Annotated in this window: 54 protein-coding genes, 2 tRNA genes and 1 riboswitch (2 of these 57 running past the window's edge); of the genes, 23 read left to right on the top strand and 33 right to left on the bottom strand. The window is 70.7% G+C overall.

Going from position 1 to position 56,368, the window contains the following annotated elements:
* A protein-coding gene (locus ACQEVU_RS51275; protein ID WP_350554385.1) for a hypothetical protein crosses the window boundary here: on the top strand, positions 1–139 show its 3' portion. 119 nt of this gene lie to the left of the window's left edge; the window shows 139 of its 258 coding nt (coding positions 120–258); its start codon lies beyond the left edge, outside the window; the stop codon is at positions 137–139.
* Between the two features lie 6 nt (positions 140–145).
* Here the strand turns inward: ACQEVU_RS51275 and ACQEVU_RS51270 are convergent, their stop codons facing one another.
* Positions 146–850, bottom strand: coding sequence for a hypothetical protein (locus ACQEVU_RS51270; RefSeq protein WP_433337852.1), 705 nt, complete (start codon positions 848–850; stop codon positions 146–148).
* Between the two features lie 339 nt (positions 851–1,189).
* On the opposite strand from ACQEVU_RS51270, the gene pdhA reads away from it, so the two are divergent.
* The 6 genes from pdhA (at position 1,190) to ACQEVU_RS51240 (ending at position 9,237) form a co-directional block, all read left to right on the top strand.
* Positions 1,190–2,323: a pyruvate dehydrogenase (acetyl-transferring) E1 component subunit alpha gene (gene pdhA / locus ACQEVU_RS51265; protein WP_433337850.1), complete on the top strand. Its 1,134-nt coding sequence runs from the start codon at positions 1,190–1,192 to the stop codon at positions 2,321–2,323.
* Positions 2,323–3,303 carry an alpha-ketoacid dehydrogenase subunit beta gene (locus tag ACQEVU_RS51260; protein WP_433337848.1) on the top strand — a complete coding sequence of 327 codons (981 nt, stop codon included), beginning with the start codon at positions 2,323–2,325 and terminating at the stop codon, positions 3,301–3,303. Before pdhA ends, ACQEVU_RS51260 begins: the two co-directional genes overlap by 1 nt.
* A 12-nt stretch (positions 3,304–3,315) precedes the next feature.
* Complete coding sequence (locus tag ACQEVU_RS51255) at positions 3,316–4,716, top strand: dihydrolipoamide acetyltransferase family protein (RefSeq protein ID WP_433337846.1); 1,401 nt, start codon at positions 3,316–3,318, stop codon at positions 4,714–4,716.
* Positions 4,717–4,931: 215 nt separating this feature from the next.
* The gene (locus ACQEVU_RS51250; protein ID WP_433337844.1) at positions 4,932–5,066 is read left to right on the top strand and encodes a hypothetical protein; all 135 of its coding nucleotides are present in this window, start codon (positions 4,932–4,934) and stop codon (positions 5,064–5,066) included.
* A 311-nt stretch (positions 5,067–5,377) separates the two neighbouring features.
* Positions 5,378–7,387, top strand: coding sequence for an LppU/SCO3897 family protein (locus tag ACQEVU_RS51245; protein ID WP_433337842.1), 2,010 nt, complete (start codon positions 5,378–5,380; stop codon positions 7,385–7,387).
* A 17-nt stretch (positions 7,388–7,404) separates the two neighbouring features.
* Positions 7,405–9,237: an NHL domain-containing thioredoxin family protein gene (locus tag ACQEVU_RS51240; RefSeq protein WP_433339733.1), complete on the top strand. Its 1,833-nt coding sequence runs from the start codon at positions 7,405–7,407 to the stop codon at positions 9,235–9,237.
* Between the two features lie 107 nt (positions 9,238–9,344).
* Here ACQEVU_RS51240 and ACQEVU_RS51235 read toward each other — a convergent pair whose 3' ends face one another.
* The 3 genes from ACQEVU_RS51235 to ACQEVU_RS51225 all read right to left on the bottom strand — a co-directional run bounded on the left by ACQEVU_RS51235 (position 9,345) and on the right by ACQEVU_RS51225 (position 11,852).
* A complete protein-coding gene (locus ACQEVU_RS51235; protein ID WP_433337840.1) occupies positions 9,345–10,325 on the bottom strand; it encodes a LamB/YcsF family protein in 981 nt (326 codons plus the stop codon).
* Between the two features lie 85 nt (positions 10,326–10,410).
* A complete protein-coding gene (locus ACQEVU_RS51230; RefSeq protein WP_433337838.1) occupies positions 10,411–11,262 on the bottom strand; it encodes a biotin-dependent carboxyltransferase family protein in 852 nt (283 codons plus the stop codon).
* Positions 11,259–11,852, bottom strand: a complete 594-nt coding sequence (locus tag ACQEVU_RS51225) for a 5-oxoprolinase subunit B family protein (RefSeq protein WP_433337836.1) — start codon at positions 11,850–11,852, stop codon at positions 11,259–11,261. Before ACQEVU_RS51225 ends, ACQEVU_RS51230 begins: the two co-directional genes overlap by 4 nt.
* 118 nt (positions 11,853–11,970) lie before the next feature.
* Between ACQEVU_RS51225 and trhA the strand changes: the two genes are divergently transcribed.
* Positions 11,971–12,600 carry a PAQR family membrane homeostasis protein TrhA gene (gene trhA / locus ACQEVU_RS51220; RefSeq protein WP_433339732.1) on the top strand — a complete coding sequence of 210 codons (630 nt, stop codon included), beginning with the start codon at positions 11,971–11,973 and terminating at the stop codon, positions 12,598–12,600.
* 5 nt (positions 12,601–12,605) lie between these two features.
* On the opposite strand, the gene ACQEVU_RS51215 is transcribed toward trhA, so the two are convergent.
* Positions 12,606–12,872, bottom strand: coding sequence for a DUF6458 family protein (locus tag ACQEVU_RS51215; RefSeq protein ID WP_433337834.1), 267 nt, complete (start codon positions 12,870–12,872; stop codon positions 12,606–12,608).
* Between the two features lie 88 nt (positions 12,873–12,960).
* On the opposite strand from ACQEVU_RS51215, the gene ACQEVU_RS51210 reads away from it, so the two are divergent.
* Positions 12,961–13,443, top strand: coding sequence for a SixA phosphatase family protein (locus ACQEVU_RS51210; RefSeq protein ID WP_433337832.1), 483 nt, complete (start codon positions 12,961–12,963; stop codon positions 13,441–13,443).
* 84 nt (positions 13,444–13,527) lie between these two features.
* Here the strand turns inward: ACQEVU_RS51210 and ACQEVU_RS51205 are convergent, their stop codons facing one another.
* The 4 genes from ACQEVU_RS51205 to ACQEVU_RS51190 all read right to left on the bottom strand — a co-directional run bounded on the left by ACQEVU_RS51205 (position 13,528) and on the right by ACQEVU_RS51190 (position 19,541).
* Complete coding sequence (locus tag ACQEVU_RS51205; RefSeq protein WP_433337830.1) at positions 13,528–15,381, bottom strand: acyl-CoA dehydrogenase; 1,854 nt, start codon at positions 15,379–15,381, stop codon at positions 13,528–13,530.
* Positions 15,382–15,837: 456 nt separating this feature from the next.
* Positions 15,838–16,944, bottom strand: a complete 1,107-nt coding sequence (locus ACQEVU_RS51200; RefSeq protein WP_433337828.1) for a PP2C family protein-serine/threonine phosphatase — start codon at positions 16,942–16,944, stop codon at positions 15,838–15,840.
* 65 nt (positions 16,945–17,009) lie between these two features.
* Positions 17,010–17,603 carry a septal ring lytic transglycosylase RlpA family protein gene (locus tag ACQEVU_RS51195; protein WP_433337826.1) on the bottom strand — a complete coding sequence of 198 codons (594 nt, stop codon included), beginning with the start codon at positions 17,601–17,603 and terminating at the stop codon, positions 17,010–17,012.
* Positions 17,604–17,771: 168 nt separating this feature from the next.
* On the bottom strand, positions 17,772–19,541 hold the full coding sequence (locus ACQEVU_RS51190) for a proline--tRNA ligase (protein WP_433337824.1): 1,770 nt from the start codon (positions 19,539–19,541) through the stop codon (positions 17,772–17,774).
* Between the two features lie 50 nt (positions 19,542–19,591).
* Here ACQEVU_RS51190 and ACQEVU_RS51185 point away from each other — a divergent pair, with 50 nt between their 5' ends.
* Genes ACQEVU_RS51185 through ACQEVU_RS51175 form a run of 3 tightly spaced genes read left to right on the top strand, consistent with a single transcriptional unit; the run spans position 19,592 to position 22,936 of the window.
* The gene (locus ACQEVU_RS51185; RefSeq protein ID WP_433337822.1) at positions 19,592–20,131 is read left to right on the top strand and encodes a YbhB/YbcL family Raf kinase inhibitor-like protein; all 540 of its coding nucleotides are present in this window, start codon (positions 19,592–19,594) and stop codon (positions 20,129–20,131) included.
* A 31-nt stretch (positions 20,132–20,162) separates the two neighbouring features.
* Positions 20,163–20,924, top strand: coding sequence for an endo alpha-1,4 polygalactosaminidase (locus tag ACQEVU_RS51180; protein ID WP_433337820.1), 762 nt, complete (start codon positions 20,163–20,165; stop codon positions 20,922–20,924).
* Between the two features lie 38 nt (positions 20,925–20,962).
* Positions 20,963–22,936, top strand: a complete 1,974-nt coding sequence (locus tag ACQEVU_RS51175; protein ID WP_433337818.1) for a hypothetical protein — start codon at positions 20,963–20,965, stop codon at positions 22,934–22,936.
* Here the strand turns inward: ACQEVU_RS51175 and ACQEVU_RS51170 are convergent.
* Genes ACQEVU_RS51170 through ACQEVU_RS51160 form a run of 3 tightly spaced genes read right to left on the bottom strand, consistent with a single transcriptional unit; the run spans position 22,923 to position 25,529 of the window.
* Positions 22,923–23,726 carry an alpha/beta fold hydrolase gene (locus tag ACQEVU_RS51170; RefSeq protein ID WP_433337816.1) on the bottom strand — a complete coding sequence of 268 codons (804 nt, stop codon included), beginning with the start codon at positions 23,724–23,726 and terminating at the stop codon, positions 22,923–22,925. The two genes, ACQEVU_RS51175 and ACQEVU_RS51170, sit on opposite strands and share 14 nt — an antisense overlap.
* Entirely contained in the window at positions 23,723–24,931 is a 1,209-nt protein-coding gene (locus ACQEVU_RS51165; protein WP_433337814.1) for an MFS transporter, read from the bottom strand. Before ACQEVU_RS51165 ends, ACQEVU_RS51170 begins: the two co-directional genes overlap by 4 nt.
* 4 nt (positions 24,932–24,935) lie before the next feature.
* Positions 24,936–25,529, bottom strand: coding sequence for an ArsR/SmtB family transcription factor (locus ACQEVU_RS51160; RefSeq protein WP_433337812.1), 594 nt, complete (start codon positions 25,527–25,529; stop codon positions 24,936–24,938).
* Between the two features lie 227 nt (positions 25,530–25,756).
* Here ACQEVU_RS51160 and ACQEVU_RS51155 point away from each other — a divergent pair, with 227 nt between their 5' ends.
* Positions 25,757–27,319, top strand: coding sequence for a hypothetical protein (locus tag ACQEVU_RS51155; RefSeq protein WP_433337810.1), 1,563 nt, complete (start codon positions 25,757–25,759; stop codon positions 27,317–27,319).
* On the opposite strand, the gene ACQEVU_RS51150 is transcribed toward ACQEVU_RS51155, so the two are convergent.
* The 3 genes from ACQEVU_RS51150 to ACQEVU_RS51140 all read right to left on the bottom strand — a co-directional run bounded on the left by ACQEVU_RS51150 (position 27,312) and on the right by ACQEVU_RS51140 (position 28,459).
* Entirely contained in the window at positions 27,312–27,611 is a 300-nt protein-coding gene (locus ACQEVU_RS51150) for a hypothetical protein (RefSeq protein WP_433337808.1), read from the bottom strand. The two genes, ACQEVU_RS51155 and ACQEVU_RS51150, sit on opposite strands and share 8 nt — an antisense overlap.
* A 276-nt stretch (positions 27,612–27,887) precedes the next feature.
* Positions 27,888–27,958: transfer RNA gene (locus ACQEVU_RS51145), tRNA-Gly, on the bottom strand.
* A gap of 9 nt (positions 27,959–27,967) precedes the next feature.
* Positions 27,968–28,459 carry a pyridoxamine 5'-phosphate oxidase family protein gene (locus tag ACQEVU_RS51140; protein ID WP_433337806.1) on the bottom strand — a complete coding sequence of 164 codons (492 nt, stop codon included), beginning with the start codon at positions 28,457–28,459 and terminating at the stop codon, positions 27,968–27,970.
* 100 nt (positions 28,460–28,559) lie between these two features.
* Here ACQEVU_RS51140 and dcd point away from each other — a divergent pair, with 100 nt between their 5' ends.
* Positions 28,560–29,138 (top strand): dCTP deaminase, encoded by a 579-nt coding sequence (dcd, locus tag ACQEVU_RS51135; RefSeq protein ID WP_433337804.1) that lies wholly within the window; start codon positions 28,560–28,562, stop codon positions 29,136–29,138.
* A 60-nt stretch (positions 29,139–29,198) separates the two neighbouring features.
* Here the strand turns inward: dcd and ACQEVU_RS51130 are convergent, their stop codons facing one another.
* From ACQEVU_RS51130 to ACQEVU_RS51115, 4 genes are all read right to left on the bottom strand, one after another.
* Positions 29,199–30,194: an NlpC/P60 family protein gene (locus tag ACQEVU_RS51130; protein ID WP_433337802.1), complete on the bottom strand. Its 996-nt coding sequence runs from the start codon at positions 30,192–30,194 to the stop codon at positions 29,199–29,201.
* Between the two features lie 11 nt (positions 30,195–30,205).
* A riboswitch (cyclic di-AMP (ydaO/yuaA leader) is annotated at positions 30,206–30,346 on the bottom strand.
* Between the two features lie 108 nt (positions 30,347–30,454).
* Positions 30,455–31,258: a LamG-like jellyroll fold domain-containing protein gene (locus ACQEVU_RS51125; protein WP_433337800.1), complete on the bottom strand. Its 804-nt coding sequence runs from the start codon at positions 31,256–31,258 to the stop codon at positions 30,455–30,457.
* Between the two features lie 99 nt (positions 31,259–31,357).
* A complete protein-coding gene (locus tag ACQEVU_RS51120; protein WP_433337798.1) occupies positions 31,358–32,383 on the bottom strand; it encodes a hemolysin family protein in 1,026 nt (341 codons plus the stop codon).
* The gene (locus ACQEVU_RS51115) at positions 32,380–33,705 is read right to left on the bottom strand and encodes a hemolysin family protein (RefSeq protein WP_433339731.1); all 1,326 of its coding nucleotides are present in this window, start codon (positions 33,703–33,705) and stop codon (positions 32,380–32,382) included. Before ACQEVU_RS51115 ends, ACQEVU_RS51120 begins: the two co-directional genes overlap by 4 nt.
* A 220-nt stretch (positions 33,706–33,925) precedes the next feature.
* Between ACQEVU_RS51115 and ACQEVU_RS51110 the strand changes: the two genes are divergently transcribed.
* The gene (locus ACQEVU_RS51110; RefSeq protein WP_433337796.1) at positions 33,926–34,159 is read left to right on the top strand and encodes a hypothetical protein; all 234 of its coding nucleotides are present in this window, start codon (positions 33,926–33,928) and stop codon (positions 34,157–34,159) included.
* A gap of 91 nt (positions 34,160–34,250) precedes the next feature.
* Here ACQEVU_RS51110 and ACQEVU_RS51105 read toward each other — a convergent pair whose 3' ends face one another.
* Positions 34,251–36,404 (bottom strand): (Fe-S)-binding protein, encoded by a 2,154-nt coding sequence (locus tag ACQEVU_RS51105; RefSeq protein ID WP_433337794.1) that lies wholly within the window; start codon positions 36,402–36,404, stop codon positions 34,251–34,253.
* Positions 36,405–37,026: 622 nt separating this feature from the next.
* Positions 37,027–37,311: a cell division protein CrgA gene (locus ACQEVU_RS51100; protein ID WP_433337792.1), complete on the bottom strand. Its 285-nt coding sequence runs from the start codon at positions 37,309–37,311 to the stop codon at positions 37,027–37,029.
* A 130-nt stretch (positions 37,312–37,441) separates the two neighbouring features.
* Here ACQEVU_RS51100 and ACQEVU_RS51095 point away from each other — a divergent pair, with 130 nt between their 5' ends.
* The 4 genes from ACQEVU_RS51095 (at position 37,442) to ACQEVU_RS51080 (ending at position 40,324) form a co-directional block, all read left to right on the top strand.
* The gene (locus tag ACQEVU_RS51095) at positions 37,442–38,251 is read left to right on the top strand and encodes a DUF881 domain-containing protein (RefSeq protein ID WP_433339730.1); all 810 of its coding nucleotides are present in this window, start codon (positions 37,442–37,444) and stop codon (positions 38,249–38,251) included.
* Between the two features lie 350 nt (positions 38,252–38,601).
* A complete protein-coding gene (locus ACQEVU_RS51090; RefSeq protein WP_433337790.1) occupies positions 38,602–39,393 on the top strand; it encodes a class E sortase in 792 nt (263 codons plus the stop codon).
* Between the two features lie 4 nt (positions 39,394–39,397).
* Positions 39,398–39,670 (top strand): hypothetical protein, encoded by a 273-nt coding sequence (locus ACQEVU_RS51085; RefSeq protein WP_433337788.1) that lies wholly within the window; start codon positions 39,398–39,400, stop codon positions 39,668–39,670.
* Positions 39,671–39,679: 9 nt separating this feature from the next.
* Positions 39,680–40,324 (top strand): aminodeoxychorismate/anthranilate synthase component II, encoded by a 645-nt coding sequence (locus ACQEVU_RS51080; RefSeq protein WP_433337786.1) that lies wholly within the window; start codon positions 39,680–39,682, stop codon positions 40,322–40,324.
* A gap of 257 nt (positions 40,325–40,581) precedes the next feature.
* Here ACQEVU_RS51080 and pknB read toward each other — a convergent pair whose 3' ends face one another.
* From pknB to ACQEVU_RS51045, 7 genes are all read right to left on the bottom strand, one after another.
* Positions 40,582–42,306: a Stk1 family PASTA domain-containing Ser/Thr kinase gene (pknB, locus tag ACQEVU_RS51075; RefSeq protein ID WP_433339729.1), complete on the bottom strand. Its 1,725-nt coding sequence runs from the start codon at positions 42,304–42,306 to the stop codon at positions 40,582–40,584.
* A 73-nt stretch (positions 42,307–42,379) separates the two neighbouring features.
* Positions 42,380–44,095 carry a protein kinase domain-containing protein gene (locus tag ACQEVU_RS51070; protein ID WP_433339728.1) on the bottom strand — a complete coding sequence of 572 codons (1,716 nt, stop codon included), beginning with the start codon at positions 44,093–44,095 and terminating at the stop codon, positions 42,380–42,382.
* 13 nt (positions 44,096–44,108) lie between these two features.
* Positions 44,109–45,629 (bottom strand): peptidoglycan D,D-transpeptidase FtsI family protein, encoded by a 1,521-nt coding sequence (locus tag ACQEVU_RS51065; RefSeq protein ID WP_433337784.1) that lies wholly within the window; start codon positions 45,627–45,629, stop codon positions 44,109–44,111.
* Positions 45,626–47,131, bottom strand: a complete 1,506-nt coding sequence (locus ACQEVU_RS51060) for an FtsW/RodA/SpoVE family cell cycle protein (RefSeq protein WP_433337782.1) — start codon at positions 47,129–47,131, stop codon at positions 45,626–45,628. The genes ACQEVU_RS51065 and ACQEVU_RS51060 overlap by 4 nt, the downstream gene beginning before the upstream one ends.
* Positions 47,132–47,162: 31 nt before the next feature.
* Positions 47,163–48,572: a PP2C family protein-serine/threonine phosphatase gene (locus ACQEVU_RS51055; protein WP_433337780.1), complete on the bottom strand. Its 1,410-nt coding sequence runs from the start codon at positions 48,570–48,572 to the stop codon at positions 47,163–47,165.
* Complete coding sequence (locus ACQEVU_RS51050; RefSeq protein WP_433337778.1) at positions 48,569–49,048, bottom strand: FHA domain-containing protein FhaB/FipA; 480 nt, start codon at positions 49,046–49,048, stop codon at positions 48,569–48,571. The genes ACQEVU_RS51055 and ACQEVU_RS51050 overlap by 4 nt, the downstream gene beginning before the upstream one ends.
* Positions 49,049–49,088: 40 nt before the next feature.
* Positions 49,089–49,868, bottom strand: a complete 780-nt coding sequence (locus ACQEVU_RS51045; RefSeq protein ID WP_433339727.1) for an FhaA domain-containing protein — start codon at positions 49,866–49,868, stop codon at positions 49,089–49,091.
* 165 nt (positions 49,869–50,033) lie between these two features.
* Here ACQEVU_RS51045 and ACQEVU_RS51040 point away from each other — a divergent pair.
* The 3 genes from ACQEVU_RS51040 (at position 50,034) to ACQEVU_RS51030 (ending at position 52,384) form a co-directional block, all read left to right on the top strand.
* Positions 50,034–50,116: transfer RNA gene (locus tag ACQEVU_RS51040), tRNA-Leu, on the top strand.
* 380 nt (positions 50,117–50,496) lie between these two features.
* Positions 50,497–51,570, top strand: a complete 1,074-nt coding sequence (locus tag ACQEVU_RS51035) for an NAD-dependent epimerase/dehydratase family protein (protein ID WP_433337776.1) — start codon at positions 50,497–50,499, stop codon at positions 51,568–51,570.
* A gap of 7 nt (positions 51,571–51,577) precedes the next feature.
* On the top strand, positions 51,578–52,384 hold the full coding sequence (locus ACQEVU_RS51030; protein ID WP_433337774.1) for a WecB/TagA/CpsF family glycosyltransferase: 807 nt from the start codon (positions 51,578–51,580) through the stop codon (positions 52,382–52,384).
* A gap of 640 nt (positions 52,385–53,024) precedes the next feature.
* Here ACQEVU_RS51030 and ACQEVU_RS51025 read toward each other — a convergent pair.
* From ACQEVU_RS51025 to ACQEVU_RS51010, 4 genes are all read right to left on the bottom strand, one after another.
* On the bottom strand, positions 53,025–53,321 hold the full coding sequence (locus ACQEVU_RS51025; RefSeq protein ID WP_433337772.1) for a hypothetical protein: 297 nt from the start codon (positions 53,319–53,321) through the stop codon (positions 53,025–53,027).
* Between the two features lie 395 nt (positions 53,322–53,716).
* A complete protein-coding gene (locus ACQEVU_RS51020) occupies positions 53,717–54,238 on the bottom strand; it encodes a hypothetical protein (protein ID WP_433337770.1) in 522 nt (173 codons plus the stop codon).
* Positions 54,239–54,413: 175 nt separating this feature from the next.
* Positions 54,414–54,641 (bottom strand): DUF397 domain-containing protein, encoded by a 228-nt coding sequence (locus tag ACQEVU_RS51015; protein ID WP_433337768.1) that lies wholly within the window; start codon positions 54,639–54,641, stop codon positions 54,414–54,416.
* Positions 54,641–55,441 carry a helix-turn-helix domain-containing protein gene (locus ACQEVU_RS51010; protein WP_433337766.1) on the bottom strand — a complete coding sequence of 267 codons (801 nt, stop codon included), beginning with the start codon at positions 55,439–55,441 and terminating at the stop codon, positions 54,641–54,643. The genes ACQEVU_RS51015 and ACQEVU_RS51010 overlap by 1 nt, the downstream gene beginning before the upstream one ends.
* Positions 55,442–55,804: 363 nt before the next feature.
* Between ACQEVU_RS51010 and ACQEVU_RS51005 the strand changes: the two genes are divergently transcribed.
* Positions 55,805–56,089 carry a hypothetical protein gene (locus tag ACQEVU_RS51005; RefSeq protein WP_433337764.1) on the top strand — a complete coding sequence of 95 codons (285 nt, stop codon included), beginning with the start codon at positions 55,805–55,807 and terminating at the stop codon, positions 56,087–56,089.
* Between the two features lie 60 nt (positions 56,090–56,149).
* On the opposite strand, the gene ACQEVU_RS51000 is transcribed toward ACQEVU_RS51005, so the two are convergent.
* Positions 56,150–56,368, bottom strand: partial view of a PASTA domain-containing protein gene (locus tag ACQEVU_RS51000; RefSeq protein ID WP_433337762.1) — the end only. It continues 684 nt past the right edge of the window; 219 of the gene's 903 nt are visible here — the last part of the coding sequence; its start codon lies beyond the right edge, outside the window; its stop codon occupies positions 56,150–56,152.

Below are 56,368 nucleotides of genomic sequence, written 5' to 3'. Positions count from 1 at the left end.
GGCCGTCCTCACCTGGCGCCTCGGCAACGGCAAGACCGAGGTCGCCGTGTTCCGGTCGGCCGAGGCCGCGCTGGCCACGGCGCAGCAGCTGTACAACGCGCGCCTGCTGTGGACGGCGCCGGCGGCCCAGGGGGTCTGAGGAGCATCAATGGCGGTGATCTACGACCACGCCGTGACGGACGCGCGCCGGCGCGTCGAACGACACCAGCCCGCGCCGGGCCGGCCCGGAAAGGGCTGCACGGCCGGATGCGCCCAGTGGCCCTGCAAGCCGTTCTCGACGGCATGGGCGGTCGTCACTCGAAACTCCAACACGCGGGCCGGACGGTAACCCCGAAAAGCCGAATCGGCCGACCGGATTTGACCGATCGACCGACCCCGATGGATTTCGCGACGATTCCTTGCGTCTCTGCAGCCTGTCGTCCCAGCCGGGCCATGCCCGATCCTGAATGGGCGGCGTGCCCGCCTCCGAGGGCAGCGACGTACCCGGGGGCCGCTTCGGCGGCGGAAGGACGTTCCCGCCGCCCGCACCGTGCCCGCCGCCACGCTCCGTCGCCGTCGCCGGGGGCCGCAAGGGCGGCCGGGGCGCCGTCGGCACGGCGCCGGCCGACTGCCCCGCGCCCGGGCCGGACGAGTGCCGCCCCGGGGCGGAGCCGGAGCCGACCACCACCGGGCCCGCCTGCGGGTCGGCGACGACCGGCGAGCGGGCGGGCGGCGCGGTCTCCAGCGTGGCGCTGCCGGCGGCGACGACGATCATCGTCGGCACCGAGGTGAGCAGCACCAGCAGCGCGGAGATGAGCAGCGGCCGCCGGTTCGGGGAGAAGGGCCGGTGGTGGCGCACGTCGGAGGACAACGGGACTCCAAATTCGTCTGGGACATCCGGACTAACGCCGCGTTACCGGGAGAAGACCCGCCCGAGCTGGGGGGATTTTTCGGGATTAGCCCGCCCGTGCGCTCCGACTCCATGGTGTCGATCGACACGGCTTCTGCGATGCTGGACACACACCGGCAACGGGGCCGTAGCCTCCGCATACCCTGCGAGGCAGAGCCCGGGGCCGGCTCCCGGGCATGATCACCGGTCATGCCCAAACCGCGACGCGCCGACCCCACCCGGGTCGCCGCGTGGCAGCCACCCCCGCTGCGCGGCAGGGTCACCCCCGCTGCCGACGCGAAAGACGACAGGGAGAAACGGATGGCGAAGGGCGAAGTCAAGGCCCGGACGCACACGACACGGGCCGTGCCTGAACCCGCGTTCGTGCAGCTGCTCACCCCCGAGGGCGACCGGGTCGAACACCCCGACTACACGGTCGACTTCACCGACGAGGAGTACCGCTCGCTGTACCACGACCTCGTCGTGGTCCGGAAGCTCGACGCTGAGGCGACCGCCTTGCAGCGCCAGGGCGAGCTGGGCATCTGGGCGAGTCTGCTCGGCCAGGAGGCGGCCCAGGTGGGCTCCGGCCGGGCGCTGCGGGCGCAGGACATGGCCTTCCCGACGTACCGCGAACACGGCGTTCTGTATTGCCGCGGCATCGACCCGATCATGCCGCTCAGCCTGTTCCGCGGGGTCGACCAGGGCGCCTGGGACCCGAACGAGTTCAAGTTCAACATGTACACGATCGTCATCGGCGCGCAGACGCTGCACGCGACCGGCTACGCGATGGGCGTCGTCAAGGACGGCAAGGTCGGCGCCGACGACGGCGAGGCCGTCATCGCCTACTTCGGCGACGGAGCCACCAGCCAGGGCGACGTCAACGAGGCGTTCATCTGGGCGTCGGTGTTCAACGCCCCGCTCGTGTTCTTCTGCCAGAACAACCAGTACGCGATCTCGGAACCGCTGGAGCGGCAGACGCGCGTCCCGCTGTACCACCGGGCCAGCGGTTTTGGTTTTCCGGGCCTGCGCGTCGACGGCAACGACGTGCTCGCCTGCTACGCGGTGACCCGCAAGGCCCTCGACGACGCGCGGCACGGCCAGGGCCCGTCGCTCATCGAGGCCTACACCTACCGCATGGGCGCGCACACCACCTCCGACGACCCGAGCCGTTACCGGATCGCCAGCGAGGTCGAGGCCTGGCAGGCCAAGGACCCGATCAAGCGGCTGCGCAGCTTCCTGAGCAAGCAGGGCATGGCCAAGGACGACTACTTCGACGCCATCGACGAGGAGGCCCGCGTGGCCGCCGTCGACCTGCGCGAGCGCGTCCTCAACATGCCCAATCCCGATCCCCTGACGCTGTTCGACCACGTGTACCCGCACGGCTCCCCCGAGCTCGCGGAGCAGAAGGAACAGTTCGCCAAGTACCTTGCGTCCTTCGAGGGGAGTGGGCACTGATGACCGCGGAGAACCTCACCCTCGGCAAGGCGCTCAACACCGGCCTGCGCCGGGCCATGGAGCGCGACCCCAAGGTCCTGATCATGGGCGAGGACGTCGGCAAGCTCGGCGGCGTCTTCCGCATCACCGACGGGCTGCAGAAGGACTTCGGCGACGAGCGGGTCATCGACACCCCGCTGGCCGAGTCCGGCATCGTCGGCACCGCGGTCGGCCTCGCCATCCGCGGCTACCGCCCGGTCTGCGAGATCCAGTTCGACGGCTTCGTGTACCCCGCCTACGACCAGATCGTGTCGCAGGTCGCGAAGCTGCACTACCGCTCGCAGGGCAAGGTCAGCCTGCCGATCGTCATCCGGATCCCGTTCGGCGGCGGCATCGGCGCGGTCGAGCACCACTCGGAGTCGCCCGAGGCGTACTTCGCGCACACCGCCGGCCTCAAGGTCGTTTCGTGCAGCACCCCCGACGACGCGTACTGGATGATCCAGCAGTCGATCGAGTCCGACGACCCGATCATCTTCCTGGAGCCCAAGCGCCGCTACTGGGAGAAGGGCCAGGTCAACGCCGACAGCGCGAGCCTGCCGCTGCACGCCTCGCGGGTCGCCCGCCCCGGCACCGACGTCACCGTGCTCGCCTACGGCCCCATGGTGCGCACCGCCCTCGACGCCGCCACCGCGGCGGAGGAGGACGGCCGCTCGCTGGAGGTCATCGACCTGCGCACGCTGTCGCCGCTGGACATGCGCCCGGTGTACGAATCCGTGCGCCGCACCGGCCGCGCGGTCGTCGTCCACGAGGCCCCTGGCAACCTGGGCCTCGGCGCCGAGGTCGCCGCCCGGATCACAGAGGAGTGCTTCTACTCCCTCGAGGCGCCGGTCCTGCGCGTCACCGGGTTCGACACGCCGTACCCGGCCGCTCGCCTGGAGGAGGAGTACCTGCCGGACCTGGACCGGGTGCTCGACGCCGTCGACCGCTCGTTCGGGTTCTAGGGAGAGGCACGGATGACCAGGGTCAAGGAGTTCAACCTGCCCGACCTGGGCGAGGGCCTCACCGAGGGCGAGATCCTCAAGTGGCTGGTCCAGGAGGGTGACACGATCGCCCTCAACCAGCCGATCGTCGAGGTCGAGACCGCCAAGGCCGCGGTCGAGATCCCGGCGAAGTGGGCCGGCAAGGTCAACAAGATCTTCCACCCCGAGGGCGCCACCGTGGAGGTCGGCCAGCCGATCATCGCGATCGACACCGACCCGGGCGCCGGCGACCTGCCCGCGCCGTCGGCCGCGTCGCTCGCCGCCGTCGAGGTGGCCGGGGACGCGCCGGTGGAGCCCGGCCTGATCGGTGGTCCCGCCCCGGGCGGCCGCACCGCCGTCCTGGTGGGTTACGGCCCCAAGACCGCCGTGGCCAAGCGCCGCCCGCGAGCCTCCGCGTCCGCGCCGGTTCAAGAGCCCGCAGCGGTACTCCCACCAGAACCCGTCCACACCGCTCCGGCGCCGGCCGCCCCCCGTACAGAAGCGGCACCGGCACCGGCTCGCAACGGGTCCGTCCTCGCCAAGCCGCCGGTCCGCAAGCTCGCCCGCGACCTCGGCATCGACCTGGCCGCCCTGACGGGCACGGGCCCGAGCGGCTCCATCACGCGCGACGACGTGCTCGGCGCGCAGGCGGCCCCGGCCACGGCGCCGGCGGCCAGGGCGGCCCGCCCGGCCGGCGAGCGCGAGGAGCGCATCCCGGTCAAGGGCGTGCGCAAGCTGACCGCCGAAAACATGGTGGCCAGCGCGTTCACCGCCCCGCACGTGACCGAGTTCCTCACGGTCGACGTGACCCGGGCGATGAAGGCCCTCGAGCGGCTCAAGACCCACCGCGACTGGCGGGACGTGCGCGTCTCCCCGCTGCTCATGGTGGCCAAGGCCGCGCTGCTCGCGCTGCGCCGCCACCCGATGGTCAACTCGACGTGGGCGGGCGACGAGATCGTCATCAAGCACTACGTCAACCTGGGCATCGCGGCCGCCACCCAGCGCGGCCTGATCGTGCCGAACATCAAGGACGCCCAGGACCTGACCACGCGCGAGCTCGCCGACGCCCTGACCGCGCTCGTCGGCACGGCCCGCGACGGCAAGACGTCCCCGGCGGACATGTCGGGCGGCACGTTCACGATCACCAGCGTCGGCGTCTTCGGCGTCGACTCGGGCACCCCGATCCTGCCGCCCGGCGAGTCGGCCATCCTGGTCTTCGGCGCCGTACGCGAGCAGCCCTGGGTCCACAAGGGCAAGATCAAGATTCGCCAGGTCACGACCTTGGGCCTGTCCTTCGACCACCGCATCATCGACGGCGAGCTGGGCTCCAAGTTCCTGCGCGACGTCGGCGCCTACCTCGAGGATCCCGAGGGCGCGACGCTCGCCTGGAGCTGACGACCAGGCCAATTCACCGACAGTGGCCCCGTGCGCAAGCACGGGGCCACTGTCATGTGGCCGACGAACAGGGCGTTTGCCCTGGTTCACCGCCTACGAATCATCGGCCGGTGGGCCGCGTCACTTCATATTCGCTGGATTTCGATCTTTCCGCGGGCGTGTAATGGATGTGAACCAAGGACCTCCTTACACCACCCACTCCCAGGGAGCCCGCCATGAGCACGTTCATCGAGCGCTACAAGGCCCGCCGCAACGCCGCCCGCCGCCTCGAGGCGATCGAGCGCGCGATCGCGAAGAACCCGTCGTCGGCCCTCCGCGACGAACTCCACGCCATGATCAACCGCAGTTAGGCTGTTTTCCGACGGGCCGGGGGATCTCCGCTCCACCGAACCCCCTCAAGACCTGCAGCGGCGCGCTTCGAGCGGCGAGGTCCGCTGCCCCGTTCCCCCCGGTCAGGGGCGTCGAGCCCTCCTAGAACCGCCCCGGTCCGCCGAGCTCCCTCGCGGACCGGGGCGGTTTCTATCTTTTGACACCCGCCAGCACTTCGTGCCCGATCGTCCGTTTTCGCCCTATCTCCAACCGATGAACTCGGCGACCGGCACTGCCATGGCCGGACCCGTTCGACTACGGTCGCAGGGGTCTGACCAACCAGGAGGCACGCATGACGTCCGACCAGCAGCACCCGTCCGACCACCCGGACGAGGGCGCGGCGAGCACGCCGCCGGTCGGCAGGGCCCCAGCCGTCCGCGCCACGGCCTCGGTACCCGCTCCGTCCTCACCCCCGCCCCAGCCACAGTCCCCGCCGCCGCCCTCCCAACCCGATCCCGGCTCCCCCTGGCCCCCGCCGGCCTCGGGCTGGCCCCCCGCCGGCGACCCCCAGCCCGGCCCCGGCCGGCAGCAGGCCGGCGACCCGGGTTGGCAGTCGGCCGGCGGCGAACCGCAGGCCGCGCCCGGCTGGCAGCAGGGCAACGACTCCCAGCCCGGGCCCGGTTGGCAGCCGGCCGGCGGCGAACCGCAGGCCGCGCCCGGCTGGCAGCAGGGCAACGACTCCCAGCCCGGGCCCGGTTGGCAGCCCGGCGGCGACCCGCACGCCGGCGCCGGTTGGCAGCCTTCATCGGCGGCTCAGTCCGGATCGCCGTACGCGCCCGCGCCCCCGCCGTCGCTGCCCGATCCGGACGCCCGGGCACACGACTCCGGCGACGCCGAGGATGCCGGACGCCCGGGCCCGTTCCCGCCGGCCGGTCCGCTGCCGCCCCGCGTGCCCCAGGTCCCACCGGGCGTGGCTCCCGCGTCGGGCAAGGCCTCGGTACCGACCCAGTTCGGAAGCGCCCCGCCCGGCCCCGCCGGAAGCTTCCCCGGCTTCACGCCGGCCACCCCGGCACAGCCGGCGCCCGAGCAGAACCCATGGGCCCCTTCGACCGGCCCGTCGTCCGGCTCCGCCCGGGTCCCGACCGGCTCGGCCCAGGTCCCCAGCGGCAGCGCCCAGGTACCAAGCGGCAGCGCCCAGGTACCAAGTGGCACCGCCCAGGTTCCCACCGGCACCGCCCAGGTTCCTACCGGCAGCGCCCGCGTCCCGACCGGCAGCGCCCAGGTACCCACCGGCATGGCCCAGGTGACCCCTCCCTCCGGCACCGCGCAGGTAACACCGCCTACCGGCTCGGCCCAGGTCCCAACCGGTTCGGCCCGCGTCCCAACCGGCTCGGCCCAGGTACCGACCGGATCCGCGCAGGTTCCGACCGGCTCGGCCCAGGTGTTCGGCAGCGCGCAGATCCCGCCCGGCACCGCCCAGGTGTCCGGCGCCGGTGCCCCCGGCGTGCCCGCGCCGCCGGTCCTCGGCCAGATTCCGGGGGACGGCGGTCAGCCGCCCCGGACGTACCAGGCCCGCGCCCAGGTCTCCGTCCCACCGGCCACCTCGGTCCCGCCGGTCTCCTCGGCCCCGCCCGTTTCTTCGGCGCCACCGGTTTCATCCGCCCCGCCGGCCTCGGGGGAACCGCCCTACGGCTCGCCCGGCTTCGCGTCCGCGGCCTACCAGGGCACGGCCGTGCCGCCCACGAGCGCCCCGCCCGGGGCCTACCAGGGCAGCGCCTTTCCGACGAGTGCGCCGCCCTCGAGCGGCGGGCCGTTCGGCGGGGGGAACGCCCCGGTCTCCGGCGGCGGGACAGGGATGTACCAGGCCTCGCCGCCCCCGGCCGGCGGGACGTATCAGACCTCCGCTCCCCCGGCCACCGGCGCGTTCCCCGCAGCCGGCGGCTACCAGGGGGGCCCGCCGCGCTACAGCGACCTCGTCACCATGCCCGGCCAGAACCCGCCCGACGCGCCGGCCGTCGAAGGCGACGAGCCGGCGACGCCCGAGCCGCCGGTCAAGAGCCGGCGGGGGCTGCTGGTCGGGCTCGCGATCGTGGTCGCGATCTTCCTGCTCGCCGTGGCCGGCACGGCAATCGTTGTCAAGATCAGCAACCTTGGTACCGCCAGCTACGCCGTCAACTCCTGCGTCAAGCAGGACGGCGAGGGGGCCAAGGGGGTGAGCTGCTCGGACAAGGACGCGTTCCGGATCGTGTCGAAGGTGGACTCGGCGACGAGCTGCTCCGACGCCGCCGAGCCGTACATCACGCTGCAGCGCAAAGGCCAGAAGGACCAGGTCCTGTGTCTCCGTCCGGCGAACCAGAAGTGACCGCCGACTCGCCGCTGCTGAAGGCCCGCGTCCGCGCCCCCGAGCTGCGGGGGCGCGGCTGGCTCAACACCGACGGCCGGGACCTGCGCCTGGCCGACCTGCGCGGCAAGATCGTCCTGCTCGACTTCTGGACCTTCTGCTGCATCAACTGCCTGCACGTGCTGGACGAGCTGCGGCCGCTCGAGCAGCAGTACGCCGACGTGCTCGTGACCATCGGCGTCCACAGCCCGAAGTTCGAGCACGAGAAGGACGCCGCGGCGCTCGCGGCGGCCGTCGAGCGGTACGGGGTGGACCATCCCGTGCTCGACGATCCCGAGATGCTCATGTGGCAGCAGTACGCCGCCAAGGCCTGGCCCACCCTCACGGTCATCGACCCCGAGGGGTACGTCGTGGCGAACATGGCCGGCGAGGGCCACGCCGAAGGGCTCGCCCGGCTCGTCGAGGAGCTGGTCCGCCTCCACGAGGACCGCGGGACGCTGCGGCGGGGCGAGGGAGCTCATGCCGTACAGAACCCGGATCTGACGCTTTTGCGCTTTCCCAGCAAGGCGCTGGCGCTGCCGGACGGGCATTTCCTCGTCTCCGACGCCACGCACCAGTCGCTCGTCGAGCTCGCCGCCGACAACGAGACCCTCGTGCGCCGCATCGGCACCGGCCGCCGCGGCCGCCAAGACGGCACCGAGCCGGAGTTCTCCGAGCCCGGCGGCCTGTGCCTGCTGCCGCCGCACGAGGCGGAGATCGCCGGCTACGACGTCGTGATCGCCGACACCGTGAACCACCTGCTACGCGGCCTCAAGCTCTCGACGGGCGAGGTCACGACGGTCGCCGGCAGCGGCCGCCAGTGGCGCGGCACGGTCGACTTCGACGCGCATGACTCGCTGGCGGTGGACCTGTCGTCGCCCTGGGACGTGGCGTGGTACGACGGCCGGGTCGTGGTGGCCATGGCCGGCATCCACCAGCTGTGGTGGTTCGACCCGGTGAAGCGCACGGCCGGCGCGTACGCCGGGACGACCGTCGAGGCGCTCAAGGACGGCCCCCTGCAGGAGGTCTGGATGGCCCAGCCGTCCGGCCTGTCGGCCTCCCCCGACGGCCGCCGCCTGTGGATCGCCGACAGCGAGTCGTCGGCGGTGCGCTGGATCGAGGACGGCGAGATGTACACCGCCGCCGGCCAGGGCCTGTTCGACTTCGGCCACGTCGACGGCCCCGCCGCCGAGGCCCTGCTCCAGCACCCGCTCGGCGTCCTGGCCCTGCCCGACGGCAGCGTCCTGGTCGCCGACACCTACAACGGCGCGGTCCGCCGCATCCACGACGACCAGGTCACGACGGTCGTCGACGCCCTGCAGGAGCCGAGCGACCTGGTACTCAGCCCGGACGGCGACGTGATCGTCGTCGAGTCCGGCGCCCACCGCCTGGTCCGCCTGGCGGCGGGCACGCTGGCCGCGTCGGGCATCGACGCGTCGGGCGTACGCCACCGCACGGAGCGCCCCCCGACGCTCCTGGCCCCGGGCGAGATCGAGCTGGACCTGATCTTCGAGCCGGCCCCCGGCCAGAAGCTCGACGAGTCGTTCGGCCCGTCGACCCGCCTGGAGGTGTCCGCCTCCCCACCGGAGCTGCTCCTCGCGGGCGCCGGCGTGACCACGGACCTCCGCCGCACCTTGGTCATCTCCCCCGATGTCCCGTCCGGCGTACTGCAGGTGGTCGCCCAGGCCGCAACCTGCGACATCGACGCGGAGTTCCCCGCCTGCCACCTGACCAGGCAGGACTGGGGCGTCCCGGTACGCATCACGCCCGACGGCACCACCCGCCTCCCGTTGATCCTGCGGGGCATGGACACGGCGGGTGACGGTTCCTGACGGTGGGTGAGCGATTTCGAGGGCGGTTTGGTGGGTCGTGTTACGGTGGGTGAGCGGAATGGCCCGCCGCCGAGGTACGTCCGGCCGGGATCGCCCGCACCTCGCAACTAGGCAAACGGCCTGACGGCAACGCCGGCCGCCAGCAGCCCTTCCCGCACCGCACGCGCCATACCAACGGCACCCGGCGTGTCCCCATGGACGCACAGTGACTCGACCGGCATCGAGATCACGGTCCCGTCGATCGCCTCGACGACGCCTTCCACGGCCATGCGGATGGCTCGCTCGGTGACCTGCCCGACGTCCGTGACGAGCGCGCCGGGCCGGCTTCGGGGGACGAGGCGGCCGTCGGGGAGGTACCCGCGGTCGACGAACCCCTCGGCCACGACTCGCAGGCCACGCTCGACCGCGAGCCGGGCGAGCACCGAGCCCGGCTGGCACAACACCGGCAGCCCGACCCCGGACTCGACGCCGCGCCCGTGCTCGGCGGCCGCGAAACCGCTCGCCGTCGCGGCGGTCGAAGGCGTTGCGGCGATCCCGGGCGTTGCGGCGGTCGCGGGCGTTGCGGCGGCACCGGGCGCTGCGGTGGTTGCGGGTGTTGCGGGTGGCGGCAGGCCGGCGCTCGCGACGGGCGTGCGCGAGGTTCCGAAGGGCGTGGCCGTGCCGGGCGTCAAGGCGCCCCCGAGTGGGCCGGCGGTGGGCGTGAACGACGCCGCCGCCTCGACCACCGCCGACGCGTGGGCCTCGTCGACCGCGGCGGTGTTATAGAGGGCGCCGTGGGGCTTCACGTAGGCGACGGGGCCGAACGCGGCCAGGGCGCCGATCTGGTACCGCAGCTCGTCCGCCAGCTCGTCCGGCGGCACGTCGATGCGGCGGCGGCCGAAGCCGGCCAGGTCGCGGTAGCTCACCTGGGCGCCGACGCGCACCCCCAGGGCGGCGGCCTGTGCGCTCACGCGGCGCATCGTCGACGGGTCGCCGGCGTGGAAGCCGCAGGCCACGTTGGCGCTGGTCACGATGGCAAGCAGGGCTTCGTCGTCGCCCAGGCACCAGACGCCGAAGCCTTCGCCCAGGTCGCTGTTGAGATCCACCACGGATTCGAACGGTATCGGGATCGTCGCCCCCGAAGCCACAGGCGAGCAGTTGACCGATTTGTCCGAATCTGGAGGCGGTCCGGCCCTAACGAGCGCGGAAACGCAGCGTGTCGCCGGGGCGGGCCTGGGCCAGCAGCGCGAGATCATCGGCGTGGACCACCGCGATCACCGGATACCCGCCCGTCGTCGGATGATCCGCCAAGAACACCAACGGCTGACCGTCCGCCGGAACCTGCACGCTGCCCAGCACAATCCCCTCGCTCGGCAGCTCCCCGCCATCCGCCCGAGTCAACCCGCGACCCGACAACCGAGCGCCCACCCGGTTGCTCTCGCCCCTGACCCGGTACTCCCCCAGCCCCAGCACCTCAGGATCCGCAAACCGATCAGCCCTCGGCCCCCAGGTCACCCGCAGCTCAAGCGGACCACCCGGCGCGCGCCGCGGCGCCACGTCCACGGCGGCCGGCGCCGAAAGGGCCGGGCCCAGCGGCAGGCAGACCCCGGCCCGCACCACCGGCGGCCCGAGCAGCGAGAGCGTGTCCGTCGACCGGCTCCCCAGCACTGGATCGACGCACACCCCGCCGGCCACGCAAAGATAGGCCCGCAGGCCCAGAACCGCCGGGCCGACCTCGATCCGGTCGCCGGCCCGCACCGGCACCGGGGCGTTGAGCGGCGCCGGCCGCCCGCCGACCCGCAGCGGGGCAACGGCGCCGGTGAGGGCGATCGTCGAGGCGGCCGAAAAGACCGCGGCGAACGGGCCGAGCGTGATCTCCAGGGCCGCCGCATCGGCGGCGTTCCCGACCAGCCGGTTGCCGAGCAGCAGGGCCGGGCGGTCCAGGGCGCCCGACCGCGGCACGCCGAGGTGCGCGTACCCGGGCCGGCCCAGGTCCTGCACCGTGGTCAGGGGGCCGGCGACCGAGACCGCCAGCGAGGCGCTCATGCGGCGCGGAACCGCACCGTACGGCCCGGCGTCAACAGCGCCGGCGGCGTGCGGTCGACCGAGAAGAGCTCGGCATCGCTGTGGCCGACGATGTGCCACCCGCCCGGCGACGGCGTGGGGTAGATGCCGGCGAACTCCGCGGCCAACGCGACCGAGCCGGCCGGGACGCGCGTGCGCGGGGTGGGGCGCCGCGGCACGCTCCAGGGCAGGCCGCGCAGGTAGGCGAAGCCGGGCGCGAAGCCGCAGAACGCGACCGTCAGCTCCGTGCCGGTCAGCGCCGCGACCACCTCGGCGACCGAAGATCCGGCGTGGTCGGCGACGAACGGCAGGTCGACGCCGTCGAAGACGACGTCGAGGACCAGGGGCGGCGAGTGCGGTACCGCTGCCGGATCAATGGCGAGGTCCCGCAGACGCGCGGCCAGGGCGGCCGGGTCGGGGACGCCGTCCAGCAGGACCGTGCGGGCGCCGGGGACGATGTCGACCACCGCCAGGCGGCCGGCCGATCGCTCGGCGTCCAGCGCGGCGAACCAGTCGAGTGGGGAGTCGACCTCCAGGAGGAGGGCGTCGGCGCCGACCGGGCGAAGGTGCACGCCCGTCACGATAGACGTCCGTACGATACTCGGGAGTAACCTACGGTGCCGTAACCTATAGGGCGTGACCGTGAAGTCCGAAACCCGCCTGCGCCCGGTCGATCTCGGCAAGCCGCGGATGCGCGGGTGGCTGCATGCGTATGCGGCCGGCGTCGCCGTGGTGTGCGGGATCGTCCTGTGCTCGCTCGCGGCCGCCCGGCCCGGATGGGGGCCGTTCGTCAGCTGCGCGATCTACAGCCTCACGGTCGTGGCGCTGTTCGGCACGAGCGCGCTGTATCACCGGCGGGTGTGGTCCGAGCGCGGGTACAAAATCATGCGCCGGCTCGACCACTCGATGATCTTCGTATTCATCGCCGGCACGTACACCCCGTTCAGCGTCCTGCTGCTGTCCGGCAACACGCGCGTGGCGATCCTGGCCACGGTCTGGGGCGGCGCCGTCCTCGGCGTGGCGATGAAGTTCGCGACGGGGATGAGCAAGCGCCGCTGGCTCTCCGCGCCGCTGTACGTCGCGCTGGGGTGGGTGGCGGTCGCCGTGCTGCCGGACATCCTGCACTCCGGCGGCGTGACCGCGCTGGTGCTGACGCTGGCCGGCGGAGCGTTCTACACGGTCGGTGCCGTGTTCTACGCGCTCCGCCGGCCCAACCCGTGGCCGACCGTCTTTGGCCACCACGAGTTCTTCCACGCCTGCACGCTGGTCGCGGCGATCTGCCACCACATCGCCATCTACTTCGCGCTGTACGCGAAATAGAACCGTCAGTACCGCCGCATCCGGCGCTCTTCGATGACCTCGTCCGTGGTCGGCGGGATCGCGGTGCCGGCCGCCGGCGGCGGGGCGGCGGTGACGACCGTGCGCCGGCGCGAGTTCCAGAAGTACAGGGTCAGGACCAGGCCGACGAGCCCGGCGATCTGGAGAATCCAGCCGATCGTGCTGAGGTCGAACGGACCGACACTGCTGTTGTGGATCCCGAACGTCATGATCGCCCCAACGACGATCAGGAGGATGCTTCCGCCGATACCCATCGAAGGCCTCCCGGCAGCTTGTAGGTAACTGTTTCTGTCCCTCGGGTTACCCAAGCGCCTCGTTGTTCAATCGGGCAGGCTGTCTCACATGACCGTGCGCACGCTCATCCTGCTCCGGCACGCCAAGGCGGCGAACCCGGACGACTACGAGACAGACATCGAGCGTCCGCTGGCCCCGCGCGGGCACCGCGACGCCGCCGCGGCCGGCGAATGGCTGCGCGCGAGCGCCCTCGAGCCCGACGCGGTGCTCTGCTCGACCGCGGTACGCACCCGGGAGACCCTCGCCGGCCTGGGCCTCGGCAACGAGGTCCCGGTGGTGTACGAGCACCGCATCTACGTCGGCCCGGCCGCCGACACCCTCGACCTGCTCCGCCAGACGGACGCGACCGTCGAGACCCTGCTGCTCATCGGCCACAATCCCACTATTTCCGATTTGTCCGACGAGCTGGCCCCGCGAGCCCTGCAGCACGGCGGCCTGGCCACGTCGGGCATCGCCGTGCACCGCTTCGAGGGCCCCTGGCGCGATCTCAACCAGGCCGCGCTCGTCGACCAGCAGAAGCCCCGCGGATAGCAAAAGGCGGATAAGCAAAGGCGGATAAGCAAAAGGGGGAGGGCGCCGTTGCCCTCCCCCTCGGCCAGACCGAAGACGCGACCCTTAGAAGGCGTCCTCGGAAAGCTGCATCGCGTCCAGCGTGGTCGACTCGATGACCCGGCGGTCGGCGCCGATGCGCGGCAGGATCTCGTGCGCGAAGAACTTCGCCGCGGCGACCTTGCCCTCGTAGAACGCCTTGTCGGCCGGGGACACGTCGCCGGCGAGGGCCTTGAGGGCCACCTCGGCCTGCCGCTGCAGCAGCCAGCCGACCACGACGTCGCCGAGGTCGAGCAGGAACCGCCGCGAGTTGAGGCCGACCTTGTACAGCGCCTGCGCGTCGCCGCCCTGGGCCTCGCCGAGCCAGCCGGTGAAGATGCCGAGGATCTGCTGCACCTCGGCCAGCGCCTTGCCCAGCGCCGCCCGCTCGACCTTGAGCTGCCCGTTGCCGCCCTCGGCCTCGAGGAACTGCTGGATCTCGCCGGCCACGGTGAGCAGCGCCTTGCCCTGGTCCTTCACGATCTTGCGGAAGACGAGGTCGAGGCTCTGGATCGCGGTCGTGCCCTCGTACAGGGTGTCGATCTTCGAGTCGCGCACGTACTGCTCGAGCGGGTAGTCCTGCAGGAAGCCGGAGCCGCCGAACGTCTGCAGCGCCTCGTGGCCGAGCAGCTCGTAGGCCCGCTCGGAGCCGACGCCCTTGACCAGCGGCAGCAGCAGGTCGTTGACCCGCTTGGCGATCTTCGCCGCCTTCTCGTCACCCGAAGCCTCGGCGAGCGCGACGCGGTCCTGCCACGACGCCGTGTAGCAGACGAGGGCGCGCAGGCCCTCGGCGTACGACTTCTGGGTCAGCAGCGACCGGCGCACGTCGGGGTGGTTGATGATCGTGACCCGCGGCGCGGCCTTGTCGTTACTGGTCAGGTCGGCGCCCTGCACGCGGCTCTTGGCGTAGTCGAGCGCGTTGAGGTAACCCGTGGACAGGGTCGCGATGGCCTTCGTCCCGACCATCATCCGGGCGTACTCGATGATGAGGAACATCTGCCGGATGCCCTCGTGCACGTCGCCGAGCAGCCAGCCCTTCGCCGGCACGCCGTGCCCGCCGAAGGTCACCTCGCACGTCGTCGAGACCTTGAGGCCCATCTTGTGCTCGACGTTGGTCACGAAGACGCCGTTGCGGTCCTTGAGCTCGCCGGTCTCGGCGTCGAAGTGGAACTTCGGCACGACGAACAGCGAGAGGCCCTTGGTGCCCGGGCCGCCGGCGCCGGGCGTGTCGACCGGGCGGGCCAGCACGTAGTGGACGATGTTGTCGGTGAGGTCGTGCTCACCGCTGGTGATGAAGCGCTTGACGCCCTCGATGTGCCAGGAGCCGTCGGCCTGCGGAACCGCCTTGGTGCGGCCGGCGCCGACGTCCGAGCCGGCGTCCGGCTCGGTCAGCACCATTGTGGAGCCCCACTGCTTCTCGACGAACAGCTTGGCCCACTTCTTCTGCTCCTCGGTGCCCTCGATGCGCAGGGTGTTGGCGAAGGAGGGGCCGGAGGCGTACATCCACACGGGCGCGTTCGACCCGAGCACCAGCTCGGCCAGCGACCACCACAGCGCGCGCGGCGCCGCGGTCCCGTCGAGCTCGGCCGGCAGGTCCAGGCGCCAGAACTCGGCCGCCATGAACGCGCGGTAGGACTTGCGGAACGCCTCGGGCATGCGCACCGAGTGCGTCGCCGGGTCGAAGACCGGCGGGTTGCGGTCGCCGTCGGTGTAGCTGGCCGCGAGGTCCTCGCGGGCCAGGCGGTCGACCTCGCCGAGGATGCTGCGGGCCGTGTCCACGTCGATGTCGCCGTACGGTCCCTGACCCAGGACCTTGTCCACGCCGAACACCTCGAAGAGGTTGAACTCGAGGTCCCGCAGATTGCTCTTGTAATGGGTCATCGCGGAGGGGTCCCCCGTCTCTGGGTCGCAGCTGAGGTGTCGAGCATGACCGACATGGGTTACCAGTCGGTAACAGCCATCTTATTACTGGCAAGTAACCTCAGACAACCCGCTCTGGAGAGTGAACCGGACCACAGGTGCGACGTCTGAGTACGTCCCGGGTGCAGTTGAGTAGCGGACACGCCGTCACCGCCGGGTGATGCGTTCGTTGAGCGGTTACTCGCAGTCAAGAGGAGGGCCGCGCGATGATCGTCCGTCTCATGGGCTCGCTCTTCGCCCCCAAGTACCCGCGCTTCTACACCGGCCGACACCGCGCCCCGATGCGCCGCATCATTCCGCGCCCGCACCCCGTCCAGACCGCCTAAGGCCTTTCAAACCAGGATCCGAGCTACCGCGACGTCCGCCGTGGGCGCGGTCCGTGACTCCCGGGCCTGCGGCGTCCGCGCGTAGTCACGCTCAGGACGAAGCGACGCCCGCGCCGCCGATCTCCCAGCTCGGGACCGACGCCGGCGGCTTCACGCCCTGGTACTCCACCAGCACCAGCGCGATGTCGTCGTCGAGCCGCCCGCGCACCCACTCCAGCAGCGCGCTTTCCAGCGACCGCAGCCCGTCGGCGACCGTGCCGTGGCCGAGCAGGCGCTGCGCCCGCTCCGCGGTCGGGAAGAACTCCCCGTCGCGGCGCGCCTCGGCCAGCCCGTCGGTGAAGAACAGCAGCCGGTCGCCCGGCTCCAGGCGCTCGACCCGCGGCTTGACCACCGGCATGAACCCCAGCGGCGGTGCGTTGGACGGCGGGTCGAGCGGAATCACCCGGCCCCGGCGCAGCAGCAGCGGCGCGGGGTGCCCGCAGTTGACGATCGTCAGCGTCCCGCCGCGCTCCTCGATCAGGGCCGCGGTCACGAAGTCCTCGTCGCCGAGCGATCGGGCCACGGCCCGGTCCAGGTCGGCCACGATGGCGCGCAGGTCGGCGCGCTCGAAGGCGACGTGACGGTAGGAGCCCAGCACGATGCTCGCCAGGCGGACCGCGTCGAGGCCCTTGCCGCGCACGTCGCCGATGATCATGCGCACGCCGTACGGGGTGTCCAGCGCCTCGTAGAGGTCCCCGCCGATGTCCGCGGCGGCGCTGGCCGAGATGTAGCGGGCCGCGACCGTGAGCGGGCCGACCTGGGGTCCCAGCGGGCGCAGCACGGCGCCCTGGGCCACGGAGGCGAGGCGGGACAGCTCGGCGTACCGCGCGATCTGCCGCTGCCGGATGGCGCCCACGGCGGAGGCGATCCCGCTGGCCACGATCACGCCGCCCAGGTTGAGCATGAGGACCAGCGCGCGCTCGCGGTTGTGCATCAGCTCGATCGAGCAGAACAGGAACGCCAGCAGCGTCGAGGCGCTGCCGACGGCGAGCACCTCCGGCCACGACGCGAACGCGGCGGCCAGGAAGGGCGCCGCGGCGAGCAGGCCGACGTAGTTGGCCCGCGTCCCGTCGGCCACCTCGGCGGTGAGGACGAGCGCGAGCAGCACGAAGGCCGCGCCGACTCCGGCGCGGGCCTCGGGAAGCAACTGACGTTTCATAGGTCCGGCAACCAGCATGCCACCAACCAGGCCCCGGACCGCTCCATCAAACGGCCGGGTCTGCCTTACTTGAGTACCTCGTACCTCGCAGTGATGACACCGGCGTTCAGCGACGCGATCTTTTGGAACGCGCCGCGGGAGAGGTCGATGCAGCGGCCGGACACGTACGGCCCACGGTCGTTGATGGTGACGACCACCGACTTGCCGTTGGCCTGGTTCGTGACCCGAACCTGGGTGCCGAACTTCCACTCCTTGTTCGCGGCGGTCATCGCGTCCGGGTTGAACGGCTCGCCGCTGGCCGTGTTCTGGCCGTCGGAGTAGTAGGAGACCTTGCAGCTGCCGGTGCTCGCCACCCCGGTCGCGGTGGTCGTGGTGGCCGACGGCTTGGGCTTCTTCGACGCCGAGGGGCTGGCCGCGGCCGTGCTCGGCGCGGATCCGATGCCGGCGGCGTCGGGGGTGGCGGCCGCCTCGGTGGAGGCGGACGGGGAGGACTCGGGCCGGTTGCCGCGGTCGGCCCGCTCCTGCGGGCTGCGGTTCGCGTCGACGGCCGCCTCGGGCTTGGCGTCGGAGCGGAGGTTGACCGTGGCCACCGCCCCGCCCACGAGGGCGACGACGGCCGCGATACCGGCGATCAACGGGATGAGCTGGCGGCGACTCACGACGGAATGTCGGCCGGACAACGTCTGCACCCTTCGTCGACAGCAAGGCCGTGCCCGAACGTAACGTCCGGACACGGCCGCCCGTCAAACCGAAGCGCGGCTCATATCCCGATTTGCCCGCATACTTCCGGCCGAACGGTTGAGCGGGTGAGGAGCCGTTCGGAGGAGTTACGCGCGGACCGCCGCCAGCACCGCGGTCGCGGCGCCGGAGGCCGGCACCTCCTCCTTGTCCCCCGACTTGCGGTCGCGGATCTCGACGAAGCCGTCGGCCAGCCGCTTGCCCACGACCACGATGGTCGGCACGCCCAGCAGCTCGGAGTCGTTGAACTTCACGCCCGGCGACACGTCCTTGCGGTCGTCGAGCAGCACGGTCAGCCCGGCCGCCTCGAGCTCGCCGGCGAGCCGCTCGGCGCCGTCGCGGATCTCCTCGGTCTTGCCGGCCGCGACCACGTGCACGTCGGCCGGCGCGAGCTCGCGGGGCCAGCACAGCCCGCGCTCGTCGGCGGTCTGCTCGGCGATGACCGCGATCGCGCGGGACACGCCGACGCCGTAGGAGCCCATCGTGACGACCTGCGCCTTGCCGTTCTGGTCGAGGACCGTGAGCCCGAGCGCGTTGGCGTACTTGCGGCCGAGCTGGAAGATGTGCCCGATCTCGATGCCGCGGGCCTGCTCGAGCGCGCCGCCGTCGATCGGGCAGATGTCGCCGTCGACGATGCGGACCGCCTCGATCGTGCCGTCGGGCGTGAAGTCCCGGCCGGCGACGAGGTTCATCACGTGCTTGCCCGGCTCGTCGGCCCCGGTGATCCACGCGGTGCCCACGACGACGCGCGGGTCGACGAGGTACCGGATCTCGCTCGTGCTCTTCTCGCCCAGGACGCCCGGCCCGATGTAGCCCTTGACCAGCGCGGGGTACTGCGCGAACTCGGCCTCGGTCATCGGCGCGACCTCGGCCGGCGCCACCGCGGCCTCCACGCGGCGCAGGTCGACCTCGCGGTCGCCGGGCACGCCCACGGCGAGCGGCTCACGCTTGCCGTCGGGCAGGGTCAGCATGAGCATGACGTTCTTGAGCGTGTCGGCGGCCGACCAGGAGCCCTCGGCCCGGCGCAGGTCCTCGCGGGTGTTGAACAGGGCGACGAGCGTCTCGATCGTCGGGGTGGCGGGCGTGTCGACGACCTTCGCCGCGGGCAGCCCCTCGAGGGGCCGGGCCGCGGGCGCCAGCGTCACGACCGCCTCGACGTTGGCCGCGTAGTCGCCGTTGGTGCAGCGCACGAACGTGTCCTCGCCGATCTCGCAGGTCGCGAGGAACTCCTCGGACGCGCTGCCGCCCATCGCGCCGCTCATCGCGGAGCAGATGACGTAGTCGAGGCCGAGCCGGTCGAAGATCTTGATGTAGGCCTCGCGGTGGCGGGCGTAGGCGCTGCGCAGGCCGTCGTCGTCGACGTCGAAGGAGTACGAGTCCTTCATGATGAACTCGCGGCCGCGCAGGATGCCGGCCCGGGGGCGCGCCTCGTCGCGGTACTTCGTCTGGATCTGGTACAGCGTCAGCGGCAGGTCCTTGTAGGACGAGCACATGTCCTTGACCGCGAGGGTGAACATCTCCTCGTGCGTCGGCCCGAGCAGGTAGTCGGCCTGGCGGCGGTCCTTGAGGCGGAAGAGGTTGGCGCCGTACTCGGTCCAGCGCCCGGTCGCCTCATAGGGCTCGCGCGGCAGCAGCGCCGGGAACGTGAGCTCCTGGCCGCCGATCGCGTCCATCTCCTCGCGGATGACCTGCTCGATGTGGCGCAGCACCCGCAGGCCCATCGGCAGCATGGTGAAGATGCCCGGCGCGACGCGGCGCACGTATCCGGCGCGGACCAGCAGCCGGTGGCTGGTCACCTCGGCGTCGGCGGGATCCTCGCGCAGCGTCCGGAGGAACAGCGAGGACATCTTCAGGACCATCTGTGTCCACCTTCTTGTGGCCGTTTCCGTCACGTTGGACGATACCGAACGTGCGGTTTTGCAGTCCTGCGGGTTTCTCCGTCGTCGTCCTGGCAGCGCTGGGCGCGCTGACCGCCTGCTCGGACACCAAAACGCCCGAGGGCCCGCCGACGACACTCACGGTGACCAGTAGCGACTTCACCGAGGGCGCCACCATCCCGGCCGACTTCACCTGCAAGGGGGCCGGCCGCGTGCCGAGCCTGTCGTGGTCGGGCGACACGAAGGGCGCGAAGGCCCTCGCGGTGGTCGTCGACGACCCCGACGCCCCGAGCGGCACCTACGTGCACTGGATCGTGCTCGACCTGCCGGCCTCCGCGACGGCGCTGTCGAGCAACGGGGTGCGCGGGCTCAAGGAGGCGAAGAACTCGGCGAGCGAGAAGGGGTGGACGCCGCCCTGCCCGCCGTCGGGGACCCACCACTACCGGTTCACGGTGTACGCGCTGAAGCAGCCCACCGGGCTCGGTGACGGCGCCGAGCGCTCCGACGCCCTCGACGCGATCGGCAAGAACTCGGTCGCGAGCGGCCGCCTCACCGGAGTCGTCGAGCACTAAGGAATCGGCCGGGCCGACCGATCTCGCGGCCATGCTTCGCGTGCTCGCCATGGTCCTGGCGCTCATCTCCGCACCGACCCCCGCCGCCGCCTCCACCACGGGATGGTGGCACCCGGCTACCGGGCTGACCTGGCAGATCCAGTTCAGCGGGCGCCTGGACACCGGCGTGGCCGCCCAGGTGTACGACATCGACGGCGCCGACTCCACGAAGGCGCAGGTCACGGCCCTGCACGCGGCCGGGCGCAAGGTCGTGTGCTACGTCGACGCCGGCTCGTACGAGAACTGGCGGCCCGACGCCGCGAAGTTCCCGGCCGCCGTCCTGGGCCGGGCGATGGACGGCTGGGCCGGGGAGCGCTGGCTCGACGTGCGCCGGTGGGACGCGCTGCGCCCGATCCTCGCCGCCCGCTTCGCCGACTGCCGGGCGAAGGGCTTCGACGCGGTCGACCCGGACAACATGGACGGCTACGCCAACGCCACCGGCTTCCCGCTGACCGCCGCCGACCAGCTGCGCTTCAACCGGCAGGTCGCCGACCTCGCGCACGCCGCGGGCCTGGCCGTCGGGCTCAAGAACGATCTCGAGCAGGTCGCCGCCCTGCAGCCGTCGTTCGACTTCGCCGTCAACGAGCAGTGCGTCCGCTACAAGGAGTGCGGGCGACTGGCGCCGTTCACCGTCAACGCGAAGCCGGTATTTCATATCGAGTACGCCGCCGCGCAGTGCCCGACGGCGGCAACGTTGCAGTTCAGCAGCATCCGGAAGCGACTTGCGCTGGATGCCTACCTGTCGCCCTGCTGATTCCCACCGACGGGCGCCTCTGACCTACACTCCACCGGGTGACGATCAGGGGACGGGTCCCGGCCTGGGCAATGGACACGCTGGCGATCCTGAGCTTCCTCCTCGGGACCGTTTACGTGCTCCACGACCTGTGGGCGGACCCCAACGGGCGGTATCTGACGCTCAACTACCAGGACAGCTTCACGTTCGAGTGGTTCCTCACGCACGCGACCGAGCTGTTCACCAAGGGTGAGTCGCCGTTCTTCTCGAACGACATCAACTACCCCAGCGGCGTCAACCTGATGGCCAACACGTCGATCCTGACGCTGGCCCTGCCCCTGACCCCGATCACGCTGTGGCTCGGCGCGGGCGTCTCGTTCGCGATCATCACCACGCTCGCGATGGCCGGCAACGGCGTCGCCTGGTACTGGGTGCTCACCCGCGACTTCGGCCGCACCCGCCCGGCCGCCTTCATCGGCGCCCTGTTCTGCTGCTTCGCCCCGGCGATCATCTCCCAGTCGGCCGGCCACCCGAACATCGCCGGCCAGGGGCTGATCCCGCTGATCGTCGCCGCGGTGTTCCGCATGCGCAACCCGGGCCGGATCTGGCGGCAGGGCCTGGTGCTGGCCGGGCTGGTGCTGGCCCAGGCCGGCATCAACGAGGAGATGCTGTTCTTCACCGCGATGGCGCTGTTCGTCTTCATCGTGGCCTACGTGCCGTGGCGCGAGCTGCCCGGATACGCGCGGACGATGCTGCCGAAGTTGGGCGTGACGCTGCTGGTGGCCGGCGCGGTGCTCGCCTACCCGCTGTACTTCCAGTTCTTCGGGCCGCAGGTGTACCACGGCCTCGACAAGGGCGTGCGCTCGATCAACCTGGACATCCTGGGGTACACCACCTTCGGCCGCTTCTCGCTCGCCGGCGACGTCGCCGAGGCCGTGCGGATCAACCGCGGCAACCCGGCCGAGGAGAACGGCTTCTTCGGCTGGGTGCTGTGCCTGCTGCTGGTGGTGTGCGCGATCGCCCTGTGGCGCAGCCGCCTGTCCCGCGCCCTGTTCTTCACCGCCGGCTTCTTCGCCGTCATGTCGTTCGGCGACGTGCCGCGGTTCAACGGCATCGAGCGCACCAACTACCACGGCCCGTGGCACTGGCTGGCGAAGCTGCCGCTGTTCGACTCGGTCGTGCCGACCCGGCTCGGCCTGATCGTCACCGCGTGCACCGGCGTCGGCCTGGCGCTCGCCTTCGACCGGCTCGTCGTCGACCGGCTGGCGCCCGTCGCGGCCGCCGCCGAGGCGAGCGTCGCCGTGCCCGAGCCGGCCGAGGAGCCGCAGCTCGACCCGGTGCCGGCGCTGGTCGGCTCCGGGTCGTCCGACGCCTCCGACGCCGAGCCGGCCGTGACCCGCTCCGAGCCGCCGCCGGCCCGGCCGCGCGGTTCCGGCGGCACCGGCGGCTTCGACCAGGCGCCGCCGCCCCGGCGGGAGCCGTTCCCCGCGCTCGTGTGGTTCGCCGCGTTCATCGTCGCGCTGGTGTCGCTGATCCCGTCGCCCCAGCCGGTCGCGCCGCGCCCGCCGCTGCCGGCCCTGTTCACCAACGGCAACTGGCGCACCGAGCTGCCGGCGCACCCGGTCGTGGCGATGCTGCCGGGCGGCTGGACCGACAACATCAAGCTGATGCGGCTGTCGACGGAGACCAACTTCGAGGTCAAGTTCACCGCCGGATACTTCCTCGGCCCCAACGACACCGAGCCGGACGACAAGAACGCGCACTTCGGCCCGGGCATCCGCGAGTCGGTCGCCCTGCTCAACGAGGCCAACGGCCAGCTCACCGCGCCCGACGTGACCGCCGAGGACCGCGCCAACATGCGCGCCGACCTGAAGTACTGGAAGGCGACCAACATCGTGGTGGCCATCGCCTACCACGACAACGTCGACGTGCTGCGCAAGACGATCGACAAGCTCGTCGCCCCGGAGGTCGGCCCCGGCCGGCTCGTCGGCGGCGTCTGGCTGTGGGACGTGCGCCCGATCACCGGGGCCTGAGGATCAGCTCCGCGGCGAGGCGGGGGTGCATCTCCGGGATCCAGTGGCGCACGCCGCGCAGGATTTCGAAGGTGTACGCCCCGTCGACCCACGATCCGCACCGCCGCGCGAGGCGCTCGGTGACGTACTCGTCGCCGTCGCCCCACGCGAAGAGCGTCGGCACGGCGACGCGGGGGAACACGGCCGGCAGGCGCATGGCGCGGTACCAGTTCAGGGCCGTGTCCAGCTCGTGGCGCCGCCCCCGCTCGGCATAGCGGCGGGCGTGCTCCGGCCCGAGGCCGCTGCGCAGCAGGAACCCCTCGATGCCGCGGGCGAGCACCCGCTCGGGCAGCGCCGGCAGCTGGAACAGCGCGATGTACTTCGACCGCCACAGCTGCGTGCCGCTGCGCGCCGCCGACGCCCACGCCCCGCGGTGCGGCACCGACAGCGCGGTCAGGGTGCGCACCCGCCCGGGGTGCCGCCCCGCGACGTGGAACGCCAGCGCCGCGCCCCAGTCGTGCCCGGCCAGGTCGAACCGCTCGAGGCCGGCCGCGTCGGCGAGCGCGATCACGTCCCCGGCGAGCAGGTCGAGCGCGTAGCGCCGCCGGTCCCGCGGGCGCGCCCCCGGCGAGTAGCCGCGAAGGTCCGGCGCCAGCGTGCGGCGCTCATGGCGTACCAAATCCGCGGCCACGCCGGCCCACGCGGCCCGGTCCTGCGGAAACCCGTGCAGCAGGATCACGGCGGGCGCCGCCGGGTCGCCGGCGTCGTCGACGTCGAACGTGAGCCCGTCGTTGGTGAACTGCGTGATCACGCACGGACCTCCGCGGTTGCGGTGCGGTAGCTTCCCAGCAGCAGGAGCACCAGGGCGCCGGCCAGGCAGTACTCCACGCCCTGGAAGGCGATGACCGGCACGATACCGAGCCGGTCGCCGAGGACGCCCGCGCCGAGCGCGCCGACGAGCATGGCCGCCGCCTCGATGGCGTTGAAGACGCCGAAGATCCGGCCGCGGTACGCGTCGTCGCTGTGCGTCTGGAACAGCGTGAACAGCCCGGCGAGCATGAACGCGCCCGGCAGCCCGACGACGAGCATGATCACCAGCGCCGGCCACCACGCGTCGACGACCAGGGGATAGAGGAACAGCACCAGGTCCAGCGCCCCGAACGCGAGCGCGCCGTAGCCGACGAGCCGCCGCGGCGAGACCCGCGACCCGACCGCGGCCGCGGCCAGCCCGCCGGCGATCCCCCCGCCCGCCTGCACGGCCACGATCAGCCCGAACGCGGCGGCGTCGGCGTGCAGCACGTCCCGCACAAAGGGCGCCATGAGGCTGCCCATGATCGCCTCGCCGGTGCCGGTGAGGACCACGAACAGCAGCAGCACCCGCAGCGTCGGCTCAGCGCCCGCGGCCCGCAGCCCGTCGGCCCACTCCCGCAGCACGTGCGGCCGTCCGGCCCGTTCGCCGGCCCTCGTCGTCTGCCTGATCAGCAGCAACAGCCCCGCCGCCGACAGGAAGCTCACGACGTCGACGACGGCGAGCAGCGGGATGCCGCCGAGCCCGGCCGCGAGCCCGCCGACGGCCGCCCCGACCAGCCGCGCCACGTCCCGGGCCTGCCCGTTGAACGCGTTGGCCGCGACCAGGTGCCGCTCCTCGACGAGCCGCGGGATGACGGCCGCCTCGGCGGCGACGAAGAACTGCCCGAGCCCGCTCTGCACGGCGGTGACCAGGTAGACGATCCAGACGTGGGAGCGGTCGTGGACGGCCAGCAGCGGCAGCAGCCCCGCCGCGAGCAGGAGGTTCGTCACGACCATGACCCGCCGCCGCTCCCACCGGTCGACGAACACGCCGGCGAACGAGGAGAGCGCGAACTGCGGCAGCAGGGAGGCCAGCAGCGCCCCCGCGGAGGCGAGCGTGGAGCCGGTCAGGGCGTAGACGGCGTACGTCAGCCCGACCCGCATGATCCAGTCCCCGGTCAGCGAGATGAGCCCCGCCCCGAGCAGCAGCCGGAAGTCGCGGTTCACGCCGTCACCCGCCCGACGGGGTCGCTTCGACGGGTGTGCAGATGATCGTGAGGTCCACCGGGCGGGCTCCCTTGGGCCGCGCCCCCGCGTCGCCGAGCGGCCGCCGCGCGACGAGCGGGTCGATGAGCGCATCCAGCCCGCGGCGCAGTTCGGCCAGTTCGTCGGCGGTGAGGTACACCAAACTCTGCCCGATCCCGGAGTTGTCCCGCCACACGGCGTCCTCGCCGCCGCGCCGCCGCTGCCACCCTTCGAGGTTGGCCAGCGCCCGCTGCGCCACGATCTGCTCGAGCACGTCGGCCGCGGCGCTGCCCTCGGCCTCGGCGACCGCCGGCCCCCAGCTGAACGACGTCGCGGTGACCCGCCACGGCCGCTCCCGGTTGTCACTGGCCGGCGCCTGCTCGACGAACCCGTACTTGGCCAGCTGCCGCAGGTGATGCGAGGCGAGCGCCTGCGAGATCCCGAGCACCCGCGCGGCCTGGGCGGCGGTGAGCGCCCCTTCCCGCCCGATCAGCTCGCGCAACTTGAGTCGCAGCGGATGCGCCAACGCCCGGATGACCACGGGATCGTCAACGACCCGCCGCCGCTTCTCCAAAGACATGCTTGGAGTCTGCGGCTTCGCCTTCATCTATGTCAAGCAATGGCTTGGAATGTATCGCGGCCGGCCCGATCTGTCCTGGATTCAGGCCGTACGCCGGTAACGCGCAGCGGGACGGCGCACAATGAACAGCCGGATCTATGGTCACCACCATCCACGGGCGGAGTTCGCCGCCCGCGGTAACGGGAGGACTCGGTCCAGTGTTACGACGTCCGCGCCTCGGTGTGCTGTTGCCCACCGTGGTGCTGTCCGCGGTTGCCGGCTTGTCCGGCACCGCCGCGCCGGCTCAAGCCGGCCAAACCAACCTCGACGCGCCCCGCATCTCGTGGGCCTATACGGATTCGGCGCACCCCGACACCAGCTACCTCAACCCCGCCGGCAGCGCGCCGCTCGGCTCCTGGCGGGACGACGCCAACCGCCCGCACGTGTCGCGCGTCTACGCCACCTTCGACGTGGCGGCGGTGCTGAGCAAGCACATCGTCTCGGCGAAGCTCGCCGTGCCGGAGACCCAGGCCACCGACTGCGCGCACCGCCAGATCGAGGTCTGGGCGACCACCGAGCAGGCCCGGCCGACGTGGCGCAACCCGCCGCGCGAGCTGGTCAAGCTGGGCACCCTCGGCCCGGTCGACCAGTGCCCGACCACCTACCCGCTGCTCGACCTCATCGACCTGGTCAACCGGGCAACCGCCTCGGGCGTCCAGCTCCCGTCGCACGTCTCGATCGAGGTGCGGCTGCCCGAGGCGCTCGAGCACCGCGCATCCCTCGGCCGCCGCGTCGCCGCGCCGATCCTGTACCTCGGCTACAACACGCCGCCACCCGCACCGGCCCCGCTGTTCAACGCCCTCCGCCCGTGCGCGACCGCCACGCCGTACCCGTACCTGAGCGGCCTCACGCCGGAGCTCGGAGCCCAGGCGCACGACGCCGACCCGGACGACACGCACCTCACCGGCGAATTCGCGATCTGGCCGGTCGACCATCCCGACCAGCGCACGACGGTCACCCAGCCGTCCATGCTGAACGGCCACTTCGAGTCCGTCACCCCGCCGGCCGACGCGCTCGCCGACAACACGACGTACGCATGGCAGGCTCGGGTCAACGACGGCACCGACACTTCGCCGTGGTCACAGACGTGCTATTTCACCACCGACGCCACGCCACCGGCCAACGCACCCGCGGTGAGCTCGCCCAACTACCCCAGCCACACCACGCGCTACCCCGGCGGCGACCCGATCGTCTACAACCTGGACCCGAACGGCGTCGACGACGTGTACGGCTACCAGTACAGCTGGAACGGCGTCTTCTCGACGTTCGGCGCCAACATCGGCCCGAACGGCATCCCCGACTTCATCGACCCGTTCTCAATGCCCGGCGTCATACACGCCGACCAGCCCGGCGGCGGAGCGACGCTGACTCTCTCCCCGCCGAGCAGCGGTTTCGTCACCCTCAGCGTGCGCAGCTTCGACCGCGCCTTCAACATCTCGCCGGTCACGTCGTACCGCGTGATCATCGCCAACACCGCCCCGTCGGTGAACGCCTCGGCCGACCCGGTCACCGGCGTACCGTTCCCGGTCACCTTCACGCCCGCCCCGAACACGGGCACCATCACCGACTACGTCTACACGGTGAACGGCGGCCCGGAGCAGACGGTCCCGGCAACGCTCGACGGCACGGCGTCCATCGAGGTCACGCCCGGCCAGCCCGGCTCATTCGAGATCGACGTCTACAGCCGCAGCGCAAACGGCTGGGTGTCACCAAAAGCCCAGCGATTCTGGTCCGTAACCAACGTCAACTGACCTCTGCAGCCGGGATCCCGCACCCACGCACGACGGTGCGGGATCCCGCATGCTGCTCACGACCACGCAGCAGTTCAGGCTCGCCAAGCGTAGAGGCCCGGTCTTCCCGGTCGGCCTCGGCTACATACTCGGCCCAGCCCTCCGGATCGGTCGCCCGGTATGCGTCCAGAGCGGCGATGGCCTTCATCTGCCAGTGCTCGGCCAACAGCCGACGGATCGCCTCGTCCGCCGACACGCCACCGAGGTCCTCACTGGCGACGCGCGTCAGGTCGTCGCGGGTGGACTCGCGCATACATGATTGTCTGCCACAACTATGCGACCGCTGTGATTTGCTACGCGTGGGCGTGCAGGCGCGGCCGGCGCTCCTGCTCGGCCAAGTGTGTGGACGACCATCGCACACAACGTCGACGCCTAAGGGGCACCCAAGCCCGTCGAAACAGCTGGGTTCGCAGCCGTAACACCGTCGCGGCGATCACCCCGCGATCGTGGGGTCTGGGGCTCGGGCCCCAGGAGAAAAGGCGAGGACCCCCGGTTCGCGCTGTCCGCGAACAGAGGGCCCCTAGGTCCGAGCGGGTGAAGGGAATCGAACCCTCACTGTCAGCTTGGGAAGCTGATGTTCTGCCATTGAACTACACCCGCGAGCGACGCCTACTGTACCGAATCAACCGCCTTCGTGCACGGACCATTCTCACGTGCCCTCGGCAGAGGGGGTGGGTGGTCCTTCCAGACCGTCCGGGCCGACCCGCGGACCAGCATCGCCACGTCCACCGACAGCTCGTACAGCCGCCAGTCCACCCCGGCCGCGGCGCGCATCAAAGTGGCCAGGTGGGCGATCAGGCCGGGGGCGGTCACCAAGGCGGCGCGGCCCGACAGGTACGCCTCGTCGTCCGAGTCCTCCGACGGGAAGCTGTGCAGCGAGTACCGCCCGTCGCGGTCCAGGTCGTGGCGCTTCGGGGAAGGCAGCACGAAACAGAACAGGCCGGCGGCGGTGACGACCGGGGAGACGGGATGGATGCGCGGGCCGCCGTCCGGGCGGACGGTGGCCAGGTAGCCCAGACCGGGCCCGTACTGGCAGATGATCGCGCGAATGTCCGCCGCCAGCGATGGCTCGGCGGTGGCGAAATCGGCCCAGGATGCCATGCACCAAAGGTACTCGAACAAACGTTCTAAGACCCGGCGATTCCACCAAAGAGCAGACCGGAAAAATTCCACCGACGAGCGGACCCGTAATCTCAGAAGGGTGCTGCTATCCGACCGTGACCTCAGCAAGGAGCTCGAAGGCGGCCAGCTGCGCCTGGAGCCGTTCGATCAGGCGCTGGTGCAGCCGTCCAGCATCGACGTGCGGCTCGACCGGTGGTTCCGGGTGTTCAACAATCACCTGTACACCCACATCGACCCGGCCATTCAACAGGACGAGCTGACGTCGATGGTCGAGGTCGACGACGGGGAGCCGTTCGTGCTGCACCCGGGCGAGTTCGTGCTCGCCTCGACGCTCGAGGTGATCACGCTCGGCGACCAGCTCGCGGGACGCCTGGAAGGGAAGTCCAGCCTCGGGCGGCTCGGGCTGCTGACGCACTCGACGGCGGGGTTCATCGACCCGGGGTTCTCCGGGCACGTGACCCTGGAGCTGTCCAACGTGGCCAACCTGCCGATCCGGCTGTGGCCGGGCATGAAGATCGGGCAGCTGTGCATCTTCCGGCTGTCCTCCCCGTCCGAGCACCCCTACGGCTCCGCGGTCTACGGCTCGCGGTACCAGGGCCAGCGCGGGCCCACGCCGAGCCGCTCCTGGCAGAACTGGCGCACCTGGCCGACGCACTGAGGCAAAAAGACGCACTGAGGCAAAACAACGGGGCGGACCCGATTGGGCCCGCCCCGGAAGCTAAGCGACTCTGCCGTACCCGGATATCGGTTCTTCGTCGATCTTCTTCATCTGCACCGGTTGACTGGGATTCGGTGCGTGGACCATCCAGCCGCCGCCGACGTACAGGCCGACGTGATGGTGGTCGGGGTAGAAGAAGACCAGGTCGCCGGCCTTGAGATTGGCCCGCGAGACGCGCTGCGTGTCGTCGAACTGCCACTGCGTGTAGTGCCGCAGGGTGTACCCCGCCTGCTTCCACGAATAGAGCGTCAGTCCTGAGCAGTCGAACGTGTTCGGGCCCTCGGTGGCCCAGACGTACTTCTTGCCGATCTCGGAGCAGGCGACCTTGGCCGCCGTGGTGCCGGGGCCGCCGGTGTAGTCGTACGGGCACGCGACGGGCCGCAGGTTGCCGGTGCCGGCGCCGGAGCCGTAGGCCTTCAGGCGCATGTCCTGCAGGTTCTTGATGTCGGCGTTGATCGAGGTTTCCTGCTGGGCAAGGGCGGCCTCCTGCTCGGCCTCCTTGGCGACGAGATCGTCGATCGGCCCCTTCTGGGCGTCGTACTCCTTCTTCGTCGCCAGCACGTCCTTGATCTTTTCCTGCTCGTCCTTCGCCAGCATGTTCAGCATCGTCATCTGGTCGATGAACGTGTCCGGCGAGCCGGTCGTGAGCATGGCGTCGAGCTTGGAGACGTTGCCGGTCTTGTACTGGCGGACCGCGAAGGCGCTCACCCGGTCAAAGGCGGCGTCGACCTGGGCCCGCAGCGGCGCGATCTGGTCCTCGAGCTTCTTCTGCTTGGTCTTGTTGTTGTTGAGCTCGATCTTGAGCTGGTTGTGCTGCTCGATGACCGGCTCGATCTGGTTCCACTTCTCGTCGATCTGCTTTTCGATGTCGCCGGGCGAGGGGTCCGCGTGCGCGTACCCGGTGACGCCAACGGCGAGCGACAGACCGCCGAGGGTGGCAACGAGGAGCCGTACCAGACGGGAGGGCCGCCTCGTCCACCTCAGATGGGTCTCCACCGAGGAGTTACTCCTTCTTCCATGGCCGCCTACCGGGTTAGCTGACGGGTTCGGGCGGGAAGGTCGCCCTACCGCGCATGCTGTTCGCGCGGATTCACCCCGATTGAGCTGGATGGGTCCCCGGCTCGGATTCGACTCGGCGGTGCCGCCTGGCGCGCCCGTGGTGGGCGCGGACATCCAGCCGACGGGAATTCACGTTAAGGGGGCCGGGTTCCCAGGTTCAAGTCAAGACAAGATTCTTGTCCGATTTGTTCCAAAGGTCACGCGATTCGAGTGACGAACACATCGTCGATTACGCCGACGAACTGATCGTTGTTCGCACTGGTTCCCTTGCCCCCAATACACAGTGGATCGTCGTTCGCTATGGACAGTGACGAGGGAATAGCGGTGCGTCCCGCCTCCACGCCGTCCACGACCACCGTGAGCAGGGAGTTACCGCGCGAACACGCGACCCGGTGCCAGCGCGAGTCAGCGACGGTCCGCGATGCCAGCGCTACATAAATGGCACGTGAACCGGTGCCGACAATCACACAACTGGGCTGCCCGGCCTCCCCGTCGACCTGCAGCTTGAACTGACTGCCACCGACCGAGAACCCTTTTTGGACAACATTGGCGCCCTTGGAAGTCTCATCCGCACCGACGAGAACACTGGCCCCGAAAACGAACGTTCCGCGGCCCGGATTGAGAAATCCGGCCGGCCCGCTCTGCAGGATGGCCCGCGCGCAACTCTGCGCGCCGTAGTGCTCACAACGGGCCGGGAAGCGCACGGCCAGTCCGCCGTCATGCGGTACCGCCGAGAGCTCCCCGCCCTCGGCCCGCCGCACGTGCAGCGGGAGCCGCCCCGCCACGTCCGCGACGGTCTCGCCGAGCCCGCCGTCGAACGAGTACCGCAGCGTCGTATCGGCATGTGGCGACGCACTCATCGCCGGCGGGGACACGGAAGCGGATGCGCCCGGCGCCGAACCGATGCCGGGCGACGAGCCGTGCAGCGGCGCACCGAGCCGGCCCGCGGGCGGAGCGCCCGCCCAGTGCGCCATCAGGAACGCCGCGGCGACGACGGCCACCAGACCGGCGTACAACCCCAACCGTCGGCGCATAAACGGACATCATGCCAAAAGTCCACAAAAATCCGAATCGCTGCCACCCGAACGAGCGACGACGGCTCAGGCCGGCTGCGCCGCCGTCGCGCCGCCGACGACCGCCGTCAGCACATCGTCGAGGGTCACCACGCCGAGCGGCACCCGACCGTCGCTGACCAGCACGATGTGCTGGCGCTCCCGGCGCATCGCCAGCAGCAGTTCGGCCAGCGTCCGGCTCGGCGGCACGATGCCCAGCGGCCTGATCAGCTCCGGCGGGATCGGCGCCCGCCGCTGCGGCCCGACGAACCCGAGCACGTCCTTGACATGCACGAACCCCAGCACCCGCCGGCTGGTCCGCTCCACGACCGGGAACCGCGACCGGTTGGTCCGGGTGGCGAGCACCTCCAGCGAGGCGGGCGACACGTCCTCGGCGACCGTCGTGATCTCCGCCCAGGGCCGCAGCGCGTCCCGCGCGGTCCGCTGCGACAGCGCCAGGGCGCCGGTGATCCGGGCGTGCTCCTCCGGTGCCAGCAGCCCCTCGGTGGTCGCCTGCGCGGCGAGCCCGGCGAGCTCCTCGGCCGTGAACACCGTCTTGACCGAGCCGGTCGCCTCGATCCGCCACAGCGACAGGATCGTGCGCGACGCCCACTTCATGGCGACGAGCAGGGGCTTGGTGCCCATGCAGAACGCGTACATCGGCGGGCCGAGCCACAGCACCGCCCGCTCCGGCGAGGCGAGCGTCAGGTTCTTCGGCACCATCTCGCCGGCGACGGTGTGCGCGAACACGACCACGCCCAGCGCCAGGCTGAAGGCGACCGGATGGACCAGCCGCTCCGGCATGTGCAGCAGCTCGAACGGCCCGCGCAGCCCGTGGGCCAGCGCCGGCTCGGCCAGCGCGCCCAGGCCCAGCGTGCAGATCGTGACGCCCAGCTGGGCGCCGGCGATCATGAGCGGGATCTCGTTCATGGCGCGCAGCGCGGTGCGGGCGCGGCGCGAGGTGGCCGCCATCGGCTCGATCACCGTGCGCCGCGAGGCGATCAGCGAGAACTCGCCGGCGACGAAGAACGCGTTGCCGAGCAGCAGCAGGATCGTGATGACCAGCTGGATCATTCGGCCGGCACCTCCGGGCGCATGACGCGCACCTGCTCGATCCGCCGCCGCTCGACCTCGACCACGGTGAACTCCCAGCCGTCCTCGTTCCAGGTCTCGCCGACAGTCGGGATGTGGCCCAGCCGCGCCATGAGGAACCCGGCCAGCGTCTCGTACGGCCCGGGCGGCACGTGGAACCCGGTGAGCTCGGCCAGCTCGTCCTCGCGCAGCAAGCCGTCGACGAGCACGGTCCGCTCCGCGCCCGGCGCGGTGAGGTCGGGCATGCCGTGCGCGGTGGTCGGCTCCTCCTCGACGTCGTGCTCGTCGGCGATCTCGCCGACCAGCTCCTCGACGAGGTCCTCGACGGTCACGACGCCGTCGGTGCCGCCGTACTCGTCCACCACGATCGCCACGTCGGAGTTGCCCTTGCGCAGCGCCTCGAGCACTCCGTCGAGGTCGAGGCTCTCGGGCACGAACACGGGCTCGCGGGCGACGGACGCGACCTTCGTGGTCGGCCGGCGCACCGGCGGCACGCTCAGCGCGTCGGTGACGGTGACGACCCCGGTGACCTGGTCGAGCGTCTGTACGTAGATCGGGAACCGGCTGTACCCGGTCTGCACCGAGGTGGCCAGCAGGTCGGCCACGGTGGCGTCGGCGCGCAGCGAGACGACGTCGACGCGCGGCGTCATCGCCTCGGCGGCCCGCTTGTCACCGAAGCGGATCGTGCGCTGCAGCAGCACCGCGGTCTCCTTCGGCAGCGCGCCGGCCTGCGCGGAGATCGCCGCGAGCAGCCCGAGCTCCTCGGGCGAGCGGGCGCTGGCCAGCTCCTCCTGGGGCTCGACGCCGAGGCGCCGCACGACCCAGTTGGCGGTGCCGTTGAGCAGCGTGATCAGCCACGAGAAGAACCGCGAGAACATGCGCTGCGGCCCGGCGGTGGCCCGGGCCAGCGGCATCGGCTTGGCCAGCGCCGCGTTCTTCGGCACCAGCTCGCCGAACAGCATCGACAGCAGCGTGGCGACGATCAGCCCGATGGCGTGCCCGGCGCCCTCGGTCATCGACCCGAAGACGGGCCGGATCAGCGGCTCGAACAGCCGCGACAGCGCCGGCTCGGCGAGGTAGCCGGTCAGCAGGCCGGCGAGAGTGATGCCGAGCTGAGCGCCGGAGAGCTGGAACGACAGCTCGCGAAGGGCCTGGCGGACCGTACGGGCCTTGCGGTCGCCGGCGTTGGCTTGCTGCTCGATCTCGGCCCGGTCGACGGTGACGAGCGAGAACTCGGCGGCGACGAAGGCCGCGTTCGCCGCGGTGAGCAGCGCGAACGCCAAAAGGGGCAACAGTGTGGTCAACACGCTCGCGCGATGGTCCTCTCAGGTGTGCCCCGATTGTTCCACGTGAACCCAAGACCTGCCGAAGGCGCCCGAGGATCATGCGACCCGGCCGAAGTCAAACGAGCCACGCGAAGATCGAGATACGTGGATCACCCTCCTTCTTTCGGGGGCTTTGCGCCGACTTGAGCAGCGCTGATGCTGATGCCAGCAGCGAGGGCGCGGCACAGAGGAGGCCTCGATGGGAGCGGCGGTGATCGTCGCGTGCGTCACGCTCGCGGCCGGCATTGCGATGGGCAGCGCCGGCACGCGGGCGAAGCGGGCGCGCCTGGACTATGTCAAGACGAAGGCCCTCGTTCCGGGCGCGCGCAAGGCCGCCTGGGCGGAGAGCCTGCGCGGCCTGCGCATCATTGCCACGGCCGCGGCCGTCCTGGTCGCGCTCGGCCTGGCCATGAACGTCATCGGCCAGCGTTAGAAAACCCAAGAGCCGAATTCCATTGCTCGGGTCCGTGCAACCCGCGACCGTTCCTCCCGCGAGGAATCCCGACGTCCGTGGTGCCAAGACCCTACTGCTGCACGGCCCTCAGCAGGACGGAGGCGACGTCCACGACCTCGACGTCCTCGGGCGCCGCGCCCGAGGACTTCTTCCCGGTCACGCCGTCGCCGAGCATCGTCAGGCAGAACGGGCACGCCACCGCGACCGTCTTGGCGCCGGTCGACAGCGCCTCCTCGACCCGCTCGACGTTGATCCGCTTGCCGATGCGCTCCTCCATCCACATGCGGGCGCCGCCGGCGCCGCAGCAGAACGACCGCTCCGCGAACCGGTCCATCTCCACCAGCCCCGCGCCGTCGTGGGACGGCCCGACGGTGGTTATCGCGCCGAGGACCTCGCGCGGCGGCGCGAACACCCGGTTGTGCCGGCCGAGGTAGCACGGGTCGTGGTACGTGACCGACCCGTCGAGCGGCTGGACCGGCGTCAGCTTGCCGGCCGCCACGAGCTGGGCCAGCAGCTGGGTGTGGTGAATGACCTCGTACTGCCCGCCGAGCTGCCCGTACTCGTTCGACAGCGTGTTGAAGCAGTGCGGGCACGTCGCCACGATCCGCTTCACGCCGGCCTCGTTGAGCGTCTCGACGTTCTGCTGGGCGAGCATCTGGAAGACGAACTCGTTGCCGATGCGCCGCGCCGGGTCGCCGGTGCAGGTCTCGCCCTGGCCGAGAATGGCGAACTTGACCCCGGCCTCGTGCAGCAGCGTGGCCACGGCCCGCGTGGTCTTCTTGGCCCGGTCCTCGAAGGCGCCGGCGCAGCCGACCCAGAAGAGGTACTCGAAGTCCCCCTCGTCCAGCTCCGCGACGTTGGGCACCTCGAAGCCGAGCCCCTTGGTCCAGTCGTCGCGGGTGGACTGCGCCGCCCCCCACGGGTTGCCCTTGTTCTCGAGGTTGCGCAGCATGACGCCGGCCTCGGTCGGGAAGTTCGACTCGATGAGCACCTGGTACCGCCGCATGTCCACGATGTGGTCCACGTGCTCGATGTCGACCGGGCACTGCTCGACGCACGCCCCGCAGGTGGTGCACGACCACAGCACGTCGGGGTCGATGACGCCGTTCTCGTCCATGCCGCCGATCAGCGGCCGGTCCTTCTCGGCCAGCGCCAGCACGTCGACCTTGGCCAGGGCCTCCTCGGTCGCCTTGTCGCCGCCGGCGAGCAGGTAGGGCGCCTTGGCGTACGCGTGGTCGCGCAGGCTGAGCACGAGCAGCTTCGGCGAGAGCGGCTTGCCGGTGTTCCAGGCCGGGCACTGCGACTGGCACCGCCCGCACTCGGTGCAGGTGGTGAAGTCGAGCATGCCCTTCCAGCTGAACTGCTCGACGGTGGCCACACCGAACTGGTCCTTCTCCGGGTCGGCCTCCTCGAAGTCCAGCGGCCTGCCCTCGCTGGTCATCGGGCGCAGCGCCCCGAGCCCCGAGCCCTTCCGCCCGGGCGCGCGCTTGAAGTAGATGTTGAAGAAGGCCAGGAACCGGTGCCAGGCCACGCCCATCGTTATGTTGCTGGCGATGACGATGACCCAGGCCATCGACACGACGATCTTGGCCATCGCGATCAGGCTGACCGCAGCGGGCCAGGCCGGCAGGACCGAGCCCAGCGCGTGGCTCACCGGCGCGGCCCAGACCGGCCACTCGAGCTCGTCGTTGGCGGCCTTGAAGCCGCGGATGAAGAAGCCGCAGATCAGGACGGCGAGGATCGTGTACTCGACGTAGTACGCCTGCCACATCGTCGACCCGGTGAACCGCGACCGCCGGTTGGCGTTGCCCGGCAGGTTGCGCAGCCGGATGCCCATCAGCACGAGGATGCCGATGAAGCCGAGCACCCCGATCCACTCGGTGACCAGCCCGTAGACGTCCCACCCGCCGATGAGCGGCAGGCCGTTGCCGGGCTTGACGACCTCGAAGTACGCCTCAAGCACCAGCGACGACAGCGCGATGAACGCGATCATCACGAACCAGTGCGCGGCCCCGACGACGGTCCAGCGCAGCATCCGGGTATGCCCCAGGGTTTCCGCGAGCATGTTGCGCAGGCGCAGGCCACGCTCGCCGGAGCGGGAGGGGTCGGGCTGACCCAGCCGCACGACGGCGAGCATCCGCCGCACGGTGCGCACGACCAGGCCTATCGCGACGATGGTGATCGCCGCCGCCACGCTGGTCGCGACGATCTGCACTGCACCCATGCCGAAGCCTCCCACGGTCCCCGGGCCTGCAACTCCTCAGAAGACCTTAGCCCCCTTTGTTACCCGTGGGTAACGTGAACCTGGTCGCAGCAAACGCTAGGCCACCGCGCACGCGGGGTCACGCCGAGGGCGCCGTTTGTGACAAGTTTCCGCTCGTGAAGCGGTCACGAAGCGGGATGGCGCGCCGGCCGCAGACGGCGCCAGGTTCAGCCTCGCCCCTCAAAACCGGTCATAACCGAAAAATCCGATATGTCCGTCACGAAGTGGCGGACATATCGGCGAAGAGCGAGCGCAGGTTCAGTTCGGGATGAGCGCGCCGAATCTGTGCGTATGACCCCAAATCGGGTGTACTCGGACCAGAGCCGACGCGACACGCCGACAGGCTGGACCGCGAACGCCTGCAGCAGCGCCGCTCGAGGTCTGGCGCGGCCGAAGACGACCGAGTGCGTCGCGCCGATGCCGGCCGCAGGCCAGCATCGCGACGGCGGCCTCGGGATCATCGGCCCGCCCGGGGAGGGCGCAAGCAGAGCGTGAACCGCGGCCGTGGCGGCGAGCCGCGGAAGGTCGAGCCGCACGCAGAGAGCCCCTCGGCGGCGAGCCGAGGGGCGATCCGCTCAGCGACTCAGCGCCACTTGGAGAACACGGCGAGCGACGCCACCAGGAACCCGAAGCCGATGGCCAGGTTCCAGTACCGCAGATCAGCGAGCGCCGAGAGCCAGTCGACGTCGAAGAAACCCTGCGTCAGGTAGTACGTCACGAGCCAGGCAATGCCGATGACCACGAACGCGACCGCGAGGGCCGGCACCCATACCGGGCTCGGGCGGCGCCGGGCGGCGGTTGTCTCAGCCGGCCGGAGCTCCGCCGGCGCGGTGTAGACCTTCTTCTTGCGTACTGTCGACTTCGGCACGGCGCTCTCCTGGAGGGGTCGTCTGGCCAACACTATCCACGTGACGCCGCCACCTCCGCCAGCGTCGGCCTGAATAATGTTCTGCGACTAGCGTAGTCAAGTCGGCACGCGGCCGCGGGGAGGGGGCGTGGTGGAGTACACATCAGGCGGCTCCTCGTGGTCTCGCGCCCTGCGGCGGCTCGGCCGCGCTATGCTGCCCCGCCGTCGCTCCAGGCGGGGTTTTGCCTGGTCAGTGCTGACCCCGGTGGTGCTTGCGGTGGCCGGGATGCTCTTCTCCCTGAGTGCCGCGACGGCCCACGGCACCGATCTGCGCGACGACCGCCGGCCGGAATTGACCAACTTGATCGGTCAGCGCAAGCGGGAGATCGCCGACTCGCGGGAGCGGGCGGCCCGCCTGCGCTCCCAGATCGACGCCCAGCAGCGGGCCCAGGCCGGCGCCGACGGGCAGGTTGACGACGAACGAAAACGCGGCGACGAAGAGCAGGCCGCCGCCGGGCTGACCGCCGTGCACGGGCCCGGCGTCGTGGTGGTCCTCAACGATGCCCCGAGGCGCGCCGACGGCACCCGCCCGCCCGGCGCCACCGTCGACGACCTGGTGGTTCACCAGCAGGACGTCCAGGCCGTGGTGAATGCGTTGTGGGCCGGCGGCGCGGAGGCGATGACGCTGATGGGAGTCCGGGTGATCTCGACGAGCGCGGTACGCTGCGTTGGTAACACCCTGCTGCTCGACGGCCAGGTGTATTCTCCGCCGTTCGAAATCGCCGCCATCGGCGACCAGGCAAAACTCGAGCGTGCGCTCGACGCGTCCGAGGGGGTCCGGTTGTTCAGCGAGGCCGCCGATACCTTCGGGCTCGGCTACGAGGTCAGGTTGGAGGGCGACGTGCGCGCAGGCGCATACGACGGCTCGACCGCGCTGCGCTCCGCCCGGACCGGGTCCTGAGCCGGGGCGGCACCATGGATCACCGGCCCCGACACCGAGCGCTCGACCAGGACGACATCGCGACCACGGTCATGCCGCGCCTCGACGTGCCCCCGGCCGACGCGCCTCGCCCGGCCGCGCCCAGCCAGGGCTCGCCGCGCCAGGACAACATGCGCTCGGAGACCGTGCGCCCGGATCACATGCTCCCGAACGGGCCGCGGCCCGATTCCGCCGACTCGACCGCAATTATCCCGAAAGTCGCCCCGGACGCCGCGCAGACCGTCTATATTCCGAAATTCCAGGAACCTCCGGCGGACCCGACCGCCGTGCTTGAGAAACTTCCACCGAAGCCCCCCTCAGACGAGCCTCCCGTGCCCACCCCCGAGGACACGCCGGACGCAGCCGACGCGCCGAAAGGCGCGATCGTGGTGCCGCTGCGCCCGGTCCGCACCGACGAAGGGTACCGGAGCGTGTACTCCGAATATACGCGCACGACGTTCGGCTCGGTGGTCCGCGCCATCAGCCGCGGCACGGGCGAGGTGCTCATCACCTTCGGCCTGATCGTGCTGCTGTTCGCGGGCTACGAGGTGTGGGGCAAGTCGGCCATCGTCGACGCCCACCAGGACGAGCTCAACCACCAACTCGAGCAGCAGTGGGCCAACCAGCCCACGGTCGGCCCGAGCTCGGCCGTCACGCCGGTCAAGCCGCCCAACGGCGCCGTCATCGCCTCCGTGCACATCCCCCGGCTCAACAAGAAGTGGGCGATCGTGCAGGGCGTCACGCCGGCCGACATCCGCTACGCGCCGGGCCACTACCCCGACACCGCCCTGCCGGGCCAGGTCGGCAACTTCTCCATGGCCGGGCACCGCACGCCGGCCATCTGGTGGGACCTCGACCAGCTCAAGCCCGGCGATCCGGTGGTCATCAAGACCGCCGACACGTGGTACGTCTACCGCGTCGTCGGCCACGAAATCGTGCTGCCCACCGCGGTGCAGGTCGTGGCGCCCGTCCCGGACAAGCCGGGCGAGACGCCGACGAAGGCCATGCTGACCATGACCACCTGCAACCCGAAGTTCAACAACTACCAGCGCTACGTCGTGCACGCCGAACTCGACCGCTCCCAGCCCGTCGCCGACGGTGATCCCGCCGAGCTGAAGGGCTGAGCGCGTGTACTCCTGGATCTGGCGGCACATCCCGTTCCGGAAGTGGCAGCTCAAGGCGCTCGTCTCCGCCGTGCTCGTCGCCGGCGTCGGCGCTGTGCTGTGGTACGAGGTCTTCCCCGCCGTCGAGCCGATCCTGCCGTTCGACGACGTGCAGGTCGAGACCAACGACCCCGGCGCGGACAGCAACGTCGAGAGCCCGGCGGCCAAGCCCTCGGCCAGCCACCCGGCCCCAGCCGCCACCGCCACCACGACCCCGCCCCTGGTGCTACCGAGTTAGGAAGCCCCCTTGCGCGTCCTCGTCATCGACAACTACGACTCCTTCGTCTTCAACCTGGTCCAGTACCTGGGCCAGCTCGGCGTGGAGTGCGACGTCCGGCGCAACGACGAGATCAGCGTGGCCGAGGTCGGCGCCGCCCGCCCGGCCGGCGTCCTGCTCTCGCCCGGCCCCGGCACCCCGGAGCGGGCCGGGATCTGCATGGCGGTCATCGAGGAGTACGCCGGCAAGCTCCCGATCTTCGGCGTCTGCCTGGGCCACCAGGCCTTCGGCGCCGCGTTCGGCGCCACGGTGACCCGCGCGCCCGAGCTGCTGCACGGCAAGACCTCGCTGGTCGAGCACAAGGGCCAGGGCGTCCTCGCCGGGCTGCCGGACCCGTTCATCGCCACGCGGTACCACTCGCTGGCGGTCGTCGAGGACACGCTCCCGCCGGAGATCGAGGTGACCGGCCGCACCGAGTCGGGCGTCGTCATGGCGATGCGCCACCGCGAGCTGCCGATCGAGGGCGTGCAGTTCCACCCCGAGTCGGTGCTGACCCAGGGCGGCCACCTCATGCTCGCCAACTGGCTGGCCGCCTGCGGCCTGCCCGAGGCCCTCGAACGGGCCCCGGAACTCGTCGCCGAGGTCGAGGCGCGACGAGTCGCCGCCTTCGCCTGACACCCCTCGGCACTGCGGCCTGCCCGCGGCCCTCGAGCGGGCCCCGCGTCGCGGGATCGAGGCGGCGGCCGGTCGCCGCCTTCGCCTGACACCCCTCGGCACTGCGGGTCGCCGCCTTCGAGCGGGCCCCGCGTCGCGGGATCGAGGCGGCGGCCGGTCGCCGCCTTCGCCTGACACCCCTCGGGACCCGAGAGGCTGTGCACAACCCTGTGGATAACTGGCCAGTTATCCACAGGGCACTGTGGGTTACGAGTTGATCAGGGCGTCGTGCTGCCGCTCGGCTTGGGCGAGCCCGACGGGTTCGTCGTCGGCCCGCCGGCCTGACCGATCTTGATCACGATCGGCTCCGTCTTGGGGTACACCTTGTTGATCGTCTTGTTGATGCCGACCACCTGACCGACCTTGGAGTCGTCGGTCACGGTCACCGGCTGCGTGGTCACGTTGGTGAACCCGGCCGCGGCGAGTGCCTGCTTGGCCGCGTCCTCGTCCTTGTCCAGGACGTTGGGCAGGTTCGCCTGGTTGAACTTGGAGACGTAGATCGTGACCGTGGAGCCGGTCTTGACCTGCTGGCCCGCGGGCGGCTCGGAGGCGACGACCTGGTCGAGGGGCTCGACGGCGTCGCGCTGCTGCACGTCGGGGACGAGGTTCATCTGCTGCAGCTGACGGACCGCGTCCTCCTTGCTGAGGCGGACGAGCGTCGGCACGGCGACCATCGCGGGCGCGCCGCAGATCACGTAGTCGACCTGCGAGCCCTGCTTTACCCGCTTGCCGGCGTCCGGGGTCTGGCTGACCACTTTGCCGGCCTGGCAATTCTCCGTGGGGCCCTGCCGCGGGTCGCCGTTGAGGTTGGACTGGCGCAGCACCGTGACGGCCTCGGCCTGGGTGCGCCCGGTGAGGTCCGGCACCGGCACGAGCGGCTCCTGGTTGGCCAGGTAGAGCCCGATGGCCAGTGCGGTGACCGCGAGCAGGCCGAGGATGGTCAGCGCGACCACGACCCCGGTGGAGCTCTTGCGCTTCTGCCGCTGGTTGGCGCGGGCCGGCTGGCGCGAGGCCGGCGGCGGGCGGTACTGCGTGGCCTGCTGGGCCATGACCGCGGCCATCTCGTCCTCGGACATGACCGGCGGCGCCGAGACGGGCCGGCCGGCCGCCGCGCGCATGACGTCGGCCCGCATCTCCCCGGCGCTCTGGTACCGGTTGAGCGGGTTCTTGGCCAGCGCCTTGAGCACCACCGCGTCGATGTCGGGCGTCACGTCGCGGTTGCTGGTGCTCGGCGGACGCGGGTCCTCCCGCACGTGCTGGTACGCCACCGACACCGGGTTGTCCCCGACGAACGGCGGGTGGCCGCACAGCAGCTCGAAGAGCACGCAGCCGGTCGCGTAGACGTCGCTGCGGGCGTCGACGGGCTCGCCGCGGGCCTGCTCGGGCGAGAGGTACTGCGCCGTGCCGATGACCGCCGACGTCTGCGTCATGGTCGTCGCGCCGCTGGCCAGCGCCCGGGCGATGCCGAAGTCCATGACCTTGACCTGGCCGGTCTGGGTGAGCATGACGTTGCCGGGCTTGATGTCGCGGTGAATGATCCCGTGCCGGTGGCTGAACTCCAGGGCGGCGCAGATGTCCGCCGTGATCTCCAGCGCGCGTCGGGGCATGAGCCGGCCCTCGGCCGCCAGCACCTCCTTGAGGGTGCGGCCGTTGACGAACTCCATGACGATGTACGGCAGTTCCTCGCCCGCCGGACCGCGCTCCTCGCCGGTGTCGTAGACGGCGACGATCGCGGGGTGGTTGAGGGAGGCGGCGTTCTGCGCCTCCCTGCGGAACCGCAGCTGGAACGTGGCGTCGCGAGCGAGGTCGGTGCGCAGCGTCTTGATCGCGACGTCGCGGCCGAGCCGCAGGTCGCGACCCCGATGGACCTCGGCCATACCGCCATAGCCGAGCAGCTCCCCGACCTGATAACGGCCGCCGAGGAGGCGCGGCTGGGCGGTCATGTCGTGTCGTCCTTCGGTCATCGACTATCTACCTTGCCACGTCTTGCGACGAGAACACATTCGGGTTTGTTCGTCAGCCGACGCTCGGCACGCAGACCCCGCCGACGTTCTGCATCGGAGGCGCGCACGAGACGCCGGTGTTGGGGTTGGCCGACTGGGACGAGCCGCCCTTGGGAGAGGAGTTGTCGCCCGGCCCGGTCGTCTCGTCGTTGATTGCGCCGGTGTTGGCGTAGATGGTGATCGGGGTGCCGATCGGCACCTGCTGGCCGCACGGCTCCACGCCGACGACGGCGCCCGGGAAGGCGCCCTTCGTCGGCTTGGACACGATCGTGGCGACCATGCCCTTGCGATCGAGCTCCCGCTTGAAGGCGTCGGCCGGCACGAACGGCTTGCAGTCGACCGGGATCGGGCGCCCGGTCGCCTTCGCCGGGGTCGGCGATGCGGCGGTGGTCGGGGTGAGCGACGGGCCGTTGCTCACGCCGTTGTCGCCCTTGTCGTTGCCCTTGGTCGCCAGGTAGATGCCGCCGATGCCGACCAGCACCAGCAGTACCACCGCGGCCACCCCGACCAGGAGCAGGTTGTTGCGGCTCCCGGAGCCGTTCCCCCGGCGGTTGCGGTCCGTGGACGGCGGCGGGCCCTGGTAGCCCCCGGTGGCGCCGAGGTAGGTCGCCGTGTCGTTGGAGGGCGGCGGCGGCACGCCGGCCGCGCCGCGCGCCTGGTGGCCGCCGAGCCCCGCGGCCGCACCGGCCGCCGCACCCGGCACCGCGCCGGGCATGATCCGGGTGCCGCCGGCGCCGGAGGTCGGCGGGCCCGACATCGGCGCCCCGGACATGGGCGGGCCGGACATCGGTGGCCCGTAACCGGGCGAAACGGGGGAACCGGACACCGGGGGCCCCGAGACGGGGTTGCGGCCCATCGGCGCCCCGGGCGGGCCCATCGGCGCGACCGCCGGGCCGGTGGCCGTGCCGCCGGACAGCTGCGCGGAGACGCGGCGGGCGGCCTGGGCGAGCGCCGCGGCGCTGGGCCAGCGGGCCGCCGGGTCCTTGGCCATGGCCCGCTCGACGAGCTGCGCCACCGGCGGCGGGATGTCGGCCGGCAGCGGCGGCGGCGCGTCGCGGACGTGCCGCATCGCGATCTCGAGCGGGTTCTCGCCCTCGAACGGGCGCACGCCGGACAGGCACTGGTAGGCCACCACGCCGAGCGCGTACACGTCGGAGAGGGGCGTGGCCTGGGCGCCGGAGGCCTGCTCGGGCGAGATGTAGGAGGCGGTGCCGAGCACCGAGCCGGCCGCGGTGAGCTGGGCCACGGCGGCCGAACGCGCGATGCCGAAGTCGGTGAGCACCAGCGTGCCGTTGGGGCGCACGAGCAGGTTGCCGGGCTTCACGTCACGGTGGACGATGCCCTTCTCGTGCGCGGCGTGCAGCGCGTCGGCGGCCTGGGCGATGAGGGCCATGGCCCGCGCCGGCGTGAGCCGGCCGACCCGGGACAGGGTGCGGGAGAGCGCGTCGCCCTCCACGTACTCCATGATCAGGAATGCGGTGCCGTTCTCGCTGCCGTAGTCGTAGATGTCGACGACGCCCGGGTGGTTGATGGTCGCCATGGTGCGCGCCTCGCCGCGGAAGCGCTCGGCGAAGCCGGGCTCCTCCAGCAGCGCGGGCAGCAGCACCTTGATCGCGACCGTGCGGCCGAGCACCTCGTCGGTGCCACGCCACACGTCACCCATACCGCCGCCGGCGATGCGTTCGTCCAGGCGGTATCGGCCGCCCAGCGTGGTGCCGGCGCTCAACATGTCGCGCACCTCATTATCGAATGCCCTTTTCGTCCGCGTATGCCTTCATCACCAGGCCGGAGATGCGAGCCGCCTCGGCGCTGCCACCTTTGCCAGCGTTCTCGAGGAAGACCGCGACCGAGATGACCGGCTTGCCGTCCTTCAGGGCAAAGCCGATGAACCAGCCGTGGTCCTCTGCGTCCTCACCGTCCTGCGCCGTACCGGTCTTACCACCGACCTGCAAACCCGAGATGCGCGCGCTCTTGCCGGTGCCGTCGTCGGAGCTCACGACGCTGAACATCATGTCCTGCAGTTCGTGGGCGACGTCGGCGCTGATGGGGGTGCGCAGCGTCTTGGGTTCGGTGTGGTCGGCGATCGACAGGTCGGAGTTCTGCAGCCGGTCGACAACGTAGGGCCGCATCTGCTTCCCGTTGTTGGCAACCGTCGCCGCAATCATGGCGCCTTGCAGCGGAGACATCTTCACCTCGCGCTGTCCGATGCTCGACTGAGCGACGGCAGGCGGGTCGACGCGGTTGTCCGAGCCGGCGGTCATCGGGCCGGTGTGGCTGGCCACGATGCCGCAGTAGTTGTGATCCTGGTCCTCGACGAAGCGGGGCTCCTGCTCGAAGCCGAAGGCCTGGGCCATCGCCTTGAGCTTGTCAGCGCCCACCCGCTCGACGCCCATCCGGGCGAACACCGTGTTGCAGGACACCGTCAGGGCCTGGCGCACGGTGATCTGGTCGGGGCAGACGCCGGTGTGCGAGTTCTTGATCTGGAAGTCCGAGACCTGCGGCGGCTTGTAGAGCTCGCCGCCCTGCACGATCGAGTCGGGCGTGAGCGAGGAGTCCGCCGTCATCGCCGCCGCCGAGACGATGACCTTGAAGGTCGAGCCCGGCGGGTAGATTTCCGACACCGCGCGGTTGAGCAGCGGCTTGTTGGGGTCGGCGTTGAGCGTCTTGTAGGCCTGCGCCGCGGCGGAGGTGTCGTGGCTGCTCAGCTGCGACGGGTCATAGCTGGGCAGCGAGACCTCGGCGAGGACGGCGCCGGTGTTCGGGTCCATCGCCACGACCGCGCCGCTCTTGACCTTGAGCTTGTTGGTGCCCAGCGCCTGGTATGCCGTGTCCTGCGTAGCCTTCGACAGCGTCAGCAGCACGTTGCCGCCGGCCGGCTCCTTGCCGGTGAACATCCCGGCGATCCGGTCGGCCGCCTGCTTGTCCGAGGTGCCGGTGAGGAAGTCGTTGTTGAGCTTCTCGAGGCCGGTCGCCCCCAGGTTGACCGGCTTGTAGCCCAGCACGTGCGCGTACTCGTCCTTGCCCGGGTACGTCCGCAGGTACTTCAGCGAGTCGCCGGTGGCCTGCGAGTCCGCGAGCACCGTGCCCTTGGCGTCGGCGATCTTGCCGCGCGGCCGCTCGTACTCCGTCGCTTGCACCCGCCCGTTGTGCTGGTCGGTGCGGTAGGCATCGGCCATCACGACCTGGCGGTAGTTCAGGTTCAGGAAAAGCAGGGCGAACAGGACCAGGACGACGACGCCGACCCGGCGCAGCGGGGCGTTCATCGGACAACCTCCGTGGGCATCTCTTTGATCTGGACCGGCGCGCCGCCGCCCCCGCCGGTGGAGATGCCGCCGAGCCCGATGGACGGCGGACCGGCCGCCGGGCGGCGGCCCGCGTCGGAGATGCGCAGCAGCAGGCCGATCAGCAGCCAGTTGGCCACCAGTGACGAGCCGCCCGCCGAGAGGAACGGCGTGGTCTGACCGGTCAGCGGGATGAGCTGGCTGATACCGCCCACGATGACGAACACCTGCAACCCGATCGTGAACGCGAGGCCGCCGGCGAACAGCTTGCCGAAGGAGTCGCGCACGTTGATGGCGGAGCGCAGGCCGCGCTCGACGAGCAGCACGTACACCACCAGCAGGGCGGTCAGGCCGAAGAGCCCGATCTCCTCGCCCATGCCGGAGAAGATGAAGTCGGTGCGCACCTCGGGCACCTTGGTCGGCTGGCCGGCGCCCGGTCCGGTGCCGGTGAGCCCGCCCGTGCCGAGGCCGAGCAATGACTGGACCAGCTGGTAGCCCTTGTTGTTCGCGTCGCCGAACGGGTCGAGCCAGGTGGTCGCGCGCTCGGAGAAGTTGAGGAACGGCCCGCCGATCGTCTTGCCCAGGAAGTACGCCAGGAAGGCGCCGCCGAGGAACAGCACGAGGCCGATGAGCAGCCAGCTGACGCGCTCGGTGGCGATGTACAGCGTGACGACGAAGAGGCCGAAGTACATGAGCGAGGTGCCCAGGTCCTTCTCGAACACGAGCACGAGCAGCGACATCAGCCACACGCCGACGACCGGCCCGAGGTCGCGCCCGCGCGGGAAGTCGATGCCGAGGAACCGCTTGCTCGCCAGCGACAGCACCTCGCGCTTGCGCACCAGGTAGTAGGCGAAGAAGACCAGCAGGCAGATCTTGGCGAACTCGCCGGGCTGGATCGTGAGGCCCGGCAGCTTGATCCACAGCTTGGCGCCGTTGATCGACGAGAAGCGGGACGGCAGCACGGCCGGGATCATCACGAGCACGATGCCGGCGAGGCCCAGCGTGTAGGCGTACCGCGAAAGGGACCGATGGTCGCGCACGATCGCCAGCAGCACGATCGCGCCGACGACGGCGACCGCGGTCCAGCCCAGCTGGCGGAAGCCGTCGCCGCCGAAGACGCTGAGCTCGGCCCGCTGCGGCGCCTTCACGCCGGCCAGGTCCAGCCGGCGCAGGAACGCGACGCCGAGGCCGTTGATGAGCGCGACGGCCGGCAGGATCACCGGGTCGGCGTACGGCGCGAGGAACCGCACCGCCACGTGCGCGAGGCCGAAGATCAGCGCGATGATCGCGATCTGCACCCAGAAGTCGCCGGTGACCTCGCCGATGGCATTGCCCTCGACCACCGCGGCGAACACGGTGAGGATGCCGATGACGAATACGAGCAGCGCCAACTCGACGTTGCGCCGGGTGCGCGGGCGGGCGGGCGCGGAAACGCCCGCTCCGCCGCCCGTGGGCGACGGAGCCGGGATGGCGGTGGCGGTCACGAAAAACTTCCTCTTTGCCTCAACACGTCATTCAGCAGTTGGCTGCGGGGGTCTGGGTAGGCGTGGAGGTCGGAGTCGGCTCCCCCGTCGCCGACGGCGGGCTGGCCGGGACGCTGGCGGGCACGCTGGCCACGCCGCTGACGGAGGTCGGCACAGAGACAGACGCCGTTGCCGAGTCCGAAGGTTGCGCCGTCGGGCACGCCTGCTTGCGGGCCGGGTTGGTCGGGTCCTCGAGGTCGGCCATCTTCGACTGCGCCTGCGCCAGGCTCTCAGCCTCGATGCCCTGCTTGACGTTGCCCTGCGCGGCCGGCGTGAGGTCGTCCAGGGTGAGCGTGGCGCTCTCCTGGTACACCGACGACAGATGCAGCCACGCGACCTTGCCCGGCACGCCCTTGAAGATCGCGACCCGGCCGCTGTCGGTGGCGCCGACGTAGTAGCGGGACTGGGTCACGCTCCAGCCGTACCAGAGGCCGCCGCCGAGCAGCCCGAGCAGGACCACGAGGAGGATGGCCGTGCGCAGCGGGTGGCGCCGGGAGCGCGGCTCCGACTCCTCCCGGTTCGACACGGCGGACCCGCGGGCCTCGGCGTCGTCCTCGGGCACCGGCGGGCGCGGCGCGGACAGCGCGGCGCCCCGGGCCGAGGACATCGACTGGTCGGCCGAGGTCGCCATGCCCCGGTCCTGGGCGGCGGCGCCGCCCACGATCGGCCGCTCCTCGACGATGTCCTCGTCGGTGACGTCGGCGACGATCACGGTGATGTTGTCGGGCCCGCCACCGCGCAGCGCGAGCTCGATGAGCCGCCCGGCGCACTGGTTGGGGTCGACGTACTCCCGCAGGGTCGACTCGATGGTCTCCGCGCTGACCACGCCGGACAGGCCGTCGCTGCACAGCAGGTACCGGTCGCCGGGCTTGACCTGGCGGACCGAGTACTCCGGGTCGGCATCGCGGCCGTCCAGCGCCCGGGTCAGCAGGGATCGCTGCGGGTGACTGTTGGCTTCCTCGAGGCTGATCCGGCCCTCGTCGACGAGCATCTGGACGTATGTGTCGTCCTTGGTCACCTGGGCGAACTCGCCGTCGCGCACGAGGTACGCCCGCGAGTCGCCGATGTGGACCATGCCCATCTTGGAGCCGGAGAACAGCATGGCGGTCAGGGTCGTGCCCATGCCCTCCATGGCCGGGTTCTCCTCGACCGCGTCCCGGATCTGCTGGTTGGCCAGGTCGACGGCGCCCCGAAGGGTGTCGATCATGGCGTTACCGGGCACGTCTTCGTCGAGCGGCGCCATGGTGGCGATGACAATGTTGCTGGCGACGTCACCGGCGGCCATGCCGCCCATGCCGTCGGCAACGGCCAGCAGCCGCGGTCCGGCGTAAACGGAGTCCTGGTTCCCGCTCCGGATCAGACCGCGGTCGCTGCGAGCCGCATAGCGCAAGGTGAGGGTCATGGCCGTAACTCGAGAGATGTGCGGCCGATGCGAATCGGCACGCCGAGGGGGACGGGGGTAGGTGCGCTGACCTTGGTCTTGTCGAGGTACGTCCCGTTGGTCGAACCGAGATCCTCGAGATACCACTGGCCGGCGCGCGGCACCAGGCGGGCGTGCTTGGACGAGGCGTAGTCGTCGGTGATCACCAGCGTCGAGTCCTCCGCCCGGCCGATCGTGATGGGCGCCTCGCCGAGTGTGATGCGAGTGCCCGCCAGGGCGCCGGCCGTGACGAAGAGCTGGTTCGCGGTCTTACCCCGCTTGACCTTCGCCGGACGGCCGGGAGCCGTCATCGCACCAACCCCCCGGGGTGCGGCGACGATCCGGCTCGAACGCGAGCCCGCGAAGAGGTCCCGGCGGATCACTCCCACCACCGTGAACACGAAGATCCACAGCAGCACGAGCAGCCCGTACCGGGCAACCGTGATGACGAAGTCCATTTACGACGCGCTCATTCAGATCCGCCTACGTGAAGTACGGTCATCCATCCACGCGGTAGGTCAGCGTGGTCGTGCCGAGCTGGATCATGTCACCGGGGTTCAGCGCAACCGCGGAGACGCGCTGTCCGTTGACCATCGTGCCGTTCGTGGAGCCGAGATCGGTCAGCACGACCTGCGCCCCGTCGAAGTCGAGCCGCGCATGGCGACGCGAGATCCCAACGTCGGGGAGCCGCATGTTGGCCTGGTCGCCCCGGCCGATCACGGTCGAACCGATCGACAGAGGGTAGCTTCGGCCGTCGCCGGACACCAGTCGTACGTTGCGCGCCGGGCCGCCGGGGCCGCCGGGCGGGGGGCCGTAGCCGCCGCCACCCTGGTTGTAGCCGCCATACGGGTCCGGGGGCGGCGGCTGGGCCACGTCGTTGCCGGTGTAGACCTCCGCGGTCACCCGGAACATGCCCGTGTCGAGCCCGTCGCCGCGCTCGATCTCGACGATGACGTCGCCGTACACCGTCCAGCCCTGCTCGCCGATGAACTCGGCCTGCGACTGGGCGAGCTCCTGCGCGAGCGCGGCCGCATACGGCGCCAGCCGGCTGTGGTCGTAGGGCGACAGGTCGATCACGTAGCGATTCGGCACGAGCGTGCGCCCGCCGGCCAGAATCGCCTTGTGGGCTTCCGCCTCCCGTTGCATGGCGTTGAGGATCTCCACGGGGTGGACGACCCCCTTGAAGACCTTGGCGAAGGCCCCCTCGACCAGGCCCTCTAGGCGCTTCTCGAAGCGCTGCAGCACACTCACCGGTTCCTCCTCGGGTTCCGAGGTCATGATGGTATCCGGACGTCGCACGCCCGTATGCAAGCTGACCGGCTGGCCCGTGCTACTCTTCCGTGGCGCCCAGGGAAGCCTAGTGCCTACCCGGTGATTCTGCCGAGTGGGAGTTAGGTTATGCTCTGACGCGCCGGACCAACGAGGTCAAACTCAATGGTCCAAGGGGAAGTGGCGGAATGGCAGACGCGCACGGTTCAGGTCCGTGTGCCCGAAAGGGCGTGGGGGTTCAACTCCCCCCTTCCCCACCGCCGCGGGTGGCTCCTGCTTCGTGGCAGGAGCCACTCGCCGTTTGCGGCGGTGGATTCCTCCGCTCGCTTCGCTCGCTGCTAGTGGGGGAGCTTCGCTCCACCCACGCCCCCTCACGCCGGGTTGCGGTTCGGGGGTCGCTTGCGGCCCCATCGCTTGCGGCTGCTCATCGCTTGCGGGTCTTCGTCGCTTGCGGGTTCCCGTCGCTTGCGGATGGCCTTCGCTTGCGGGTCTTCGGCCCTTAGCGGGTCTTGTCGGGTGCGGTTCTTGGTTTGCCGGTCGTGTTTTTGACTCGGGTTCGGTGTCAAGGGGGGCACCTGGGGCCACGGTATGCTCCGGAACGGTCCGACTACGCCGTCGTTCTTGGGGAGTTCTGCTCGTGAGCGTTGCACTGGTCACCGGCTCGGCCGGCCTCATCGGCTCCGAGGCGGTGCGTCACTTCGCCTCCCTCGGGCTCGATGTCGTCGGCATCGACAACGACATGCGGAAGCGCTTCTTCGGCGCGGAGGCATCCACCGCGTGGAACGTCGTGCGCCTCACGAGCGACCTCGGCGAGAGCTACACGCACCACGACGTCGACATCCGCGACCGCGACGCCGTCGCCGGGATCTTCAAGCGCTACGGCAAGGACATCGCGGTCGTCATCCACACCGCGGCCCAGCCGTCGCACGACTGGGCGGTCCGCGACCCCTTCACCGACTTCGACGTCAACGCCGGCGGCACGCTCAACCTGCTGCAGAACGTCCGCGAGCACTGCATCGAGGCCCCGTTCATCCACTGCTCGACCAACAAGGTCTACGGCGACCGGCCCAACAGCCTCCCGCTGCGCGAGCTCGACAGCCGCTGGGAGATCGAGCCCGGCCACGAGTACGAGAACGGCATCAAGGAGGACATGTCGATCGACGCCTGCCTGCATTCCGTCTTCGGCGCCTCCAAGGTCGCCGCCGACGTCATGGTGCAGGAGTACGGCCGCTACTTCGACATGAAGACCGCCTGCTTCCGCGGCGGCACCCTCACCGGCCCGGCGCACTCGGCCACCGAGCTGCACGGCTTCCTCGGCTACGTCATGCGCTGCAACATGGAGCGCCGCACGTACAAGATCTTCGGCTACAAGGGCAAGATGGTCCGCGACGCGATCCACTCGCACGACGTCGTCGCCGCCTTCGAGGCCTTCTTCCGCAGCCCGCGCTCCGCCGCCGTCTACAACCTCGGCGGCGGCCGCCACTCCAACACCTCGCACCTGGAGGTCTTCAAGCTGGCCGAGCGCATCACGGGCCAGGAGATGATCACCGAGTACCACGAGGCCAACCGCGTCGGCGACCACATCTGGTGGATCGGCTCCAATGAGCGCTTCCAGCTCGACTACCCCGACTGGAAGCAGGTCTACGACGTGCCCATGATCTGCCAGGAGATCTACGAGGCCAACGTCGACAAGTGGACCCCGGAAGCCTGAGCCGGCCGTGATCGATCAGGGCAAGCGCAACGTCCTCGGCGTCGAGGTCAGCGCCGTCGACTACGACAGCGCCGTCGACAAGGTCATGAGTGCCGCACGCGAGTCCCGCCCGCTGGCGGTGACCGCGCTGGCCGTCCACGGCGTCATGACGGGCGTCCAGGACAAGGCCCACGGCGCCCGCCTGAACTCCTTCGACCTGGTGACCCCGGACGGCCAGCCGGTCCGCTGGGCCCTGAACCTGCTCCACCACGCCCAGCTCGCCGACCGCGTCTACGGCCCCGACCTGACCCTGAAGGTCCTGGAGGCCAGCGCGACGGAGGGCCTGCCGGTCTACTTCTACGGCTCCACCCAGGAAACCCTGGACCGCCTGGCGGCCAAGCTCAACGAGCGCTTCCCGGCACTGAAGATCGCCGGCATGGAGCCCTCGAAGTTCCGCCCCGCCCAGCCCGGCGAGCCCGAGCAGATCGCGGCCCGCATCAAGGCCTCGGGCGCGCGGGTCGTGATGGTCGGCCTCGGCTGCCCGCGCCAGGAGATCTTCGTCTACGCGATGAAGCACCTGGTCGACGCCCCGATGCTCGCGGTCGGCGCGGCGTTCGACTACCACGCCGGCGGCCTGAAGAACCCCCCGCCGTGGATGCAGCGCAACGCCCTGGAGTGGCTGTGGCGCCTCGGCCTGGAGCCCAAGCGCCTGTGGCGCCGGTACATCCTGCTCAACCCGAACTACCTGGCCCGCCTGGGCGCTCAGAAGGCCCACCTCTGGCGCGCGGCCCCTCCGCCCCCGGCGACTGAGCCCCTGACCACGTTCGCCGTCTGACGGCGGCGGCCGGCTTTTTCGACAAGTCGGGCGCTCCGCGCCACGACTTGTCGGATTTATACCCCGACGACCTCTAAATCGTCACCAAGGGTGCATGGGCAGTTGGGGCGCCCATGGAGGGCGGAGCGTGGCTGCGGTCGCCGCCACCCCGGCACGGCTTCCTCGGCACGCCCGGCACGGCTTCCTCGGCACGCCCGGCACGCTTCCTCGGCACGCCCGGCACGGCTTCCTCGGCACGCCCGGCACGGCTTCCTCGGCACGCCCGGCACGGCTTCCTCGGCACGCCCGGCACGGCTTCCTCGGCACGCCCGGCACGGCTTCCTCGGCACGCCCGGCACGCTTCCTCGGCACGCCCGGCACGGCTTCCTCGGCGCGCCCGAAGCGGCCACGTGCGGGCGCCCACAACGCCCGAACAGGCCCAGTGCGATTGCCGCTTCTCGGTCGCACGGCCGGCTTCCCGCAGCGCCCGGACGGCCTCGGTGCGCTCGCCGGGTTGAACCTTCCCCACAAACGCCGATGGGCGCCCTCGGGCGCCCACTCGTGCGTTCCGGCCGTCTCAACCCGCGAGACAAACCGTTAATGTCCGAAATATCACACCAAAGCGCGGATCACGCGCGGCGCGGGTGCCGACCTCCGAGGGTCAGCGGCCGGTGATCGCGTCGACCTTGGCGGTGCGGCGCTTGAAGGTGCCCCGCTTGTCGAAGGCCCGCTCGGCCGGCCACAGCATGAGCGCAAGCGGCGCCGCGATGTACCAGCGGTCGAGCATGACGTAGGCCACGATGTTCGCGACCACGCCGAGCACGTAGAGCCCGATCAACCAGTCGACTCGCTTCTCGCCCAGGCCGCGCTTGTGATAGGCGTCCAGGACGCCGAACGCGCCGACGCTCAGGGCGAGCAGGCCGACGCCGCTCACGACAGCGAAGATCAGATCGGACACGTCACTCACCCTTGACCACCCTTGCCTTCCCCGTTACCACCGAGAACTCGACCCAAGCTAAGCGGACATTTCAAGATCGACCATCAACTTTGCGACATGCCGTTGGACCAAAGGTGCGCGACCAATCGGACATTCGGCCGATATGACTGATCTTGCGCAACCGCCCAAATCGGCCGCTCAACGGCGGTCTTGAGGCAGTTCCCCGTCCGGATCGCGAGCGCCGGCCGCGCACGCATGGGGTCGAGCCAAGGCTCGGAAGAGGCCGGCCGAGTACCGACGGGCCCCGGCCGCGCAACGCACCCGGAGCCCGTCCGACCTCCCCAGGTCGAGTCCTCCCTGCTTTCTACAGGGTGTGGATCGACCTGTCGATAGACAGGCAGGTGCACGCGTTCGCGCTACTTCAGCGGCCGCGACTCCTGGGAGTAGATGAGCTCCAGGATGCTGCGGGCCGCCTCGAACCACCGGTCCAGCCAGTCCTGCTGCGGCATGGTGCCCTTCGGCGGCAGCTCCATGAGCAGGCCGCGCAGCAGCGGGTGATCGGCCATCGAGCCGCTCGGGGTGTCCAGCCACGAGTCTCGGCCGAACATCGGCTCCGTGAGCGGACCTCCGCCGAGCGGGCCGCCACTCAGCGAGCTGCTGCCCAGCGACCCGCCGCTCATCGAGCCGCCGCCGAGCGACCCTCCGGTGAGCGGGCCGAGGTCGGCGACGAGCGAGGACTCGGGGAGCTTGGGCGGCGTCATGTCCAGCGGCATCGACGCCCGGTCCAGCGGCGAGCCGTTGCGGGGGGACAGGTCGTCGAGCGGCCCGTCGCCGATGCCGTCCCGGCGACCGCCCGGACGGTAGCTACCCAGTTGCCCGGAGAAACGGTCGTCGGTCTTCGACGATCCGTTGCCGAAGTTTTCGGGGCCAATGTTCACGGTAGGAAGCCTTATCTCACTCGGGGGGAAGTACCGCAATCGGTGCGATTCGCGGCACCCATACCTACAACGACGGTCGCGGTACAACGGCCACGCCGAACCAATAAAAACGGCCGGCCCGCCCCGCAGGCGTTACGCCGCGGAAACGGGCCGGCCAGTCGCGCCCGGCGTCGTGTCACGCCAGGTCGAACTCCCCGTCCTTGGTGCCGTCGACGAAGGCCAACCACTCCTCCGGGGTGAACAGCAGCACCGCACCGGCCTTGTCCTTCGAGTCGCGGAGCGCCACCGCCCCGCCGACGAACGCGACCTCGACGCAGTTGTCCGAGTACGGACCGCTGCGGGTGCTCTTCCGCCACGCGGCACCCTCGAGGTTCACGTTGAAGCCCTTGGCTTCGATTTCCACTACAGCTCCTTTGTCAGCTTCACGAACATCGACACCGACTCGTCCGGACGGAGTGCGTTGGCGCGCAAGTAGTCAAAGATGAATCCGTAGCGCTGAAGCTCGTCGTCCTTCTCGAGAAAGAGTCCACCGGCCGCGTTCGATGCGAACACGAAGTTCTGCCCGGCTGACTCGTCGTACAGCAACATCGTGAATGCGCCGTCCATCCCGGCGTGCGCACCGGCGGAGAAGGGCAAGACCTGCAGGGTCACGTTCGGCCAGCTCGCCGCCAAGCTCAGATGCTCAAGCTGACGCCGCATGACCGCCCTTCCACCGACCGGGCGGCGCAGGACTGCCTCGTCCAGCACCAACCAGAGATCGATCGGGTCATCCTGAGTGAGTAACGACTGTCTGCCCATCCGGACACGCACCCGTTTCTCGACGTCTGTGGCACCGATGTCGGGGCGGGCGGCGAGGATCATCGCCTGGGCGTACTCCTCGGTCTGCAGCAGGCCGGGTACGACGAGAGCCTCGTAGGAGCGGATGTGGTCGGCGGCCGCCTCGAGCCCCACGTAGGCGCTCGTGAGCACGTCGCCGTACAGCTGCCACCAGCCCTTCTGCCGCGCCTCGCGCGCGATCTTCAGCAGCTGGTCGGCGTACTCGGGATCCACGCCGTAAATGTCGAGCATGTCGCGCACGTCCCGCGGCGTGACGCCGGTCTGGCCGGTCTCGATCCGGGAGATCTTGGAACCGGAGCATTCCAGCCGCTCGGCGACCTGGTCGATGGTCACGTGCGCGGCCTCCCGTAGCCGCCGCAGTTCCATCCCCAGCTGCCGGCGCCGGAGGGTCGGACTGCCTCGTCGACTTGCCACGTGTGTCGTACCTCCGCGCCGCGGGACCTACGTAGATAACTTACGTATGGATCAGCGCAACATCGTAAAGCCGCGCAAGGCGACGAGGCACGACAATCGACGGCTCATACATGCGGTGGAAATTTCGTCCTGCAAGTTGCATTGATCGGCGATCTCAGGCAACCTGTGCGTGTGGCTGGGGTCACGGATTGTTCATTTGCGGGTTCAATCCACCCCGGGGCGGATGCAGCGACAAACGATCGAACCGATCGGCGGTTACGGCGCCGCGCCCGTGACCGACCTTCCCCACCAGCCGACGGAAGACGGGAGTCCCACGTGTTACCGAGAACCGGTGACGTGCTGCGAGTGACCAAGGCCGCGAGTGTCCAGTTCACGCAGCCCATGCTGTTCCGGGTGATCAGAGTGCACGACTGGCAGACATATGACGGCTGGGCCTGGCTGGACGGGTACCAGCTCAATGCCGCCGGCGACGCCGTGGAGCGTCGCTCGATCTTCGTCCAGCTCCAAGGTCTGCAGCCGGGCTTCGTGGCCCGGACCCAGCGCGCCGCCACCCCGGCGCCGACGACCGCGCGCCCGCCCATTCCGGTCGCGGTCGGCTGAACGCGAGTCGGCCACCCGATCGCCCCGACGCGGGGGGCGCTCGGGTGGCCGGCCTTGTATTTACGTATTCGCCGGGCTGGGCGAGCTGCTGGCCCGCGGCTTCGAAGGCGCGGGCGACGGCGGCGCCGCGACGATCAGGGTGACAGTGTCCCCGGCCGTGACCGTCGTACCCTCGCCGGGCCGGGTCGAGAGCACCTCGCCGGCCGGCAGCGAGGCGTCGGCCCGGCGCTCCACGGCGACGTTCAGCCCGAGCACCTGCAGCTTCACCGTCGCCTCGGC

Source organism: Dactylosporangium sp. CA-139066 (genome assembly GCF_050936175.1).
GTDB lineage: Bacteria > Actinomycetota > Actinomycetes > Mycobacteriales > Micromonosporaceae > Dactylosporangium.
The sequence above is the reverse complement of the archived record's forward strand: the minus strand, read 5'-3'. Positions and strand labels throughout refer to the sequence as shown.

Excerpts from the sequence above, each read along its gene's own strand:
- pdhA (WP_433337850.1), top strand. The coding sequence starts at position 1,190 with ATGGCGAAGGGCGAAGTCAAGGCCCGGACGCACACGACACGGGCCGTG.
- ACQEVU_RS51260 (WP_433337848.1), top strand. The coding sequence starts at position 2,323 with ATGACCGCGGAGAACCTCACCCTCGGCAAGGCGCTCAACACCGGCCTG.
- ACQEVU_RS51255 (WP_433337846.1), top strand. The coding sequence starts at position 3,316 with ATGACCAGGGTCAAGGAGTTCAACCTGCCCGACCTGGGCGAGGGCCTC.
- ACQEVU_RS51250 (WP_433337844.1), top strand. The coding sequence starts at position 4,932 with ATGAGCACGTTCATCGAGCGCTACAAGGCCCGCCGCAACGCCGCCCGC.
- ACQEVU_RS51245 (WP_433337842.1), top strand. The coding sequence starts at position 5,378 with ATGACGTCCGACCAGCAGCACCCGTCCGACCACCCGGACGAGGGCGCG.
- ACQEVU_RS51230 (WP_433337838.1), bottom strand. The coding sequence starts at position 11,262 with ATGAGCGCCTCGCTGGCGGTCTCGGTCGCCGGCCCCCTGACCACGGTG.
- trhA (WP_433339732.1), top strand. The coding sequence starts at position 11,971 with ATGCGCGGGTGGCTGCATGCGTATGCGGCCGGCGTCGCCGTGGTGTGC.
- ACQEVU_RS51215 (WP_433337834.1), bottom strand. The coding sequence starts at position 12,872 with ATGGGTATCGGCGGAAGCATCCTCCTGATCGTCGTTGGGGCGATCATG.
- ACQEVU_RS51210 (WP_433337832.1), top strand. The coding sequence starts at position 12,961 with ATGACCGTGCGCACGCTCATCCTGCTCCGGCACGCCAAGGCGGCGAAC.
- ACQEVU_RS51205 (WP_433337830.1), bottom strand. The coding sequence starts at position 15,381 with ATGACCCATTACAAGAGCAATCTGCGGGACCTCGAGTTCAACCTCTTC.
- ACQEVU_RS51200 (WP_433337828.1), bottom strand. The coding sequence starts at position 16,944 with ATGAAACGTCAGTTGCTTCCCGAGGCCCGCGCCGGAGTCGGCGCGGCC.
- ACQEVU_RS51190 (WP_433337824.1), bottom strand. The coding sequence starts at position 19,541 with ATGGTCCTGAAGATGTCCTCGCTGTTCCTCCGGACGCTGCGCGAGGAT.
- ACQEVU_RS51180 (WP_433337820.1), top strand. The coding sequence starts at position 20,163 with ATGCTTCGCGTGCTCGCCATGGTCCTGGCGCTCATCTCCGCACCGACC.
- ACQEVU_RS51160 (WP_433337812.1), bottom strand. The coding sequence starts at position 25,529 with ATGTCTTTGGAGAAGCGGCGGCGGGTCGTTGACGATCCCGTGGTCATC.
- ACQEVU_RS51150 (WP_433337808.1), bottom strand. The coding sequence starts at position 27,611 with ATGCGCGAGTCCACCCGCGACGACCTGACGCGCGTCGCCAGTGAGGAC.
- ACQEVU_RS51140 (WP_433337806.1), bottom strand. The coding sequence starts at position 28,459 with ATGGCATCCTGGGCCGATTTCGCCACCGCCGAGCCATCGCTGGCGGCG.
- ACQEVU_RS51120 (WP_433337798.1), bottom strand. The coding sequence starts at position 32,383 with ATGATCCAGCTGGTCATCACGATCCTGCTGCTGCTCGGCAACGCGTTC.
- ACQEVU_RS51110 (WP_433337796.1), top strand. The coding sequence starts at position 33,926 with ATGGGAGCGGCGGTGATCGTCGCGTGCGTCACGCTCGCGGCCGGCATT.
- ACQEVU_RS51105 (WP_433337794.1), bottom strand. The coding sequence starts at position 36,404 with ATGGGTGCAGTGCAGATCGTCGCGACCAGCGTGGCGGCGGCGATCACC.
- pknB (WP_433339729.1), bottom strand. The coding sequence starts at position 42,306 with ATGACCGCCCAGCCGCGCCTCCTCGGCGGCCGTTATCAGGTCGGGGAG.
- ACQEVU_RS51070 (WP_433339728.1), bottom strand. The coding sequence starts at position 44,095 with ATGTTGAGCGCCGGCACCACGCTGGGCGGCCGATACCGCCTGGACGAA.
- ACQEVU_RS51065 (WP_433337784.1), bottom strand. The coding sequence starts at position 45,629 with ATGAACGCCCCGCTGCGCCGGGTCGGCGTCGTCGTCCTGGTCCTGTTC.
- ACQEVU_RS51055 (WP_433337780.1), bottom strand. The coding sequence starts at position 48,572 with ATGACCCTCACCTTGCGCTATGCGGCTCGCAGCGACCGCGGTCTGATC.
- ACQEVU_RS51050 (WP_433337778.1), bottom strand. The coding sequence starts at position 49,048 with ATGGACTTCGTCATCACGGTTGCCCGGTACGGGCTGCTCGTGCTGCTG.
- ACQEVU_RS51045 (WP_433339727.1), bottom strand. The coding sequence starts at position 49,868 with ATGACCTCGGAACCCGAGGAGGAACCGGTGAGTGTGCTGCAGCGCTTC.
- ACQEVU_RS51010 (WP_433337766.1), bottom strand. The coding sequence starts at position 55,441 with ATGGAACTGCGGCGGCTACGGGAGGCCGCGCACGTGACCATCGACCAG.